The organism is Comamonas sp. NyZ500 (assembly GCF_016772095.1).
Lineage (GTDB): Bacteria > Pseudomonadota > Gammaproteobacteria > Burkholderiales > Burkholderiaceae_C > Comamonas > Comamonas thiooxydans.
The window spans coordinates 286,445-343,806 of record NZ_JAEIJE010000001.1 but is presented as its reverse complement, the minus strand read 5'-3'; the positions used below and the strand labels follow the sequence as shown (position 1 = coordinate 343,806).

The 57,362-nt window shown below is 63.8% G+C and carries 53 protein-coding genes and 2 riboswitches (2 of these 55 running past the window's edge); of the genes, 24 read left to right on the top strand and 29 right to left on the bottom strand.

Annotation, left to right across the window (positions count from 1 at the left end; all coding sequences use genetic code 11):
• Positions 1-40: the 5' portion of a LysE/ArgO family amino acid transporter gene (locus JAO85_RS01565; protein ID WP_003062963.1), read on the bottom strand. Its footprint begins 611 nt before the window's first position; 40 of the gene's 651 nt are visible here — the first part of the coding sequence; it begins with the start codon at positions 38-40; its stop codon lies beyond the left edge, outside the window.
• A 91-nt stretch (positions 41-131) separates the two neighbouring features.
• Here JAO85_RS01565 and JAO85_RS01560 point away from each other — a divergent pair, with 91 nt between their 5' ends.
• On the top strand, positions 132-1,052 hold the full coding sequence (locus tag JAO85_RS01560) for an HTH-type transcriptional regulator ArgP (protein WP_039048559.1): 921 nt from the start codon (positions 132-134) through the stop codon (positions 1,050-1,052).
• A 1-nt stretch (position 1,053) separates the two neighbouring features.
• On the opposite strand, the gene JAO85_RS01555 is transcribed toward JAO85_RS01560, so the two are convergent.
• Entirely contained in the window at positions 1,054-1,383 is a 330-nt protein-coding gene (locus tag JAO85_RS01555) for a hypothetical protein (RefSeq protein ID WP_202787294.1), read from the bottom strand.
• 14 nt (positions 1,384-1,397) lie between these two features.
• Entirely contained in the window at positions 1,398-1,892 is a 495-nt protein-coding gene (locus JAO85_RS01550) for a DUF2721 domain-containing protein (protein ID WP_003062966.1), read from the bottom strand.
• A gap of 260 nt (positions 1,893-2,152) precedes the next feature.
• Positions 2,153-2,396, top strand: a riboswitch (cobalamin riboswitch).
• Positions 2,397-2,552: 156 nt separating this feature from the next.
• Here JAO85_RS01550 and JAO85_RS01545 point away from each other — a divergent pair.
• From JAO85_RS01545 to cobJ, 13 genes are all read left to right on the top strand, one after another.
• Positions 2,553-4,685, top strand: coding sequence for a TonB-dependent siderophore receptor (locus JAO85_RS01545; RefSeq protein WP_237734657.1), 2,133 nt, complete (start codon positions 2,553-2,555; stop codon positions 4,683-4,685).
• A gap of 70 nt (positions 4,686-4,755) precedes the next feature.
• On the top strand, positions 4,756-5,817 hold the full coding sequence (locus JAO85_RS01540; protein WP_237734656.1) for an ABC transporter substrate-binding protein: 1,062 nt from the start codon (positions 4,756-4,758) through the stop codon (positions 5,815-5,817).
• Positions 5,814-6,950, top strand: a complete 1,137-nt coding sequence (locus JAO85_RS01535) for an iron ABC transporter permease (protein WP_202787292.1) — start codon at positions 5,814-5,816, stop codon at positions 6,948-6,950. The genes JAO85_RS01540 and JAO85_RS01535 overlap by 4 nt, the downstream gene beginning before the upstream one ends.
• Positions 6,950-7,765, top strand: coding sequence for an ABC transporter ATP-binding protein (locus JAO85_RS01530; protein ID WP_202787291.1), 816 nt, complete (start codon positions 6,950-6,952; stop codon positions 7,763-7,765). Before JAO85_RS01535 ends, JAO85_RS01530 begins: the two co-directional genes overlap by 1 nt.
• The gene (locus JAO85_RS01525) at positions 7,762-8,619 is read left to right on the top strand and encodes a (2Fe-2S) ferredoxin domain-containing protein (protein WP_202787290.1); all 858 of its coding nucleotides are present in this window, start codon (positions 7,762-7,764) and stop codon (positions 8,617-8,619) included. The genes JAO85_RS01530 and JAO85_RS01525 overlap by 4 nt, the downstream gene beginning before the upstream one ends.
• A 21-nt stretch (positions 8,620-8,640) precedes the next feature.
• Entirely contained in the window at positions 8,641-9,687 is a 1,047-nt protein-coding gene (gene cobW, locus JAO85_RS01520) for a cobalamin biosynthesis protein CobW (protein ID WP_087864173.1), read from the top strand.
• 62 nt (positions 9,688-9,749) lie between these two features.
• A complete protein-coding gene (cobN, locus tag JAO85_RS01515; protein ID WP_202787289.1) occupies positions 9,750-13,586 on the top strand; it encodes a cobaltochelatase subunit CobN in 3,837 nt (1,278 codons plus the stop codon).
• Entirely contained in the window at positions 13,583-14,797 is a 1,215-nt protein-coding gene (locus tag JAO85_RS01510) for an ATP-binding protein (RefSeq protein WP_202787288.1), read from the top strand. The genes cobN and JAO85_RS01510 overlap by 4 nt, the downstream gene beginning before the upstream one ends.
• Positions 14,798-14,841: 44 nt before the next feature.
• Positions 14,842-15,462 (top strand): VWA domain-containing protein, encoded by a 621-nt coding sequence (locus tag JAO85_RS01505; protein ID WP_237734655.1) that lies wholly within the window; start codon positions 14,842-14,844, stop codon positions 15,460-15,462.
• Between the two features lie 173 nt (positions 15,463-15,635).
• Positions 15,636-15,876, top strand: a riboswitch (cobalamin riboswitch).
• A 128-nt stretch (positions 15,877-16,004) separates the two neighbouring features.
• Positions 16,005-17,345 (top strand): nitrite reductase, encoded by a 1,341-nt coding sequence (locus JAO85_RS01500; protein ID WP_202787287.1) that lies wholly within the window; start codon positions 16,005-16,007, stop codon positions 17,343-17,345.
• Complete coding sequence (locus JAO85_RS01495) at positions 17,329-17,958, top strand: precorrin-8X methylmutase (protein ID WP_202787286.1); 630 nt, start codon at positions 17,329-17,331, stop codon at positions 17,956-17,958. Before JAO85_RS01500 ends, JAO85_RS01495 begins: the two co-directional genes overlap by 17 nt.
• Positions 17,959-17,969: 11 nt before the next feature.
• Complete coding sequence (gene cobI / locus JAO85_RS01490) at positions 17,970-18,710, top strand: precorrin-2 C(20)-methyltransferase (RefSeq protein WP_202787285.1); 741 nt, start codon at positions 17,970-17,972, stop codon at positions 18,708-18,710.
• A gap of 25 nt (positions 18,711-18,735) precedes the next feature.
• On the top strand, positions 18,736-19,524 hold the full coding sequence (gene cobJ / locus JAO85_RS01485) for a precorrin-3B C(17)-methyltransferase (protein WP_202787504.1): 789 nt from the start codon (positions 18,736-18,738) through the stop codon (positions 19,522-19,524).
• Between the two features lie 31 nt (positions 19,525-19,555).
• Here cobJ and JAO85_RS01480 read toward each other — a convergent pair whose 3' ends face one another.
• Complete coding sequence (locus tag JAO85_RS01480; RefSeq protein WP_202787284.1) at positions 19,556-20,311, bottom strand: cobalt-precorrin-6A reductase; 756 nt, start codon at positions 20,309-20,311, stop codon at positions 19,556-19,558.
• Between JAO85_RS01480 and cbiT the strand changes: the two genes are divergently transcribed.
• The 4 genes from cbiT to cobF are packed head-to-tail and all read left to right on the top strand — an operon-like array spanning position 20,304 to position 23,489.
• Positions 20,304-21,500, top strand: a complete 1,197-nt coding sequence (gene cbiT, locus JAO85_RS01475; RefSeq protein ID WP_202787283.1) for a precorrin-6Y C5,15-methyltransferase (decarboxylating) subunit CbiT — start codon at positions 20,304-20,306, stop codon at positions 21,498-21,500. The genes JAO85_RS01480 and cbiT overlap by 8 nt on opposite strands.
• Positions 21,497-21,940 carry a cobalamin biosynthesis protein gene (locus JAO85_RS01470; protein ID WP_202787282.1) on the top strand — a complete coding sequence of 148 codons (444 nt, stop codon included), beginning with the start codon at positions 21,497-21,499 and terminating at the stop codon, positions 21,938-21,940. The genes cbiT and JAO85_RS01470 overlap by 4 nt, the downstream gene beginning before the upstream one ends.
• Positions 21,937-22,731, top strand: coding sequence for a precorrin-4 C(11)-methyltransferase (cobM, locus tag JAO85_RS01465; RefSeq protein ID WP_202787281.1), 795 nt, complete (start codon positions 21,937-21,939; stop codon positions 22,729-22,731). The genes JAO85_RS01470 and cobM overlap by 4 nt, the downstream gene beginning before the upstream one ends.
• Positions 22,731-23,489, top strand: coding sequence for a precorrin-6A synthase (deacetylating) (gene cobF, locus JAO85_RS01460; protein WP_202787280.1), 759 nt, complete (start codon positions 22,731-22,733; stop codon positions 23,487-23,489). The genes cobM and cobF overlap by 1 nt, the downstream gene beginning before the upstream one ends.
• Before the next feature lie 118 nt (positions 23,490-23,607).
• Here the strand turns inward: cobF and JAO85_RS01455 are convergent, their stop codons facing one another.
• The 13 genes from JAO85_RS01455 to JAO85_RS01395 form a co-directional block, all read right to left on the bottom strand.
• Positions 23,608-24,615 carry a LysR family transcriptional regulator gene (locus JAO85_RS01455; RefSeq protein ID WP_054074035.1) on the bottom strand — a complete coding sequence of 336 codons (1,008 nt, stop codon included), beginning with the start codon at positions 24,613-24,615 and terminating at the stop codon, positions 23,608-23,610.
• A 266-nt stretch (positions 24,616-24,881) separates the two neighbouring features.
• Positions 24,882-25,682, bottom strand: a complete 801-nt coding sequence (locus JAO85_RS01450) for an amino acid ABC transporter permease (protein ID WP_012837972.1) — start codon at positions 25,680-25,682, stop codon at positions 24,882-24,884.
• Positions 25,679-26,341, bottom strand: coding sequence for an amino acid ABC transporter permease (locus JAO85_RS01445; protein WP_003063004.1), 663 nt, complete (start codon positions 26,339-26,341; stop codon positions 25,679-25,681). The genes JAO85_RS01450 and JAO85_RS01445 overlap by 4 nt, the downstream gene beginning before the upstream one ends.
• A 3-nt stretch (positions 26,342-26,344) precedes the next feature.
• Positions 26,345-27,247, bottom strand: a complete 903-nt coding sequence (locus JAO85_RS01440) for a glutamate ABC transporter substrate-binding protein (RefSeq protein WP_039048540.1) — start codon at positions 27,245-27,247, stop codon at positions 26,345-26,347.
• A 674-nt stretch (positions 27,248-27,921) separates the two neighbouring features.
• Positions 27,922-29,229, bottom strand: coding sequence for an MFS transporter (locus JAO85_RS01435; protein ID WP_202787279.1), 1,308 nt, complete (start codon positions 29,227-29,229; stop codon positions 27,922-27,924).
• 260 nt (positions 29,230-29,489) lie between these two features.
• Positions 29,490-30,014: a MaoC family dehydratase gene (locus JAO85_RS01430; RefSeq protein WP_202787278.1), complete on the bottom strand. Its 525-nt coding sequence runs from the start codon at positions 30,012-30,014 to the stop codon at positions 29,490-29,492.
• Between the two features lie 9 nt (positions 30,015-30,023).
• Positions 30,024-30,803, bottom strand: coding sequence for an enoyl-CoA hydratase/isomerase family protein (locus JAO85_RS01425; RefSeq protein ID WP_202787277.1), 780 nt, complete (start codon positions 30,801-30,803; stop codon positions 30,024-30,026).
• A 14-nt stretch (positions 30,804-30,817) separates the two neighbouring features.
• Positions 30,818-32,365 carry a class I adenylate-forming enzyme family protein gene (locus tag JAO85_RS01420; protein WP_202787503.1) on the bottom strand — a complete coding sequence of 516 codons (1,548 nt, stop codon included), beginning with the start codon at positions 32,363-32,365 and terminating at the stop codon, positions 30,818-30,820.
• Positions 32,366-32,429: 64 nt separating this feature from the next.
• Entirely contained in the window at positions 32,430-33,431 is a 1,002-nt protein-coding gene (locus JAO85_RS01415; protein ID WP_202787276.1) for a nitronate monooxygenase family protein, read from the bottom strand.
• Between the two features lie 38 nt (positions 33,432-33,469).
• Positions 33,470-34,267, bottom strand: a complete 798-nt coding sequence (locus tag JAO85_RS01410) for an enoyl-CoA hydratase/isomerase family protein (protein WP_087864829.1) — start codon at positions 34,265-34,267, stop codon at positions 33,470-33,472.
• Positions 34,268-34,277: 10 nt separating this feature from the next.
• Positions 34,278-35,528: an acyl-CoA dehydrogenase family protein gene (locus JAO85_RS01405; protein ID WP_229228563.1), complete on the bottom strand. Its 1,251-nt coding sequence runs from the start codon at positions 35,526-35,528 to the stop codon at positions 34,278-34,280.
• 20 nt (positions 35,529-35,548) lie between these two features.
• Entirely contained in the window at positions 35,549-36,553 is a 1,005-nt protein-coding gene (locus JAO85_RS01400) for a phosphotransferase family protein (protein ID WP_237734653.1), read from the bottom strand.
• 354 nt (positions 36,554-36,907) lie between these two features.
• Positions 36,908-39,577, bottom strand: a complete 2,670-nt coding sequence (locus tag JAO85_RS01395; RefSeq protein ID WP_370552186.1) for a LuxR C-terminal-related transcriptional regulator — start codon at positions 39,575-39,577, stop codon at positions 36,908-36,910.
• A gap of 668 nt (positions 39,578-40,245) precedes the next feature.
• On the opposite strand from JAO85_RS01395, the gene JAO85_RS01390 reads away from it, so the two are divergent.
• The 3 genes from JAO85_RS01390 (at position 40,246) to JAO85_RS01380 (ending at position 43,150) form a co-directional block, all read left to right on the top strand.
• Positions 40,246-41,271 (top strand): tripartite tricarboxylate transporter substrate binding protein BugE, encoded by a 1,026-nt coding sequence (locus JAO85_RS01390; protein ID WP_039048533.1) that lies wholly within the window; start codon positions 40,246-40,248, stop codon positions 41,269-41,271.
• Between the two features lie 90 nt (positions 41,272-41,361).
• On the top strand, positions 41,362-42,789 hold the full coding sequence (locus JAO85_RS01385; protein WP_039048532.1) for a M20 family metallopeptidase: 1,428 nt from the start codon (positions 41,362-41,364) through the stop codon (positions 42,787-42,789).
• 217 nt (positions 42,790-43,006) lie between these two features.
• The gene (locus tag JAO85_RS01380) at positions 43,007-43,150 is read left to right on the top strand and encodes a DUF3149 domain-containing protein (RefSeq protein ID WP_012837967.1); all 144 of its coding nucleotides are present in this window, start codon (positions 43,007-43,009) and stop codon (positions 43,148-43,150) included.
• 125 nt (positions 43,151-43,275) lie between these two features.
• Here the strand turns inward: JAO85_RS01380 and JAO85_RS01375 are convergent, their stop codons facing one another.
• Both JAO85_RS01375 and JAO85_RS01370 read right to left on the bottom strand, forming a co-directional pair.
• The gene (locus JAO85_RS01375; protein ID WP_003063015.1) at positions 43,276-43,497 is read right to left on the bottom strand and encodes a SlyX family protein; all 222 of its coding nucleotides are present in this window, start codon (positions 43,495-43,497) and stop codon (positions 43,276-43,278) included.
• On the bottom strand, positions 43,494-44,690 hold the full coding sequence (locus JAO85_RS01370; protein ID WP_039048530.1) for a PLP-dependent aminotransferase family protein: 1,197 nt from the start codon (positions 44,688-44,690) through the stop codon (positions 43,494-43,496). Before JAO85_RS01370 ends, JAO85_RS01375 begins: the two co-directional genes overlap by 4 nt.
• A gap of 299 nt (positions 44,691-44,989) precedes the next feature.
• Here JAO85_RS01370 and JAO85_RS01365 point away from each other — a divergent pair, with 299 nt between their 5' ends.
• The 3 genes from JAO85_RS01365 (at position 44,990) to nth (ending at position 49,105) form a co-directional block, all read left to right on the top strand.
• Entirely contained in the window at positions 44,990-46,519 is a 1,530-nt protein-coding gene (locus JAO85_RS01365; RefSeq protein ID WP_039048529.1) for a collagen-like triple helix repeat-containing protein, read from the top strand.
• 132 nt (positions 46,520-46,651) lie between these two features.
• Positions 46,652-48,361 (top strand): ShlB/FhaC/HecB family hemolysin secretion/activation protein, encoded by a 1,710-nt coding sequence (locus tag JAO85_RS01360; protein ID WP_202787273.1) that lies wholly within the window; start codon positions 46,652-46,654, stop codon positions 48,359-48,361.
• 87 nt (positions 48,362-48,448) lie between these two features.
• A complete protein-coding gene (gene nth, locus JAO85_RS01355) occupies positions 48,449-49,105 on the top strand; it encodes an endonuclease III (RefSeq protein WP_012837964.1) in 657 nt (218 codons plus the stop codon).
• 55 nt (positions 49,106-49,160) lie between these two features.
• Here nth and cobT read toward each other — a convergent pair whose 3' ends face one another.
• From cobT to JAO85_RS01305, 10 genes are all read right to left on the bottom strand, one after another.
• Positions 49,161-50,273, bottom strand: a complete 1,113-nt coding sequence (gene cobT / locus JAO85_RS01350) for a nicotinate-nucleotide--dimethylbenzimidazole phosphoribosyltransferase (RefSeq protein ID WP_039048527.1) — start codon at positions 50,271-50,273, stop codon at positions 49,161-49,163.
• Positions 50,274-50,456: 183 nt separating this feature from the next.
• Complete coding sequence (locus JAO85_RS01345; RefSeq protein WP_012837962.1) at positions 50,457-50,885, bottom strand: hypothetical protein; 429 nt, start codon at positions 50,883-50,885, stop codon at positions 50,457-50,459.
• A 105-nt stretch (positions 50,886-50,990) separates the two neighbouring features.
• Entirely contained in the window at positions 50,991-52,457 is a 1,467-nt protein-coding gene (locus JAO85_RS01340; protein WP_202787272.1) for a cobyric acid synthase, read from the bottom strand.
• 3 nt (positions 52,458-52,460) lie between these two features.
• Positions 52,461-52,862 (bottom strand): DUF3037 domain-containing protein, encoded by a 402-nt coding sequence (locus JAO85_RS01335; RefSeq protein WP_012837960.1) that lies wholly within the window; start codon positions 52,860-52,862, stop codon positions 52,461-52,463.
• Entirely contained in the window at positions 52,849-53,634 is a 786-nt protein-coding gene (locus tag JAO85_RS01330; RefSeq protein ID WP_338025565.1) for a HipA family kinase, read from the bottom strand. Before JAO85_RS01330 ends, JAO85_RS01335 begins: the two co-directional genes overlap by 14 nt.
• A 65-nt stretch (positions 53,635-53,699) precedes the next feature.
• Positions 53,700-54,707, bottom strand: coding sequence for an aminotransferase class I/II-fold pyridoxal phosphate-dependent enzyme (locus tag JAO85_RS01325; protein ID WP_202787270.1), 1,008 nt, complete (start codon positions 54,705-54,707; stop codon positions 53,700-53,702).
• On the bottom strand, positions 54,700-55,782 hold the full coding sequence (gene cbiB, locus JAO85_RS01320) for an adenosylcobinamide-phosphate synthase CbiB (RefSeq protein WP_202787269.1): 1,083 nt from the start codon (positions 55,780-55,782) through the stop codon (positions 54,700-54,702). The genes JAO85_RS01325 and cbiB overlap by 8 nt, the downstream gene beginning before the upstream one ends.
• Positions 55,779-56,531 (bottom strand): 5,6-dimethylbenzimidazole synthase, encoded by a 753-nt coding sequence (gene bluB, locus JAO85_RS01315; RefSeq protein ID WP_003063039.1) that lies wholly within the window; start codon positions 56,529-56,531, stop codon positions 55,779-55,781. Before bluB ends, cbiB begins: the two co-directional genes overlap by 4 nt.
• Before the next feature lie 36 nt (positions 56,532-56,567).
• Positions 56,568-57,137, bottom strand: coding sequence for a cob(I)yrinic acid a,c-diamide adenosyltransferase (gene cobO / locus JAO85_RS01310; protein ID WP_003080011.1), 570 nt, complete (start codon positions 57,135-57,137; stop codon positions 56,568-56,570).
• A 61-nt stretch (positions 57,138-57,198) separates the two neighbouring features.
• A protein-coding gene (locus JAO85_RS01305; protein WP_202787268.1) for an ABC transporter ATP-binding protein crosses the window boundary here: on the bottom strand, positions 57,199-57,362 show its final stretch. The gene runs 634 nt beyond the window's last position; only the last 164 of its 798 coding nucleotides appear in the window; the start codon falls outside the window, past its right edge; its stop codon occupies positions 57,199-57,201.

Here is a 57,362-nt window from a genome sequence, read left to right as displayed (position 1 = left end):
CTGCAATCCAGGCGGAATAAAAATTAGTTGTCATGTCCATGAGCCGCTGACTCCTCCAAACCGGCCCGGATTCTTGCTCTGCGAAGCAATTAAGTAAAATTACATTTACTCAATTCAATGAAGAATTTCTAATGCTGGACTACGCGGGACTGGAAGCGCTTGCCGCCGTATTGCGCGAGGGAAGCTTCGAGCGTGCGGCGCGCAAGCTGCATGTCACCCCCTCCGCCATCTCCCAGCGCATCAAGCTGCTCGAGGAACGCGTGGGACAGGTGCTGGTGCTGCGCGGCACGCCTTGCACCGGCACGGAGGCCGGCCGACGCCTGTGCCTGCATGTGGAGCAGGTGGCGCTGCTGGAAAACGATTTGCGGCGCAAGAACCCCGAGCTGGTCCCCGAAGGACAGACCGCCCTGCCCACGCTGAAGCTGGCGGTCAATGCCGACTCCCTGTCGACCTGGTTCATGGATGCCATGGCAGCCTTCACGCAGGATGGCAACGAGCTGCTGGACATCAGCATTGACGACCAGGACCACACGGCCAAACGCATCAAGGAAGGCGAAGTCATGGCCGCCGTCACGGCCACGGGCTCGGCGATTGCAGGCTGCAACACCTGGCCGCTGGGCCGCATGCGCTATATCGCCGTGGCCAGCCCGGTGTTTGTGCAGCGCCACCTGGCCCAGGCCGAGTCGGACCGGGAGCTGGCACAGATGCTGGCCAAGGCGCCAATGATGTACTACGGCCGCAAGGACAGCCTGCAGGACCAATGGCTGCACGGCCTGGGGCTGGACGGACGGCGCAACAATGCGCGTCACTTTCTGCCCTCCAACCAGGGCTACACCCGTGCCGTGGAACTGGGCATGGGCTGGGGCATGCACCCGGCCCAGCTGATCACCCCGCAGCTGGCCAGTGGCGATCTGATGGAACTGCTCCCGGGCAGAGATCTCCACATCCCCATGTACTGGGCCCATACCCGCAATGCCCAGGCCAGCCTGCAACGCCTGACCGACTGCATCATCCATGCCGCAGCTGCCTGGCTGGAGCCCATGAAGGACTAGTTCAGTCGGCTGAAGACTTTTTCAGGCCGTAATAGAACACCCAGGCAGCCGCCAGGTAGAGAAAGGGATAAAGCGCCAGATAAGGCAGCAGATGCAGATAGGCCGACCATCGGTCGGCCGCGAAAAGGCTTGCATACACCAAGGCCGCGAGCAATGCCCCGCTGCCCGTCAGCAAAGCGGCATAGGCCAGCAAGGTGGCCAGACGCAAGACCGGCCTGCCGCGCTCGACCAGCAGCACCCGGCCCGAACGCAGTTGCACGGGAATCTGATAGAGGCGAGCAAGGGCCATCAGGAAGACGATGGGCACCAGGATCAGAGGCAGGAAAAACATGTCTCGCAGCGCAATCAGGGGCGATGCTCGGACTCCACATGGCGCACGGCCGCCCTGGCCTGGGTGAGCATATGAAAGTCCAGAATGCGTGTCGCCATGATGGTCTCCCAGAGGAAGCAGCACAGCGCCAGCACAAAGGCCAGCACCCCCAGCAGAAAGCTGAAAACGGCATAGCCGTGGCCGCTGACGCCGTAGGCCTGGCCCACGAACAGCAGCACGATGGTCAGCCCTATGCACATGCCGCACAGCGTCAGCAGCGCGATGGAGACGTTGGCCAGCCGCCCGCGCTCGCGCAGAAAATGCAGCTCCTTGAGGTGGCGGGCGATCAGATCGTGATCGTCCAGGGTGCGCAGGCTTTCCTCCAGCTTGCGGGCCCGGTCAATGATGCGGGCCAGCCGCCCCGCTACGGAGCCAATCATGCCGGCCACGGCAGTCAGAAAAAAAACCGGCGCAACAGCGAGCTGAATGCTGTGGGTGACGGTCTGTGCGTCGATGGACCAGATGCTCATGGTGTCCTCAAAATCGGGGGCTGTCTCAGCCTCTATTTTTATGCACAAATATCAGCTCAGTTTTGACTGAATTCATTCAAAAAACAGCCATGGCTGTTTTTCTACTGCGCCAGATGTTTGACGACAATTGGCATGCCTGCCGCAATGCCGGTGCTGGACCTGTGTCTGTCCTTGTCGCCATGGATCCCGCCTCGCAGTCACTACCGATGGCTGCTGCTATATAATTTTTCGCGAACGATCTTTCAGACTGCGGTCTGTCAAGCTTGTTCAACGTAGCAGGTGCCCGATGTTTCATCGGGTTAAACGGGAACAAGGTTCGAAGCCTTGGCTGCCCCCGCAACGGTAAGCAGATCAATCCACTTCACGGCTTTTGCACCAGCAAGAGCCAGTCACTGGCGTTCTACGTGGCCTCTTCAAGAGGTGCGCGGCAGCGCTGGGAAGACGAAGTGGCATGCCTCGCGCAATCTGCCAGCCCGGATACCGGCCTGTTAAGCGCTGACCGTCCGGGTGCAACTCCGGCAGTCGGCATTTGCAACGACCGTCTGCGGGGAGCAGCGTGACGGCAGCTGATCGGCGACAGGCGCGCACATCCAGGCGCACTCCAGACGCCGGTCATGGTCTCGTCACATGCATGCAGGCTGGTCAGTTCTCGCTGACGACATGAAATCTTTCGCCCTGCCTGCTGCCCTGATCGGCCTGGCACCTGCCTTGACCTTGGCCGCAGAACCTTCGGCCAACAGCTCAAGCCCCTCCACTTTCTCCTCGGCAGCACAACTGCCCACCGTACAGGTCACGGACAACGCCCCTGGCGGACTGGGTCTGTCGCAGCCAACAACATCGGGCAGCCGGACCGGCATCGCCACCCGTGACCTGCCCGCCAGCCTCGACTATGTGGACGAGCAGACCTGGCAGGAGCGCGGTGATAGCCGCATGGCCGACATCATCGGCCGCACCGTGGGCATGACGCCACTGTCTGCCACCAGCTACAGCAGCCTGTCCTTCAGCACGCGCGGCTTCACCGGCACCAACTCGGTGGGCATCGCCGAAGACGGCGTGCGCCTGAGCGTGGCCTCGTCGACCACGCCCTACCCTGCCAACAGCTGGGGCTATGAGCGCGTGGAAGTGCTGCGCGGCCCTGCCTCCATCGTCTATGGCACGGGTACCGTGGGCGCCACGGCCAATGTGGTGCGCAAGCAGCCCAGCAAGGAGACGGTGCGCGAAGTACTGGTCGGAGCCGGCTCGCACGGTACGGCCAAGCTTGGTCTGGGCATGGGCGGCGCGCTTAGCGACACGCTGAGCTACCGCCTGGATGCCTATGGCCACCACACCAATGGCGAGCACGACATGAGCCGCGCCAGCGGCGGCAAACTGATGAGCACGCTGCGCTGGCAGCCCACGGCAGCCCTGCGCATGGAATTGCTGGCCGATGTCAGCGACGAAAAACCTGCACGCTATTTCGGCACGCCCACCGTGAACGGTGCCATCGTGCCCGAGCTGCTGGGACGCAACTTCAACACCGCTGACAGCGATATCCGCATCAAGGACAAGCGCGTGCGCGCCCGAGCCCAGTACCAGGTCAACGACTGGCTGAGCGTGAGCAACGAGCTCTACCATTTCAAGGCCGATCGCTACTGGCGCAACATCGAAGCCTATAGCTACAACCCCAGCAAGCAGCAAGTGACGCTGGGTGACTATCTGGAGCTGGCCCACGATCTGGCCCAGACCGGCAATCGGCTGGAAACCACCATCCAGGCCGGTGCACACAAAGTAGTAGCGGGCTGGGAGGTAAGCCGCGCCCGGTTCAACTTTGCACGCAACGACTATGCGGGCAGCGCGACCATCGGCGTGAACGAGCCTTCGCTGGGCTACTGGCCCAATACTTCGCCCATGCTGCCAAGTTATCGCACTCAGGCCACCACGCATGACTTCTATGCCGAGGATGCCTGGACGCTGAGCGACAAATGGCTGCTGCTGGCCGGCATACGCCGCGCCCTCACGGACTTTGAGCGCAATGACCTGGTGGGCAGCGGCTCCTTCGACAAACGTCTGAACGGAACGGCCTGGCGCCTGGGTCTGACGCACAAGCTCAGTGCCCAGACCAGCCTCTACGGCCAGCTATCCCAAGGCCATGACCCCGTCACCAATGTGCTGACCCTGAACCTGGGCAACAGCCCCTTCAAGCTGACCACGGCACGCCAGATTGAGCTGGGCCTGAAGCAGCAGTTCGCCCGGGGCCAGGGCGAATGGACGGCCGCTACCTATCGCATCGAGAAGAAAGACATCATCACGCGCGACCCGAACAACGCTTTGCTGTCCGTGCAAGGCGGCAAGCAAAGCTCGCAGGGGCTGGAGCTGAGCGCGGTGATGCGCCTGTCGCCCAACTGGCGTCTTGAGGGTAATTACGCCTTTGTCGACGCCAAGTATGACCAACTGATCGAAGCCGGTGGCGCCGACCGCTCCGGCAAGCGTCCCACCAACGTGGCGCGCAACACCGCCAATCTGTGGGCCCACTACACCACCCACAACACCCTGGGCCGCTGGCAGGCATCGCTGGGCGCACGTGCCGTGGGCAGCCGCTTTGCGGACAACGCCAACACCGCGCGCAGCGGCGGCTACACCGTCTGGGATGCTGCACTGAGCTGGCGTCCCCAGCCGCACAGCACCTATCGACTGACGCTGCGCAACCTGACGGACAAGCTCTACACCTACTCGGCCGTCTCCAGCGCCAGGGCGGCACAGGCTTACCCGGGTGAGGGGCGGCGCGTCGATCTCACGGCCGAGTTCACGTTCTAAGTGCCATGCATCGCTTTGATATCAGTAGCTGCCTGTGCTTGTATTTTCTTGAGTTCAGACACTTTTAGCCATGAAGTCCTTTAAATACATGCGCCAGCAGCTCCTGTTACTGAAGCAACCGCTATGGTTTGTCGCGGTGCTGGCTTCGGCAGCAGCGCTCAGCGCCTGCGGCGAAAGCCATCAGGCCGGCAGCATCCCGCAAGCCTCGACCAGCAAGGCGGCAAAAACAGCGCTCACCATCGATGTCTGCACCCAGCCCGTGGTCTATGACAAAGTTCCGCAGCGTGCCGTGGTGCACGGCATCAATCTGCTGGAGATGTTTCTTGCCCTGGGCCTGCAGGACAGGCTGGCGGGCTATGGCGGTCTGCGCGACATCAGCCGCCTGCCCACCGCCATGCAGCCGCTGCTGGCCGGCGTGCCCGATCTGTCCAGCCAGGGCATGAACCTGGAGACCCTGCTCAACGCCCAGCCGGACTTTGTCTTCAGCGGCTGGTCCTATGGCTTCAGACCCGGCCAGATCACTCCTGCCAGCCTCAAGGAGCTGGGCATTGCCAGCTATGTGCTCAGCGAATCCTGCATACGCCAGGTGGCTCGCGAGCGCGTTTCGCTGGAAGACACTTTCAACGACCTGCTCAACCTGGGCCGCATCTTTGACATCGAGGCACGCGCCCAGGCGCTGGTGGGCAAGCAGCGCGCCCAGCTACAGCGCGTGACCGATGCCCTCCAGAACGTGAGCCACAAACCCAAGGTCTTTGTGTTTGACAGCGGCACAGACATCCCCGTCACCACGGGCCGCTATGCCATGCCCCAGGCCATGATCGAGGCCGCGGGCGCAACGAATATCTTTGACGATCTGGACAGCAGCTGGATGCGCGGCAACTGGGAAGACGTGATTGCCCGCGAACCGGACTGGATAGTCATCGTCGATAACGACAGGCCCGTGGCCGACGGCAAACGCCAGTTTCTGCTGGCCAAGCCCGAGCTGGCCCACCTCAAGGCCATACGCGAGCAAAAGTTCGTGCTGCTGGAGTTTGCCGAGGCAACGCCAGGCCCGCGCAATGTCGCCGCCACCCAGCGCCTGGCCCATGCGCTGCACCCCGAGCAGATACCCGAGCAGGTGAGCGAGCCATGATGCAGACCGCCGAACCTCCAAGCAGTGCGGATTCGTGCAGCGCCACCTCCAATGCTTTCTCGGCCCAGCGCCGTCAACTGGCACTGTGGCTGGCGGCGTTGATCGCGCTGCTGCTGCTTTCGCTCACGCTGGCCATCACGCTGGGGCCGGTGCGCATGGCGCCGCAACTGGCATGGCAGATCACGGCGCATGAAATAGGCCAGCAGCTCAACAACCTGGGCTTGAGCTTTGGTGGGTCCGGAGGTGACTGGACCGTGGCCCAGCAGCAAATCGTCTGGCGCGTGCGCCTGCCGCGCGTGCTGCTGGCCGCTCTGGCGGGAGCAGGACTGGCCGTGGTGGGCGTGGCCATGCAAGCCATGGTTCGCAACCCCTTGGCCGACCCCTATCTGCTGGGCGTGTCGTCTGGCGCTTCGGTAGGCGCGGTCAGCGTGCTGGCCTTTGGCACACTGGCGTTTGCGGGCGAGCTGGCCCTGCCGCTGGGCGCTTTTGGCGGCGCGCTGGCCGCCTGCACCACGGTGTACTTTCTCGCCCATGCCCAGGGCAGGCTACTGGCCTCGCGCCTGATTCTGGGCGGCGTGGCCATTGCCTACTGCCTGGGCGGCGTCACCAGCCTGATCGTGCTCACGGCCGATCAGCGCGAGCTGGCTAACTCGGTGCTGACCTGGACGCTGGGCAGCCTGGCCGGCACGCGCTGGGACGAGCTGGGCCTGCCAGCCTTGCTGCTGCTGGCTGGCGTGGTTCTGCTGCTGACGCAGGCGCGCTCACTCAATGCCCTGCTCGCGGGCGAAGAAACCGCCATGACGCTGGGCGTGGACACCACGCGCACCAGGCGCTGGCTGTTTGTGCTGGTCTCCCTGGTCACCGGCGTGCTTGTGGCGCTGACCGGGCCCATCGGCTTTGTGGGCCTCATCGTGCCTCATGTCACACGCATGCTTGTAGGGGCCGAGCACCGCAGCGTGCTGCCCGTGGCAGCGCTGGTGGGCGCCATCTTCCTGGTCTGGGTCGATGTGTTCTCGCGCATCAGCTTTGCCCCGGCCGAGGTGCCTGTGGGCGTCATCACCTCGCTGCTGGGCGGCCCCTTCTTTGTCTGGATGCTGTGCCGCAAGAATGCCCGGGAAAGGCTGAGCCTGTGATGTTCCAAGCCCATCAAGCTCAGGCACCCAGCCACAGCGAGCTGCTTTTGCAGGCCAGTCAGCTCAACTTTCAGGCCGCAGCGGCGCATATCGTGCGTGATGTCAGCCTGCAGGTGGCGCGTGGCCAGTTCGTGGGCCTGCTCGGGCCCAACGGCAGTGGCAAGTCCACGCTGCTGCGCATGATCTACCGCATCCTCAGACCCGCCAGCGGCACGGTCTGTATGCAGGAGCGCGACGTCTGGCGGCACAGTGCCCGCGACAACGCCCGTGCCATGGCCGTGCAGGCACAGGAAAATGCCAACGAGTTCGATCTGCGCGTGCGCGATGTGGTGCTGATGGGACGCACGCCGCACCAAAGCGCCTTTGACAAGGACAGCGCGCAAGACTTTGCCATCGTCGCCCAGTCGCTGGCGCGGGTGCAGGCCCAGCCACTGACCGAGCGCATGTTCTCCACGCTCTCGGGCGGTGAAAAGCAGCGCGTGCTCATGGCCCGCGCACTGGCCCAACAGGCACCGCTGCTGGTGCTGGATGAGCCCACCAACCACCTCGACGTGCGCCACCAGTTCGAGCTGATGAATCTGATTCGCGGCCTGAGCCTGACCACTTTGGCCGCTCTGCACGAGCTGCCGCTGGCCGCGCATTACTGCGACCGCATTTACCTATTGCAGCACGGTGCACTGGTGGCGCAAGGCACTCCGAACGAGGTGCTGACGCCAGAGACCATTGCCCGTGTCTACGGCGTGCGCGCCCAGGTGCACACCAGCGCACGCACGGGCAAGCCCGTGATCGAATTCATGCCGGATGAGCTGCTATGACCCAGACCAGCAATGAGCCCACGCCCTCTTTACCTGCAGCCAACGCCGGCCTGGCCATCGTGGTGCTCAGCCGCGGTGCGGCCTATGCGGGCGGCCTGACGGAACTGAGCGATCTGGCAACGCAGCTTGAGGCCCGGCTGGCTGCCGCACAAACGCCTGTGCTGCGTGTGCAACCCGCCTTTGTGGACCGAGCACAGCCTGCCTTGCCCGAAGCGCTGGACCTGTGCGCCGATGCCGATCAGATCCTGATCTTGCCCGTCATGGTGCCCGACGAGCCTTCGCTGCGCCGCTGGCTGCACAAGCTCATCATGCGCTGGCGCGCCAAGCAACAGGCTGAAGGGCAACCCGGCAAACACGCCCCTCGCATCGTGTTTGCTCAACCCCTGCTGCAGTTGCCGACGTTGGCCGAGCTGCTGGCCGCCACCATTCCCAGCGCACTGCAACAGCCCGATGTGCCGCAATTGCTGGCCGATGAAGACTGGGAGCGCGACCCCAAAGCCTGGTCCCAAGTGCCGGAGCACCAGCACCATGTGCTGTGGTGCGTGGGCCCACGCTGCGCGGCCAAGGGAGCCGTCGCGCTGTGGCCGCAACTGGCACGCACCGTGCAGCAAAACCCGCTGCTCAAAAAGCAGGTGATGCTGCTGCAAACCAGCTGCCAGTACCCGTGCAATCACGGTCCGCTGATGATCGCCTACCCCGAAGGCGTGTGGTACGGCCCCATGGATGCCACGACGATCGAGCCCGTGCTGACAGCCCATGTGCAACAGCATGACTGCCCCCACGAACACCTGCGCGTGCATGGACCACGGCCCGCACTGCACGAATCAGTTTTACCTGTCGAATTTCCCTGTTGATCCCCATCCGGAGAGTGATCCATGCAAACCACCAAAATCCCCGCCACCATCGTCACCGGCTTTCTCGGCAGCGGCAAGACCACGCTGATGCGCCATATTCTCGAGCAGGCCAAGGGCCTGCGCGTGGCGGTCATCGTCAACGAGTTCGGCGAACTGGGCATTGACGGCGAAATCCTCAAGACCTGCGCCATAGGCTGCAAAGAAGAAGGCGGCGCAGACGGCCAGATCTACGAGCTGGCCAACGGCTGCATGTGCTGCACCGTGCAGGAAGAGTTCTTCCCCGTCATGAAGGCCCTGGCAGAACGCCGCGCCGACATCGATGTGCTGCTGATCGAGACCAGCGGCCTGGCCCTGCCCAAGCCCCTGGTCCAGGCCTTCCAGTGGCCCGACATTGCCAATGTCTTCACCGTCGATTCCGTGGTCACCGTGGTCGACACGCCCGCTGCGGCTGCCGGCCAGTTTGCCCATGATCCGCATGCCGTCGATGAACAGCGTCAGGCCGACCCCAATCTGGACCATGACGCCAGCCTGCATGAGCTGTTCGAGGATCAGCTCTCGGCCGCCGACCTGGTGGTGCTGTCCAAAGCCGATCTGGTCACGGCCGAACAACTCGGTCAGGTGCGAGCCCTGGTGGCCGAAGAAGTACCTGCCAGCGTGAAGATGATCGAAGCCGTGCAGGGTCAGGTGCCCCTGAACGTGCTGCTGGGCCAGCATCGCGCCGCCGAGCTGTCGATCGACGACAAGCACAGCCACCATGACCATGACGAAGACCATGACCACGATGCCTTCGACTCCTTGCACCTCGACCTGGGTGCCGTGGACCGTGAGCGCCTGATGCAGGCCTTGCAGTCCATCGTTGAGCAACATGGCGTGCTGCGCGTCAAGGGCTTTGCCGCCTTGCCGGGCAAGAAGATGCGTCTGCTGGTGCAGGGCGTGGGCCGCCGTTTTGATGCCTATTTCGACCGTGCCTGGGCCGACGGCGAAGCTGCGGCCACGCGTCTGGTGTTCATCGGCAAGCAGCTGGACGCCGCCGTGCTGCGCCAGGCCTTACTGGGCGCCCAGGCATAAAATCCAGCCAAATCGGCCTCTATCGCTTTACTGGCAAGCGGATAAAGCTATCTTTTTGAATCATGCACCTGCTCAGCTCCCGCCCTGGCGGCTTTGTCGAAGACGACAGCATCATCACCCGTCTGGACCAGACGCCTGCAGACATGGTGGTGCTCAGTTCCGCCGACACCACGCTGTCGCTGCTGGCCGATGCCTACCGGATGTGGCTGCAGGCCGAGCCCCGGGCCGCGAGTTCCACGCCCACGCTGCGCCTGGCCAACCTGCTGCATCTGCGCCAGAGCGCCTCGCTCGATCTGTATATCGACGAGGTGCTGCAGCATGCCAGGCTGGTCATCGTCGATCATCTGGGAGCCGAGTCCACCTGGCCCTACGGCATCGAGCAGCTGCAAAAGCTGGCGCGCCGCAAGGGCCAGAAGCTGGCCATGTTCTCTGGCGACAACCAGGAAGATCCCGAACTGCTGGCCAAGGGCACGTTGGAGCCCGAGCAAAGCCGTGCGCTGTGGCAATACCTGCGCGCCGGCGGCCTTGGCAATGCACGCGAGTTCCTGCGCATGGCGGCAGCCTGGGGCCTGAACCAGGGCCGCGAGGGAGCGCCCGTGCGGGTGCTGCCCCCCGTGGCAGTGCATGTGCCTCAAGCCTGGCTGGCTGACGATGCAGGGCACCTTCCGGGCCTGGACGACCTGCAGGCACGCTGGACGCCCGGCGCCCCCGTGGCCATGCTGCTCTTCTACCGCTCGCATCTGCTGGCGGCCAATACCGAGGCCTTCGATGCCATGGCCGACGCCCTGCTCGCGCGCGGCCTGAACCCGCTGCCGCTGGCCCTGGAGTCGCTCAAGGACGGGCTGTGCCTGCAGACGCTGCGCTCCCTGTGCATCACCCACCAGGTGCAGATCATTCTCAACACCACGGCGTTTGCGGCCCTCGGAGAACATGCGCGCACCGGCGAGGCGGCCGACGCGCTGGCCGGCGACATTCCCGTACTGCAGGTGATTGCCAGCGGCAGCAACCGCGAGGACTGGCTGGCCGACAGCCAGGGCCTGCGCCCGCGCGACATTGCCATGCAGGTGGTGCTGCCCGAGATGGACGGCCGCATCATGACGCGCGCCATGAGCTTCAAAGGCCTGGCCCATCGCTGCGAGCTGACGCAAACCGATGTGATCAGCTACCAGGCAGAGCCCGACCGCATTGCCTGGATTGTCGAGCTGGCCTGGCGCTGGTGCCAGCTGCGCAGCAAGCCTGCGGCTCAGAAGAAAGCCGCGCTGATACTGGCCAACTACCCGGGCAGCGAGGCACGCATGGGCAGCGGCGTGGGTCTCGATACGCCGGAATCCGTCATTGCCCTGCTGGATCAGCTGGCACGCGACGGCTGGCAACTGGGGGATGCTGCGGCGCGGCCCGACTCCGGCCTGGCGCTGATGGGCCTGCTGCAACAAGGCATTGCCAATGACCCCAAAAAATGGCCGCTGCGTCCTGCAAGCCAGGGCTATTCGCTGCAGGCCTATCAACAGCGTCTGGCACAGCTGCCCGGCGATATGGCCCAGGCCATCGCCGAGCGCTGGGGGGCGCCCGAGCAGGACCCGATGCTGCGCGATGGCTGGTTCATGATTGCCGGCCTGCAGCTGGGCCATGTCTTTGTCGGCATACAGCCCGCACGCGCTCTCGATGGACGCAATGACTACGCCAGCTATCACGACGCCGAGCTGGTGCCGCCCCATCACTATCTGGCGTTCTACTTCTGGCTGCGCGATGTGTTCGGCGTGGACGCCATGGTCCATGTGGGCAAGCATGGCAATCTGGAATGGCTGCCGGGCAAGAGCCTGGCGCTGTCGCAGCAATGCTGGCCCGATGCCATTCTCGGCCCGCTGCCGCATGTCTACCCCTTCATCGTCAACGACCCCGGCGAAGGGGCTCAGGCCAAGCGCCGCAGCCAGGCCGTCATCATCGACCATCTGATGCCGCCGCTCACGCGCGCCGAAAACCACGGCCCCATGCAGGAGCTGGAACGCCTGGTGGACGAATACTACGAAGCCCTGCTGGTCGATCTGCGCCGCTCCGGCATGTTGCGCAAGCAGATTCTGGACTGCGCCAGACAGCAGGATCTGCTGCGCGAACTCGGCCTCGAAGCGGCGGGCGCGCAGCCCGATGCCGACGAGCAGTTGCTGGAACGCATCGATGCCTATCTGTGCGAACTCAAGGAAACCCAGATCCGCGATGGCCTGCATATCTTCGGCAGCTCACCACAAGGCCAGTTGCGCGAATCCACCCTGCTCTCGCTGGCACGCTATCCCGGCAATGCCGGCAGCGAGCAAGGCCTGCTCAATGCGCTAACAGCCGACCTGCTGCCGGCCATGGACTGGAACCCGCTGGACATGGATGCCGCAGCCCCCTGGAACGGCCCGCGCCCGGCCGCGCTGCAGCAGCAGGATGCCGGCAGCTGGCGCCATGGAGGCGACACGCGCGAGCGGCTCGAGCTGCTGGCCCTGCAGGTCATTGCCAATCCCGCGCTGGCCCGCGACTGGCCGCACACCCTACAAGTGCTGACGCGCATCGAGCAGCAGATTGCACCGTCACTGGATGCCTGCGGCCCGCAGGAGCTGCTGCAGTTCTCGCGAGCATTGCAAGGGCGCTTTGTGCCACCCGGCCCCAGCGGCTCGCCCTCGCGCGGGCGCTGCGACACCTTGCCTACAGGGCGCAACTTCTACACCGTGGACACCCGTGCCATCCCCACCCAGACCGCCTGGGCGCTGGGGCAGCAGTCCGCGCAGCGCGTGCTGGAGCGTTATCTGCAGGAGCATGGCGAGTACCCTCAGGCCATCGGTCTTTCCGTCTGGGGAACAGCCACCATGCGTACCGGCGGTGACGATATCGCCCAGGCCTTTGCCCTGATCGGGGTTCGTCCCAAATGGGCGGCCGGCAGCCAGCGCGTGACCGACTTTGAAGTCATTCCCGCCGTGGGGCTGCGTCGCCCGCGTGTCGACGTGACCTTGCGCATCAGCGGCTTCTTCCGCGATGCCTTTCCCAACGTGGTGCAGATGTTCGATGCCGCAGTGCGTGCCGTGGCCGAGCTCGATGAGGACGCCGAGGACAACCCCATCCGCGCGCGCGTGCTGCGAGATACGCAGGCTGCCGTGGATCAGGGCCTGAGCGCCGACGCAGCCCGCGAACAGGCGCTGTGGCGCGTTTTCGGAGCGCCCACCGGCAGCTATGGTGCCAGCATGCATGAGATGCTGCGTAGCGGCCAGTGGACCGATGCGGGCGACTTTGCACGCCACTATCTGCACTGGGGTGCCTATGCCTACGGCCAGCAGGCCGATGGCGTGCCGGCCCGCGCCGCGCTGGAGCAGCGTCTGCAGGCACTCGATGTGGTTCTACAGAACCAGGACAGCCGCGAGCATGACCTGCTGGACTCCAGCGAGTACTACCAGCATCAGGGCGGCATGGTGGCGGCAGTGCGGCACCTGGGCGGCAGCGACCCTGCCGTCTATCATGGCGACCATGGCAATCCTCAGTCTGCCAGGATTCGCTCCCTGGCCGAGGAGATAGGCCGCGTGGTGCGCGCCCGCGTCACCAACCCCAAGTGGATTGCGGGCGCCATGCGCCACGGCTACAAGGGCGGCTTCGAGATGGCTGCAACGGTGGATTATCTGTTCGGCTTCGATGCCACCACCGCACTGGTCTCGGACCAGCATTACGCCATGGTCACCCAGGCCTATGTCGAAAACGAGAGCGTGCGCCAGTTTCTGCGCCAGCACAATCCACAGGCGCTGGGCGATATCGTCTCGCGCCTGCTGGAAGCCATAGACCGCGGCATGTGGGAGCAGCCCGGCGAACATCACCAGAGCCTGCTGGCCCAGATGCTTGAGCACGAAGAATTCATGGAAGGACAGGTTTCCCAATGAGCCCCAACCACGATCCGGTACCCGTATTCCCACTCACGGCGATACAGGGGCAGCCCACCCTGGTACAGGCCCTGCTGCTGGCCGCGATAGAGCCGCAGCTGGGCGGCGTGCTGATTCGAGGCCCGCGCGGCACGGCCAAGTCCACGGCGGCCCGCGCGCTGGCGGACCTGCTGACCCCTGCGCCCTTTGTCACCCTGCCGCTAGGCGCTTCCATCGAGCATGTGACCGGCAGTCTGGACCTGTCCAAGGCGCTCTCAGGCCACGAAGTGGGCTTCGCTCCGGGTCTGATTGCCAAGGCGCACGACGGCGTGCTCTATGTCGATGAAATCAATCTGCTGCCCGATGCCATCGTCGATGTGCTGCTTGACGTGGCGGCCTCCGGCATCAATCGCATAGAGCGCGACGGCATCTCGCACAGCCATGCCGCGCGCTTTGTGCTGATCGGCACCATGAACCCCGAAGAAGGCATGCTGCGGCCACAGTTGCTGGACCGACTGGGCCTTTGTGTGCAATTGGACAATGCTCAGGACCCGCAGCTGCGCAGCAGCATCGTCAAGGCAAGGCTGCGCTTTGATCAGGATCCCCAGGGCTTCGCCCGATCTCATGCGACCGGGCAGCAGGAGATTCGCCAAAGGCTGACGCTGGCCCGCAGCCGTTGCCGCAATGCCTCGGAGCTGGCCTGGAGCGATGCCGTCCATGAGGCCGTGGCCCTGCAGTGCATTGCCGCCCAGGTCGACGGGTTGCGTGCCGACCTGGTCATGCTGCGTGCTGCACGCGCTCTGGCGGCCTGGCAAGGCAGTCAGAGCATCACGCCCGCACATGTGTCCGAAGTCGCGCCACTGGTGCTGCAGCATCGCGCCAGCCAGCCAGATCCGGGCAGCTCCAGCCAGCTGCGGCAGCCCCCCGCAGCCACGCCTTCCGCCCAGCCGCCGGCAACGCCCGCCACACCGTCAGGCGCGGGCAGCGCAGCCCGCACAGAGCCTGATACCCAGGCACCAGCATCTCATTCACCGGCTACCCGCGAGCCCGGCGCCACCAGCTCCTTGCCTCAAGAGGCAGGCCCGAGCCTCGAACAGCCGCCTGCCGGCTGGGGACAGGCTCAAGCCGTGAGCAGCACCGCCTTCGATGCACAACAGGCCGATGCCATGGCACAGGCAGCCCTGGAGGCCCTGGCCGCAAAAAAAGCCCGAGCCTCCGGTCCGCTGCGCTGAGCGCCGGCCGGGGGCAAATCGGCTCCGAAAACCATGGCCTGGCCTTGGCCAGCCATGCCGCACCCGGCGTCCACAAGATGCCAGGGGCATCGATTGACTGGACAGCCACCCTGCGCCAGCGTCAGGGCCAGCCACTGGTACACGCACATCTGCGCTGGCGCCAGCCCGAGGGAGCTGTACGCAGGCAACACCTGTTTCTGCTGGACTGCTCGGCCTCCATGGTGGAGAGCGGCGCATTCGCCCAGGCCAAGGGCCTGCTGCTGCAGTGGCTGCGCCGGGCCTATCTGCAGCGCGAATCCGTGGCCCTGCTCTGCTTCGGCGCAGGCAGGCTGCACTGGCTGCTGGAGCCCACGCGGGCGCCACGCTGGAATGCCGATCTGATCGAGCCGCTGCGCGGCGGTGGCGGCACGCCGCTGGCCCAGGCCCTGCAGGCTGGCTGGCAGATGGCGGCCAGATACTCCCGGCAACCATCCTGCCTGTGGCTGATCAGCGACTTCCGCAGCCCCGATGTGCTGCAGTTGGAGCGCTGGCCTGCTCCTGCCGTGGCACAGGTTCTGGTGGACTGTGAAACCGCTGCGGTCCAGAGCAAGCGTCTGTTTGGCGGTGCCGAGCGGTTGGCAAAGGTCTGGCCGGATACCTTGCGACTGCCGCTGAAATTTAGCTAAGAAAAGGCATCTACCGCTTAACAGGAAAGCGTTAATAGCTATCTATTTTGATAATCATCTGGCAGGACATCACGCCGCCCCCTGCCCGCCCTATCGATATCCGGTCGCCGCACAAGCGGCAGGAAAGCTGCTGCCAGGCCGATGAGTTCGGCCGTGTGCACCAGGTTATCGCGTAAGATCGCGCCACCACAGGTGCCTCATGGCGTGCTTTGGCACGCGGAGGTGAAACGAGAAGCAGGTGAATGGAGTTCCCACCAATCCTGCACTGCACCCGCAACGGTAATCAGAGATATGGAGATGCACGCTCTGGCCCACGGCCATGGCCGCCACTGCGAAAGCGGGAAGGCGCATCGACATGCCACCCTCAGGTGGGCTCTGTAAGTCCGGAGACCGGCCTGGTGTGTACAAGGCGCAGCGGGGTTGCATGTGGCTTGTGATATGCCAGCGCCTGCGTGCGGCTCATCACCTCTTCATTTCCCTCTGCACATTTTGTTTGTCTGGCCCGGGTATCGGCCAAACCGACCGTGGATGACCTATGTTGCATGGAATTTGCCAGTCAGATTTGTCCCAGCGGGCCGGCCGTGCTCTGGCCTCATCGCCTGGAGCAGCGCTTGTCCAGCCCTGAGACCATCCAGATTCGCGGCTGGTGTCCCAGCACCTGGAAGCCCATGCAGGCACAGGACGGCTGGATTGTGCGCGTACGCCCTCGCTGCGCATCTCTAACCGCCGCTCAGTGGCTGGTACTGGCCGACCTCGCACGAACCCATGCCTCGGGCCAGATCGAGCTGACCCGCCTCGGCAATCTGCAATTGCGCGGCGTGCACGAATCGGCCCTGCCTGCCTTGCGCGCAGCGCTCGTTGTCTCGAGACTGGCCCCAGCCGATGAACAGGCAGATCTGGCTCCTGCCGTGCATTGCACTCCGTTCTATACAAGAGGAGATCGCACCCATGCACTGGCTCTGGCGCTTTCCGTGGCAACGGCGCGTGATCTCAGTCCCCTGGCCCTGCAACAGCAGAACATGCCGGCCCTGCCCGGCAAATTCGACATGCTGGTTGACGATCCGCAGTGTCATCTCCGAAGCCTGAGCTCCGACCTTCAGCTATGGGCCTGCGCCGATGGAGGCTATGGGCTTGCCCTGGGCCAATCGGATGACTGGTATGGCTTTGAGACTGCACCGGCTGCCGTGCAGGCAGCCATACAGATTGCCCTGTGGTTTGCCCGTGAGCGCAGCTCGCAGGCGGCAGGCCGATTGCGCGGCCTTGCCAAGCCCATCGACCTTCAGGTCTGCGGACTCGCCAAGGCCAGTCATCACCTTGAGCCCCGGGCTCTGGACAGGAACGCTGCCAGGTCGTTGCGGCCCGGAGCGCCCAACCCTCACGGCCTGCTGCTCGGCGCCCCGTTGGGACGCCTGGACGCATGGGCCATACAGAAGCTGGCGGCTCTCATGCCCGAACAAGCGGAGATCCGGGTCACGCCCTGGAAATCCTTGCTTCTGCCGAACAAGCACCTGGATTCTCTGCCTGCCCGGCTCGATGCCAGGGACTGGATCAGCCAGTCCGCGGATGTGCGCCTGCGGGTTTCGGCCTGCACCGGAGCCCCCAACTGCCCTCAGGCCCATATCCCGGCCCAGCCCATGGCCTTGCAATTCGCCAGCTCACAGGCGGCGGACCGGCATCTTCATATCAGCGGCTGCGCCAAGCTCTGTGCCCTGCCTGCCGATGCGACAAGTGTGGTGTTTGCCAGCCAGGACACAACGGGCCAGATATGGCTGCACGCCAGCCCCGCCGAAGCACAACCGTCTGCCAGGGCATCCATTCCCTATCGGCCTCTGAACTCCGATCCTCACGATATACAGCAACAACTCAATGACCTACAACTATGAAAAGTGCGGTGAAGAGATTTACCGGCAATCCTTCAGCATCATCCGCCGAGAGGCCGATCTCAAGCGCTTCAACCCCGTGGAAGAGCGGGTCGCCTGTCGCATGATTCACGCAGCCGGCATGGTGGAGCTGGCCGCACATATCCATTTCTCCCCGACCTTTGCCGAAGCGGCGGAAGCCGCACTGCAGCGCGGAGCACCCGTGCTCTGCGATGCACGCATGGTCAGCGAGGGCATCACGCGCAAGCGCCTGTCGGCCCAGAACCCCATCATCTGCACCCTGCAGGACCCGCGTGTGCCAGCGCTGGCAGCCGACATGGGCAACACCCGCAGCGCCGCAGCACTGGAGCTGTGGCGCGAGCATCTGGACGGCGCCGTGGTCGCCATCGGCAATGCGCCGACGGCCCTGTTTCATCTGCTCCATATGCTGCAGGACCCGGGCTGTCCGCGCCCGGCGGCCATCATCGGCTGCCCGGTCGGCTTTGTGGGAGCTGCGGAGTCCAAGGACGCTCTGCGCGAATGGGGACAGATTCCGTTTGCCATCGTGCAAGGACGCCTCGGCGGCTCTGCCATCACGGTTGCCGCCATCAACGCGCTGGCAACCACGGTGGAGTAGGAAGAGTCACCATGAATCACGGAAAAATCTTCTGCGTGGGACTGGGTCCCGGCGATCCCGACATGATGAGCGTGAAGGCCGACCGCCTGCTGAGGAACGCCCGCCATGTGGCCTACTTCCGCAAACGCGGTCACCCGGGCAAGGCGCGGCAACTGGTCAACGGCCTGCTGCATGCCGAGGTCACGGAGTACCCGATGGAGTACCCGCTGACCACGGAGATCCCACACGACGACCCGCGCTATATCGCCCAGCTGTCCAGCTTCTATCAGGACTGGCAGTCCCGGCTGACACAGCTGACGCGCAGCGAGGATGTGATCGTGCTTTGCGAAGGCGATCCATTCTTCTACGGCTCCTTCATGCACCTCTATGTGCGTCTGCGCCAGGCGGCGCAGGTGACAGTGGAAGTGCTGCCCGGCATACCCGGCATGGTGGGCTGCTGGCATGCCACCGGCATTCCCATGACCTGGGGTGACGATGTGATGAGCGTGCTGCCCGCGACCCTGCCCGATACGCCGCTGCGCGAGCATATGGCGCGCTCGGACGCGCTGGTCATCATGAAGGTGGGACGGCATCTGGGCCGCATCCGTGCGCTGCTGAGCGAGCAAGGCAAGCTGGAGCGAGCCTGGCTGGTCATCAACGGCACCATGAGCGATCAGCAGGTCATGCCGCTGCACGATGCGCCCGAGCGCTGCCCTTACTTCGCCATCATCGTCGTGCACGGCCAGGGCCGCCGCCCGGCCAATGACATGTGAATGCGCTGTCATGAGCACGACCACAATGCCTCCACAACTCTTGGTGCTGGGCCTGGGCCCGGGCGATGATGCACTGCTGACGCAGCAGGTACGCGACAGCATCGCCAGCGCCAGCGATGCATTCGGCTACTTTCCCTATGTGGCGCGGCTGCAGGGCCTGGAGCACCTGCAACTGCATGCCAGCGATAACCGTGAGGAGCTGGAGCGTGCGCGCAACGCCTTGAATCTTGCAGCCCAGGGCCGCAAGGTGCTGATGCTCTCGTCGGGCGACCCGGGCGTGTTCGCCATGGCCAGTGCCGTGTTCGAGACGCTGGAACAGGCCAGCCCCGAGGAGCATGCCCGCTGGCAAGGCGTGGACGTGCAGGTGCAGCCGGGCATCACCGCCATGCTGGCAGCAGCAGCCCGCCTGGGCGCCCCCTTGGGACATGACTTCTGCACCATCAATCTGTCCGACAACCTCAAGCCCGCCAGCATCATCGAGCGCCGCATCCGTCTGGCCGCCCAGGCCGATTTCGCCATGGCGTTCTACAACCCCTGCTCGCGCTCGCGCCCCGATGGCTTCTCACGCGCCCTGCAGGTGCTGCAGCAGGAGTGCGAGCCCGAGCGCCTGATCTGCTTTGCCCGCAACGTCAGCCGCCCCGATGAGACACTGCTGGTCGTGAAGCTGCTGGATGCACGGGCCGATATGGCCGATATGCGCACGGTGGTGATCGTGGGCAACAGCCAGACCCGCCAGGTGGGCAAGCATGTCTACACCCCGCGCAGCTATGAGGCCGGCAGCAGCGCTACCTCTGCCGTGACAGACCATGCTTGAACGCACGCAAGGCCTTGCCGGGCTCAAGTGCTCAGCAGCGCTGCCGGCGCAACCACTCCATGGCCTGCTGCGGGCTTTGGCACTGGGTACGCGGCGCCAGCACCGGCCTGTCGACCATGATGACCGGAATGCCCAGCTGCCGCGCGGCCTCGATCTTGGCATAGGTATCTGCGCCACCGGCGTTCTTGCTGACGATGCAGTCGATGCGGTACTGCCCGAGCAGCGCCAGTTCGTCGGCGAGCCGAAACGGACCGCGCGCAACGATCAGCTCATAGCTGGATGCAGGCAAAGGCAAGGCACCGCCCTCCTGGTCGATGACGCGCAGCACAAACTGGTGCTGATCGTCAAGGCCTGCAAACGCCGCCAGCTGCTTGCGTCCTATGGCCAGAAACACTCGCTTCAAAGACCGACTCAAGACCTGTGCGGCAGCCGCCATATCCGGCACATGCTGCCATTGGTCGCCAGGCTGCGCCTGCCAGGCTGGCCGCTCCATGGACAGCAAGGGCAGATCCAGTTGGGCGCAGGCCGCGATGGCATTGGCACTCATCTGTGCGGCGAATGGGTGGGTGGCGTCGATGACATGGGTGATGTGATGCGCACTCAGGTAATCGACCAGCCCCTGCACGCCGCCAAAACCGCCCACACGCACGGGCAAGGCCGGAGTACGACGCGTCTGGGTGGCCCCGGCATAGGAATAGATGGCTTGCACCCCGGCCTCATGCAGCAGCGTGGACAAGATATAGGCATCGAAAGTGCCGCCTAACAGGAGAACTTGGGTCATGGCCAATCCGTGGCTTTCAATTATCGGAATTCATCCGTCAGGGCTGGAAGGCCTGAGCCCCGCAGCGCGACAAGCCCTGGATGATGCCAGTGTTGTGTTCGGCAGTCCGCGTCATCTGGCCCTGGCGCAAGCAGGAGCGCGTGGCAGAGCCTGGCCGATCCCCTTCAGCGTCGGGCCCGTGCTGCAACTGCGCGGACAGCAAGGCGTGGCCGTGCTGGTGTCCGGCGATCCGTTTCACTTCGGTGCCGGGGCATCGCTGGCCAGGCACCTGGAGTTGGGTGAGTGGCGCAATTACCCTCAACCCTCGACATTTTCCTGGGTTGCAGGCGAGCTGGGCTGGTCCCAGGAGCGCACCCACTGCCTGGGCCTGCATGCTCGCAGCCTGAGCAGCCTGACGCCTCTGCTGGCGCCTCAAGAGCGCTTTATCTGCCTGTTGCGCGATGGCCCGGCCGTTCACACTCTGGCTCAATGGCTGCTGCAGCAGGGCTGGGGCGACAGCCCTCTGTGGCTGGTGGAGCAGGCAGGCAGCGATCAGCAGGACATACGCAGCGGCACGGTGCGCGAGCTGGCCGCCCTGCTGGCAACCCAGCCGGCCAAGGCCCCTGTGACTGCGGCTTTCGAAGCGCGCGGCGATAAAGGTCTGTCCCGGGTACCAGGCAGACCCATCGGTGAGTTTGCACATGACGGGCAGATCACCAAAAGCCCGGTGCGCGCCATGACGCTGGCTGCGCTGGCTCCGCGCCAGGGCGAGTGGCTCTGGGATCTGGGTGCGGGCTCGGGCTCGGTCGCTGTCGAGTGGTGTCTGGCTGGCGGCCAGGCCATCTGCGTGGAGCAGCATGCCGCGCGTGCGGCCAATATTGCGCAGAACGCGCAGCGCTATGCGGCAGCGATCGAAGTGGTTCATGACCACGCCCTGGCAGCCCTGCCCCGTCTGCAGCCAGAGCCGCAGGCCGTCTTTGTCGGCGGAGGCTTCAGCGCCGAGCTGTTCAATGCCCTATGCATGCGCCTTTCCGGGCCTTGGCGGCTGGTGGTGAATGCCGTGGCACTGCACACCCAGGCGCTGCTGCTGGAACTGCACCGCACACACGGCGGCCAGCTGTATCAGTTGCAATGGAGCGAAGCACAGAGCCTGGGCAGCATGCATTCCTGGTCCCCGGCCCGCCCCCTGGTGCAGTGGGTCTGGAGCAGCCAATGAGACATCTGTTCGCGGGCTGGGGCTTTCAAGCCGGTGCTCTGCCTCAATCATTCGAAAGCTGCTGGAGCCAGGCCTGCCAGATACTTGGGGGCACGGATTCAGCGCCCTGCCGCTGGACCTTTGCCCTGCTGGCCACCAGGAGCCAGACCTCAGCGGCGCGCGCCCTGCAGGATTGGGCCAGCCAGATTCCTGACCATATCGACTGGAAGAGCTGTGCCGAAAGCGCGATTGCGCATATCGACACACCATCCCATTCCGCAAGATTGCAGCAGCGCTTTGCCACGGGCAGCGTTGCAGAAGCCCTGGCCCTGCACGCCGGCGCCGTCCTGGCCCATAGCCGGCTGCTGGTGCTGCGCACCGTTTCGGCAGACCGACGTGCGACGCTGGCGATTGCCGGCTTGCCGCTGCCCACACCATTTATCCCTGGAGTTTTGCCTTGACCGTTCATTTCATCGGAGCCGGCCCCGGTGCGGCCGACCTCATCACCGTTCGCGGGCGTGATCTGCTGGCCGCCTCACCTGTGTGCCTGTACGCAGGCTCGCTGGTACCCAGCGAGCTGCTGGCACACTGCCCTGCCGGAGCCCGTCTCGTCAACACCGCCCCCATGTCGCTGGAAGACATCGTGGCCGAAATCCAGACCGCACACGAACAAGGGCTGGATGTCGCCCGCCTGCATTCCGGCGACCTGAGCATCTGGTCTGCCATGGGTGAGCAGTTGCGCGCCCTGCGTGAGCTGAACATCCCCTACACCGTCACTCCCGGTGTCCCCTCTTTCAGTGCCGCAGCCGCTGCGCTGGAGGCCGAGCTGACACTGCCCGGCTCCTGCCAATCGGTGGTGCTGACACGTACCTCGGGCCGGGCGTCGAGCATGCCCGACGGCGAAACCCTGGTCGCCTTCGCGGCGACCGGCGCCGTGCTGGCGATTCATCTGTCGGTCCATGTGGCCGAGCAGGTGCAGCAGGAACTCACCAGCCATTACGGCCCGGATTGCCCTGCAGCCATTGTCTGGCGCGCCTCATGGCCGGACGAGCAGCTGCTGCGCACCCGCGTGGGAGATATCGCCAGCGCCGCTCAATCGAATCCGCTGCAGCGCAGCGCACTGATTCTGGTCGGGGCCACCCTGAATCAGCAGGATTTCGGCAACAGCCGACTCTATGCCAATGACTACGATCGCCGCTACCGGCCGCGCGGCGACGAACCGCGCTTCCCTCGCGGAAGCGAGGGCGCCTGATGCTGGAGCTGTTCCTGATCGGCATCGGCACCGGCAACCCCGATCACCTCACCCGAGAAGCAGAGAAAGCGATTCGCAGCGCCGACCTGGTTCTCTTGCCACACAAGGAGGACAGCAAGGCAGAGCTGGCCCAGGTCCGCCTGTCGCTGCTGCAAAGCCTGGCCGTGGAAGAGCGCCGAATTGCTCACTTCGACATGCCGCAACGCCGTCAGCAGGGATCGGACTACGACCAGCAGGTGGACGAATGGCATGAGGCCATTGCCCGGCGCTGGCAAGCCAGTCTTCAGGACCGCCTGCCTGCCCGTTCGGGACGCGTGGCCCTGCTTGTCTGGGGCGACCCGGCCCTCTACGACAGCACGTTGCGCATTGCCTCGCGTCTGGGCCTGGCCCGCGAACAGGTATGCGTCGTGCCTGGCATCACTTCCATGCAGGTGCTGTGCAGTGCCCACGGCATTGCCCTCAATGAGATCGGCGAGCCCTTTCTGATCACCACCGGTCGCCAGCTGCGCGAAAACGGCTGGCCATCCGGGGTGAACACCCTGGTCGTGATGCTGGATGGTCAACGCAGCTATGAACAGCTGAAAGACACCGATGTCGACATCTACTGGGGCGCCTATCTCGGCATGCCCCAGCAATTGCTCATGCATGGCCGGCTTTGCGACATCGCGCCAGACATCACCAGCAGGCGCGCCCAGGCCCGTGAGCAAAACGGCTGGATCATGGACATCTACCTGCTGCGCAGGGTCGCAGCCCCCTGACCCAAGGTCGCCCAGGCGCATCCGTCGCCTGGCGGGCACACCGGATCACCGTACGGTGTGCGTCACTTCATCAAGGACTCGATGGCCTAGGGTGTTCAGCTTGCTTGCCGATGCCAGCCTATGCGGACGCAGGTACTGCTGCATGAGGCAGCTCGAGCCGATGCCAGAGCCTGAGCATCTCCTGCAGCAGCGCTGGCGCATGGTCTGTGCGATACACCGCGCCCAACGGCGGCAAACCGCCCTCCATACGCACATCCAGCGCACGCACACGCCCCTGGGAACGCAGTCCCGGCAGAATGCTGCGGGGCACCAGTGATACGGCCCCAGGCTGGGTGAGCAGGCCCTCGAGCACGGGCAGGGACACCGTGGAGGCCGGAAACCAGGAGGCATCCTCCAGCACGGGCAGCACCTCGGTCTCCACGATATTGCGCACTGCGATGCCGAAGCTCGGCAGCACCCAGCGTGCGCCCCTCAAGGCAGGCAGCGGCACATCGCGCCGCCCGACCAGCGGATGATCAGCATCCGCAATCACCACGGCAGCATCCAGCAGCAGCGGCTCGAAGGAAAACTCCACCGGCAAAAGCTGGGGCTGGCGACAGAACACCACATCGAGACCGGAAGCCATGAGCTGCGACAGCAAAGGGGCGCTGGCATCCTCATGCACATCCACATAGACCTGCGGGTGTGCCTCGTAAAAGCGTGGCAGCAGCTGTGAGAGCACCGAAAGCGCAGCTGCCGGAATGGCCCCGAGGCGTAACGCTGCCGAAGCCCCGCGACGGATGGAGGCCAGCGATTCGGACACTTCCTGCAATCCCACCAGCATGCTGCGTGCCGCATCGATCAAGGCCTGGCCTGCCACTGTGGGCCGCATGCCGCGTGCATGGCGCTCGAACAGCTTGATGTCCAGCACCCGCTCCAGCTCGGCCAGGGCCTGGGTAGCCGCTGACTGGCTCATGCTCAGCTCCACTGCCGCCTGCATGACCGAGCCGCATTGCTGCAAAGCCAGCAAAAGCTGCAGCTGACGCAGCCGTACCTGCTTGACCATACGGGAAAAGAGCAAGCGGCCCTCGGGGCTTGCAGCCCCTGCTCCGGCCTGTATCTGAGAAAAAGAAGAGTCAGCAGCCATGATTTCAACGGATGTCGATCGCTTCCACAAAGTTCGTTCCAGCCTCTCGCCAACGCCGGCACCGAACACAGCCCGTGTTCGAGAGCGAGCCGCTCGCATCGAGCATCAACGTGAGCATGATTCGGATGGCTTGCACGCATCCGACTATGCATTCACACCCGCTTGAACGGTCGGAGGAAACGCCGCGACACCGCATTGTCATGCAATTGCCCCGTCTGCGGATGACAGAGCGCCGTACCAGCCGCCCGCGAACCACCCGAGAGCGGTCAATGCATGGGCCTACCTAGTCGCTGGCTCGCCTTTGAAATCGCATAGTTCACAAGGCAGTAAAGCGCCGCCACAACCAGGTACACAGGCACCAGCGAGTGGTAGTTCGCTATCAGCACCTTGGCGTTCTGCATGAGCTCACCATAGGTGACGACATAGCCGAAGGTGGTGTCCTTGACCACGATGACCAGTTGCGCAACCAGTGCCGGAACGATGTAGCGAAGGGCCTGAGGAAAAACGACGAAGAAAAAGACCTGGACTTCGGTCAACCCCAGGCTTCGCGCGGCGTCGGTCTGGCCGCGCGGAACGGCTAGCACGCCCGCGCGGTATACCTCGGCAACCACGGCTGCGGTACTCAGGCCTATGGGCAAGGTCAGCATCCAATAGGTGCTCAGCTTGATCCCGACCGATGGCAGCACCAGAAAGCAAACATAGATGAGCAGCAGCGTCGGCGTGCCGCGCAGGAACTCGATGACAGCAATGCTGGGCCAACGCATCAGCCTCAGCCGCGACAGCCGCCCCAGCAGCAGCAACAGCCCGAGGGCCAGAGCAATGACGGCGGCCATCGCCGACGATGCCAGCGTGCCGAGCAGACCTTTGGCAAGAAAGCTCCAGGTCGTCGGCCAGGCAAAGAATTCCCAATACGGGGCATCGAGCTGCCCTGCCGAATGGAAGCGGAACACGATGGCCACCGCCAGCAAAAGCAGCACGGCTGCGGCGATCGCGCTCACCGCGTTGGTGACGGCCCGGGCCTGGGGGCCTGGCGCAGCAAACAGAATGTCCTCCAGAGAGCGGCTCATCGCAGTATCCGCACTTTCTTTTCCAGAGCTGCGCCGGCCCAGGCGATGAGCAGGCCTGTCACCACATACATGGTGGCAGCCACTGCGAACGCGGCAATGCCGAGCGCCGAGTCGTTGGCGATCTTGGATACGAGCGCGGTGAGCTCCCGGCCTGGAAACGGCAACTGCGACGCCAGAGAGGTCGACAGCATCAATGCAATCAGCAGCGAAGTCATCGGCTGCACCACCGAGCGCAGTGCCTGCGGCAAGACCACGGCAGAAACAATCTGCAGCGGCCGCATGCCCAGGCTGAGTGCTGCCTCAATCTGGCTGCCGGGAATGGTGTTGATACCCGAGCGCAGGTAATCCGCCGTGAATGCGGAGCAGACCAGCGTCAGCGTCAGTATCACGCTAGGCTCATAGTCGATCACGATGTTGAGATCGGGTAGCGCGAAAACGATAAAGATCAGCAGCGCTACGCTGGGAATATTGCGGAAGATCTCGACGTAGACGGTCAGTGCCAAGCGCAACGGCGGCAATGGCATAAGCCTAAGCACCGCGACGACCGTACCCAGCATGACCCCGGGCACAAAGGACACCACCGTGAGCTTCCATGTCAGCAAGAGGGCCTGCCAGAAGGCAGGCCCATAATCGGCCAGGAGCCTGGAAACCTCACCCATTGTTCAAGGCAGAGCAGGCGGCGTCGGAACAGTCGTGCTACCGGTACGCTGCCCTATGGAGATAGTCCAAAGTTTGGCCCAGGTACCATCAGCCTCCAGCTTCTTCAGGAAGGCATTGATGAATGCTACGCCGTCCGAGCCCTTGGGCAGTCCAACTCCATAGGGGTCCTGCGCGCCGAATGGCGCACCCGCGAGCCGCGCGTTGCTGGTGCCAAGGCTCAGGGCGTTGAGCAGCAGCGTGTAATCGGTCACGTAGGCATCCACGCGCCCCTGACGCAGTGCATCGAGGGCTTCCTGATGTGTCTGAAACTCTTGCACGACAGCCTTGGGAGCATATTGGGCCAATATCGCAGGCCCCGTGGAGCCCGCTTGCGTGGCCACCTTCTTGCCGCCCAGGTCGTTGTAAGACTGAACCGTCTTGTTGTTCGACTTGACCAGCACGCCGGACTGCGATGTGTAGTAAGGGCCGGCAAACGAGATCTTCTCGGCGCGAGCAGGAGTGATGGAGTAGGTGGCGAAGACCATGTCCACCTGATTATTGATAAGCACCTGCTCGCGCGTGGACGAGGTCACCTGCGTGAACTGGTACTTGGCGGCGTCGCCCAGAATGTAGCGAGTGATGAGCTGGGCCAGACCCAGGTCAAAGCCGCGGATCTTGCCGTCTTTCTCATTGAGCAGCGAGAAAAGATTCGAGGTTTGCGTGCTGCCGAGGCGCAGCGTGCCAGCCTGTTTGATCTTGCTGGCCCAGGTGCTCGATGCGATGGTCGCCGCATCGGCCACAGGCCCTTGCGCAACCAGTGCGTCATAGGCCGCTGCATTGATGGGAGTGCCCTGTGCGAAAAGCGACCCACCGGTCACGATCGTCAGTGCCACCACGGTGGATTTCAGAATGGATTTGATCGACATGCGGTCTTCTTGGATGGTCTGCGACGCGAATCAATATAAAGCAGCATTTGGAATGCGCGAGCCGCTCGTCCGAGCGTAGCCACCATTGTGCACACAATACGGCCCTTGTGCCCCAACAGGGCACGACGCCGCCAACAGTCCCAGGCCTTGCCTAGCACTCATTCGAGAGACTGACCCTGCCGGCGTCCGGCTATGGCAACTAGCGAACAGTCTGAACTCAAGCTCGATGCGATTGGTGGTGCCAAGCCGGCCAAGCAGCACCTGCGGCAGGCAAGGCAATATTGCCGCCTATCACTCAGGCTATGCTGGCTACGTGGCCTCACCAACCAGACCGCTCGGTCACCAGCTTGGTCGCTTCAACCTTGAATTCCCAGCTGCACTGCCGTCTCGTTCCCATAAACCACCTCCGGTTTTATCTTCCTCTTTAACAAGGTGTCTTTGAAACCGGCAATAGCCCAAACATCGCCGCTGGACTGCGAGTAGCATAAGGACCGCAATGCTAAGTGCCCGATACTCTACGCTCAGCTTAGCCTTGAGATGTGGCTAAGCTGGGAGGCTCTCTCTGATATCAGCGGCTGGCCCTTGTGCTCTGTAACGCAAAGAGGTGTTGGAAGGTCGCCGAATGTGCCCCTTAGAGTGATCAGGTCTCGCCCATTGCTCCTTCAAGATGAGCTTCAAGTGACCGAGCGCGCAACATCGCGGCGGATGGATAGAACTCCAACCAGGCCAATGATGGCGGCGACGATTACAAAATAGGCAGGAGACTGCTTATTCTCGGTCATCTGTACCAGCTTGACGGCCACATAGGGGGCGGTACCGCCAGCAATGATCACGCCCAAGTTCCAGCCGGTGGCAACGCCGGTGTAGCGGTACTGCGGCTGGAACAGCAGTGGCAGCAAGGTGTAGGCGCTAACCTGGGTGGCAACCGTGTTGAGCATCAGCACCACATAGGCCCACGCAGCGACCATCAGGCTGTGCTCCATCAGGCCCATCATCGGGTAGGTCAGGATGATGTAGCCGATCAGGCCAACCAGCATCAAGCGGCGCAGACCGATGCGATCACCGATATAGCCGCCCAGCGGCATCAGCAGCGCAGACAGGCCGATGGCCAAGGTGGCGACCCAGTACACATTGCCAGCGGGGTAGCCCAGTTGCTTGACCAGATGGATACTCATGTAGGTCAGCCCGATATAAGCCGTGCCATTGGTGGCGGCGCTGATCGCGGTCGATTGCAGCAAGGCCTTGGTCTGCAGGCGAAAGACGGCACCAATGGGCGAATGCTCTTTTTTCTCGGGCTTGCTCTCATAGGTTTCCTTGACGCGGGTACGGGCCCAGATGCACAGCAGGGTCAGCGGAAGTGCCAGCAAAAAGGGTATGCGCCAACCCCAGGAACTCATCTGCTCGGGCGTGGTGAGCGCGGTGACCGCGCCAGCCACTGCGGCCGCAACGGCAAAACCACCGGTCGATCCCATTGGCGTGAAGGCGCCAAAGGTGGCCTTCATGTGCGGTGGCGACGACTCTGAGATAAAGGTTGCCGAGCCCCCTACTTCGCCACCAGCCGAGAAGCCTTGCAACAGGCGCACCAGCACCAGCAAGGCGGTGGCGAAATAGCCCATCTGCTCAAAGGTGGGCAGCAATCCCATCAAGGTGCTGCCGATGCCCATGCAGATCAGCGTGCCCAGCAGCGCCGTCTTACGGCCGTACTTGTCGCCTATATGGCCAAACACGATGCCGCCCAAGGGACGAACGAAGTAGGCCGTGCCAAACACCGCCAGTGCGGCCAGCAGCGATACCGTCGGGTCGCCGCTGGGAAAGAACAGCGGCGCAATCACGACGGCCATGTAGCCGTACAAGCTGAAATCGTAGTATTCGATCAAGGTGCCCACAAAACCCGAAACCGCTGCGCGCTTGGCATCGGCGGGTGCTCCGCTCTCACTGGCCTGCGCTGCTGCACCAGCGCTCAAGGTGTTCGCATTCGTCATGATTCATCCATTCGGAAAGGTGGTTTGGATAGAGGGCAACTCCACAAGAGCCACCCCGGGGTTCACATCGGTGCCGAGGGCTTTGTCGCCCCCTTGTCTCGCGGCACCAGTGTTCAAGACGGAAACAGGGAAATCGGGAAATGCTTGGTTGTTTAAGTGCTACGGCACGACGACTACCTCGCCAGGCGCCGCTTGCAGCGCAGGCAGATCGCGCAGTTGCAGCGCCGACGGCGGGCCAAACTGTTCGCACATCAGGGTCTTCATCGCACGCCTCCTTCTTTGAACAGCCGGCGCACCACCGACTCGGCCACACAAGCGGGTTTGCTGTGGCCTTCCAGCGCTACCGTGGCGTTGAAGAGCATCTGCACACCACCGGCAACCAGGCTGACCTCCGTCAGCACAAAGCAGCTGCGCAGCCGGCTGCCCGCACGCACCGGCTGCATAAAGCGCACCCGGTTCAAGCCGTAGTTGATGCCCAGGTCGCAAAACGGAAGCAGGCTGGGCATAAAGTCCTCGTAGTGCTTGCCGAGCAGGGAAAGCGTGAGGAAGCCATGCGCAATCGTGCCGCCAAAGCCGGACTCCTGCGCCGTACGCGCCGGGTCCACATGGACCCACTGAAAATCGCCGGTCGCCTCGGCAAAGCGGTCGATGCGGTTCTGGTCCACCTCCACCCAAGGGCTGACATACAGCTCGGTGCCGGTCAGGGCTTGCAGATCGTCGACGTTTTGGCAGACGGGCACCTGCAGGCCACGGTCTTGGGCGGGCGGGTTCAGTAATTCGTTCATATCGCCTCCTTAGCGCCCCTGGAACACGGGGCTGCGCTTGTGCAAGAAGGCCTGGACAGCCTCCTGGAAATCCTCGGTCATCAGGCCCAGCACCTGGGCATGGTTCTCCAGCTCGATGGCTGCGGCCAGGCTCGGGGCATCCAGGTTCTGCCACATCAGCCGTTTGGTGTGGGCCGTGGCATAAGGCGCATGGGCGGCGATCTGGCGCGCGCACTGCAAGGCCCGCTCCAGCAGTTCGGCCGCTGGCAGCACCTCGCTGACCAACCCTATGCGCAGCGCCTCGTCCGATGCAACGGGGCGGCCGCTCAGCATCAGCTCAAAGGCACGCCCGGCGCCGATGAGGCGCGGCAGGTGGTAGCTGATGCCGCATTCGCCGGCGGTGATGCCGATCCTGACGGCGCCCACATGGAAGGCAGCTTGCTGCGCGGCAAAGCGCACATCCGCCGCCAAGGCCAGCGCCATGCCTGCGCCCACCGCCACGCGGGTATCGCGCAGGCGCTGCACCAGCCCAGCAAAGCTCTGCTGCAAATCCATGTTCTCGCGCACCGTGGCCGGCATCTGCCCGTTCTCATCCAGCAAGGATTTGAGGTTCAGGCCGGCGCAAAAGCCCTCCCCGTCGCCGGTGATGACCAGCACGCGCAGGCTGGCATCCGCCAGGCAGGTATCCAGCAGCGCATGCAGAAACTGCAGATCGGGCAAGCTCAGCGCATTGAGGCGCGCGGCGCGCGTCAGGCGCAGCAAGGCAATGCCCAGCTGCAGGGTTTCCAGGGTGGCGGCATCGTTTGGCATGCGGGCGCCCTCCTTCAAGCCTGGGTGGCCAGCAGCTCTTGGCGCAGCACGCGCTTGAGCAGCTTGCCGTTGGCATTGCGCGGCAGCAGATTGCGGCTGATGGTAAAGCTCTCGGGCACCTTGTAGTCAGCCAGGCGTTCTGCGCAAAAGCGGCGCAGCGCCTCAGCTTCGGTGTGCTTGTCGTCGCGCAAGGTCACAAACACATGCACGCGCTCGCCCAGCACCGGGCAGGGTTTGGCCACCACGGCGGCCTCCAGCACATCGGGGTGTTCGCACAAGGCGTTTTCCACCTCCACGCTGAAGATCTTGTAGCCACCCCGGTTGAGCATGTCCTTGCGGCGGTCCATCACATAGACAAAGCCCTGCGCGTCCATGCGACCCACATCGCCGCTGCGCCAGTAGCCATCGACAAAGTTCTCCTGCGTGGCCTGCGGGTTGTTCCAGTAGCCCTTGGCCACCATCGGGCCCTTGAGCCAAAGCTCACCGACCTCATCGGCCGGCAAGAGGCGGCCATCGTCGTCCATCACCGCGATATCGGCGCAGGGCAACGCCAGACCCACGCTGGCCAGATGCGTGCGCGTCAGCTGCGCGGGCATCACCGCCACCGGTGAGGTGGTCTCGGTCGCGCCATAGCAGTTGGACAGGCGCAACCCTGGCAGCCATTGCGCCAGCCGGTCGATGGTCTCCGGCGGCATCGGCGCGCCGCCAAAGCCGCCCACGGTCCAGTGCGAGAGGTCATGCTGGCGGCAGTTTTCCTGCAGCAACAGCAGCTGGTACATCGCCGGCACCATGATCGTGAAGCTGATGCGCTCCTGGGCGGCCAGCGGCAGCATCTCGGCTGCCTTGAAATGCGGCACCACTACCAGGGCGCCACCCAGGCCCAGAGTCACTGCCATCAGCGCCACCAACCCGGTGACATGACTGAGCGGCACCACGGCGCAACCCCGCACCGTGGCATCCAGCCCCAGCGCCTGCGCGTAGTGCAAGATGGTATGCACAATGCCCAGGTGCGTCAGCATCGCCCCCTTGGGAAAACCGGTGGTGCCCGAGGTATAGACCAACATGGCCAGGTCTTCTTCGTCCAAGGCCTCGCACTGTGGCAGTGGCGCATGGGCCAGCAACTGCGCGAAGGCCTGGGCCGCATCGGGCGCGCCGCCCACCACCACCTGGTGCCGGAGCGCGGGCGTCTCACCCATGCCGGCCACCACGGCTCCAAGCGCTGCGTCATGGATCAGCACCACGGCCTCGCAGCCGCGCAGGATGTAGCCAATACCGGCCGCCTGGTCGCGGATGCTCAGCGGCACCACAACCGCGCCGATGGCCATGGTGGCGTAAGAGGCGATCACAAACTCCGTGCCATTGCCCAGCAGCAGCGCCACGCGGTCGCCCTTGGCGACACCGCGTGTGCGCAGCGCGGCTGCCACGCGCATGACCCGGTCTTGCAGCTGTGCCCAACTTAGGCGCTGCGCACCGCAGACCAGCGCCTCGGCTTGGGGTTGGCGCCGGGCCGCCTGCTGCCACATGGTGATGACATCGTTTGGCCGCTCGGCAAAGCAGCGCATCACACGCTGGTCGTAATGGGTTTCCAGCCTCAGCTGGGGGGGGGTGTGGACGGAGTCATGGTCATCAAGCCTCCTGCAGCACGGGCGCCTCGGGCACGCCAGCTCGGCGCGCGGCGCTGGCCAATGCCTCTTGGCACTCGGCTACCATGCGCTGCACCAGCGTTTCGCAGCTGGGTACATCGTTCACCAGGCCAACCACCTGGCCGGCCCAGACCAGACCGCCATCGACATCGCCGCTGTGCAGCGCGGCGCGGCCGCGCTGGCCGGCAACCAGCGGGTGGATCTCGGCGAACTCGCAGCCGCCGGGCCGGCGCTCGGTGGCCACCACCTGGTCCGATATCGCGTTCTTCAGCACCCGGCCGGTGTTGCGGAACGTGCGGAAGATCAGCTGGGTATCCCGCTCGCCGGCCTTGACCAAGGCGCGTTTGATGTCGTCGTGGATCGGTGCCTCGATCGTTGCGCAAAAGCGCGTGCCCATGTTCACGCCTTCAGCGCCCAAGGCCAGCGCAGCGGCCAGCCCGCGCCCATCGGCAATACCGCCGGATGCGATCACCGGAATGCGCAGCGCGCGGGTGGCCAGCGGGATCAGCACCAGGCCGGTCACATCGTCCTCGCCCGGGTGGCCGGCGCATTCAAAGCCATCGATGCTGACCGCATCCACCCCATTGCGCTCGGCCGACAGCGCATGCCGCACACTGGTGCATTTGTGGATGATGCGCATATGGCCGCGCTTGGCTTTCTCGATAAAGGCGACGGGGCTGTTGCCGGCGGTCTCCAGCACGCGCACACCGCTGTCGATGGCCGCATCCAGGTAGGCCTCATAGGGCGGCGGCTTGACCGAGGGCAGAATCGTCAGGTTCACACCAAAGATCTGGTCCGTCATCTCCCGGCAGCGCGCGATCTCGCGCGCCAGTGCCTCGGGCGTGGGCTGGGTCAGAGCCGTCAGCACGCCCAGGCCGCCGGCGTTGGAGACGGCTGACGCCAGCTCCGCCGTCCCCACCCATTGCATGCCGCCCTGGATGATGGGGTAGCGGATGCCCAGCAATTGCGTAATACGTGTCTTCATAGGATGCCTGTGGCTTGCGTTCATGAATGGGGGTTCGCTCAGCGGCCTTGAAACCGCGCCGCGCGCTTCTCGCGGAAGGCGCTGATACCTTCCTGAAAATCGGCCGTTCCAGCACACTGGGTAAAGCTTTCGGCTTCCTGGTCCAGATGGGCATCCAGCTCGCGCTCCAAGGCGCTGCGCAGCAGCTGCTTCATATGGCCCAGCGCATGGGTCGGGCCCTGGGCCAGGCGCTGCACCAGGGCTTCGGCTTCGGCCACCAGGCTGTCTTTGGCCACCACGCGGTTGACGAGGCCCAGGCGCAGGGCCTCGGTCGCCTCCACGCTGTCGCCCAGCAGGGCCAGCTCCATGGCCTTGCGCAGGCCCAGCACGCGCGGCAGGCCCCAGGAGGTGGAGCAGTCACAGCTTGCGCCGATCAGCGGGTAGGCCACCCCAAAGCGCGTGCCTTCGGCGGCAATGGCCAGGTCGCAGGCCAGCATCAGCCCCAGGCCGCCCCCCGCCACCGCGCCTTGCACGGCGCAGACCACGGGCGCCTGCAGGGCCGCCAGCAGGCGGATGCCGCCATGCATGCCGGCAATCAGCTGTGCAGCGGCCTGCTGCGGATCGGCGCGCATTTCATCCAAGTCGCCACCGGCCATAAAGGCCCGGCCATCGCCGCTGATGAGTACGGCGCGCACCAGCGGGTCGCCGGCAATGTCCTGGCAGGCCTGGTGAAAGACGGCCGCCATGCCTCGGTCAATGGCGTTGAGTGCCTGGGGGCGGTTGAAGCGGATATAGGCCACCGCGCCACTGCGCCAGTGCAGCACGCTGCCGTCGGGGTTCTGGTCGGGATAGGTCATTGCAAGCTTTTCAGTGGCTGGTGCTGTAGTAGGCGGCGGTGGCGCCCAGGTTGTCGCGTGCGCGGCCCAGCTCCGCGCGGGCAATGGCGCGCAAGTGCACCTCATCCGGGCCGTCAAAAAAGCGCATAGCCCGGCCCCAGGACCAGAGGTAGGACAAAGGGGTATCGGGCGTAATGCCCATGGCGCCAAACACCTGGATGGCCCGGTCCAGCACGCGGGTCTGCAGCTGCGCTGCCACCAGCTTGATGGCCGACACATCGATATGCGTGGCCTTGTTGCCGAACTTGTCCATCTTCCAGGCGGCCTGCAGCACCAGCAGCCGCGCCTGGTCGATCTCGACGCGGGACTGGGCGATCCAGTCCTGCACATTGGCGTAATCGCTCAGGTGCTTGCCAAAGGCGCGGCGAGTGAGTGCGCGCTCGCACATCATCTCCACCGCCAGCTCGCACTGGCCGATGGTGCGCATGCAGTGGTGCACGCGGCCGGGGCCCAGGCGCGCCTGGGCCAGGGCAAAGCCGCTGTGCTCCTCGCCCAGCAGGTTGCTGACCGGCACGCGGACCTCGGTATAGGTCACCTCGCAGTGTCCTTCGGGCGCATGGTGGTGCATGATCGCCACGTTGCGCACGATGGTGAGACCCGGCGTGTCCAGCGGCACGATGACCATCGAATGGCGCTGGTGGCGGGGCGCATCGGGGCTCTCGTCGCTGACCCCCATGACGATGGCGAACTTGCAGTGGGGATGCTGCGCGCCGGTGGTGAACCACTTGCGGCCGTTGATCACGTACTCATCGCCCTCGCGGCGGATGGTGGTGCAGATATTGGTGGCATCGGACGATGCCACATCGGGCTCGGTCATCGAAAAGCAGGAGCGGATGCTGCCGTCGAGCAAGGGCTCCAGCCAGCGCTCGCGCTGCTCGGGCGTGGCAAACAGGTGCAGCAGCTCGGTGTTGCCGGTGTCGGGCGCATTGCAGTTGAACACCTCGGCCGACCAGTAGACCCGGCCCATGATCTCGGCCAGCGGGCTGTACTGCATATTGCTCATGCGGGTGCCGGGCTCATCGTCACGCAAGCCGGGCAGGAAAAGGTTCCACAAACCGGCCTCGCGCGCCAGCTGCTTGAGCGGCTCGACCACCTCGGTCGGGTAAGCGCCCGTAGCCGCTATGCGCTCGTAGTCGTGGTAGCGGGGCACCACATGGCGCTCCATGAACTGGCGCAGCGTGCGCTGCATCTGCTGCGTGTCCTCGGGGTACTGGAAGTTCAAGAGCGTCTCCTGTAAAAAATTCAAAACACTGCCGCTGGAGTCTCGATCGCCTCCAGCCCACGCCGGGCCAGGGCCTGGGCCATGGCGCCCACCTCCGAGGCGTTGTCGGCCACCGCATTGCCCCGCGCGGCGCGGGCGGCAATGCCTTCAAAGATGACGGCCCAGCGCATGAACGCAAAGGCCCAGTGGAAAGGGGCGGCCTGGCGGGCCGGATCGCTGCGGCCGGCACGCTGGTAAAAGTGCGCGAGGTATTCGGACTCGGACGGAATGCCCAACGCCGCCAGATCCAGCCCGCGCAGCCCGCCAAACTCCTCGGGCAGGGTGCGCCAGGCCACCGTGTTGAAGGCCGCATCGGCCAGCGGATGGCCCAGGGTGGAAAGCTCCCAGTCCAGCACCGCCACCACCTTCGCCTCGCTGGGGTGGAACAGCAGGTTGTTGAGCTTGAAGTCGCCATGGGTCAGCGTGGTTTCCTCATCGCTGGGGCGGTTTGCGCCCAGCCAGGCCAGCAGCTCATCTATGGCCGGGTTGGGTGCTATGCGCGACAGATCCCACTGCTTTTGCCAGCGATGCAGCTGTCGCTCAAAAAAGCCGCCCTCCTTGCCAAAGCCCTCCAGCCCGGCGGCACGCCAGTCCACCGCATGCAGGGTGACCAGTGTGTCGGCCATCGCCAGGTAGATGGCTCGGCGCTCGGCCGGGCGCATGCCGGCGAGTGCGTTGTCGTTGAACACCCGCCCTTCGACTTTTTCCATCAGGTAGAAAGGCGTACCGACCACATCGCTGTCTGCGTGGTAGAGCAGCATCTGCGGCACGGGCAGCGCCGTAGCTGCTAACGCCTTCATCACGCGGTACTCGCGGTCCACCGCATGGGCCGATGGCAATACCTCGCCAGCGGGCTTTTTGCGCAGCACCATGTGCCGGCTGCCGTAGCTCACAAAAAAGGTCGGGTTGGACTGCCCGCCGCCAATGACCTGCAGCGCCATCTCTCCCTGCAGCCCTGGCAACTGCGCACGCAGAAAGTCGTCCAAGCGGGCCGGGTCAAAAACTTGCGGGTGGGTAGAGAGGGAGCTGGAGGGAGTCATCGAGCAAGGGGGTTGAATGGGTTGCAATCGCAGGCAGGCAAAGCTGCGCCCCGGCCGTCCGCAGACGGCGTCGTGGTGTTGACGTTGGAAAAAGGGCGCTTAGCTGCGCACAAGACGGTGGAGCGCTACAGCGCCAGTGCTGGGGCTGTAGATGGGATCAGGTGCGCAATCCGCCTGGCGATGTGGCATGAACATGGCTTGTCTCCTGTCTTTGCTATTTTTAGCCATCATGCGGCCAGCCACCCCAGCCCGCCCCCACCCGATGCGGGTGGCTCGGGTTTCCCCCTGCCATGTTGGCGATCAGCCCTGCACCAAGCCCAGGTCGCGTGCCCGTGCGACGGCATCATCGCGGCCCACCACCTTGAGCTTGCCGTAGACATTGCGCAGATGCCATTTGACGGTCTCGGGCGAGATGCCCAGCACCTGGGCAATGCGCTTGTTCGACATGCTGAGCGCGAGGGCCCGCAAGATCTCCAGCTCCCGCTCGGACAGGGGTTCGCTGAGCCCCGCATCCACCGGCTGCTGCACGCTGCGGTAGCGGCGTGCATGTTGCTGCAGCTGCTCCACATAAAAGGCCAGCAAGGGATCGGAGGCCCCAAAGGCCTGGGCGCAGGTCTCGGCCAGCCCCAGCGCGGGCTCGCCCAGGTCGAGCAGGCTGCGCACCAGGCCCAGTTGCTGGCCTTGCAGCAAGGCATCGCGCATCACCTCCAGCGACTGCTCCTGCCGGCCCAGGCGGCTCAGCAGCAGCGCCCGCAGCACCAAGGTGGCACAGCGGTCGCGGCGCTGCAAAAGCGCGCTGTCGTCCTTGCCGCGCTCGCCCAGCGCCTCCAGCGCGGCCCGGTCATCCAGGTTGACCTCATGGAATAGCGCCTGCGTGTAGCGGGCCATGCCGGTGATGCGCAGGCTCACGGGGCTGCGGGCATCGGCATGGCGCTGGGCCAGCAGCTCGAGCTGGCGCAGCATCTGCCGCGCGCCCTCCATATCGCGCATCTGCAGCAGGCAGCGCACGCGCTCGCCCATCGCAAAGGCCAGCAGGCGGTCGAGTGAGCGGCGCTGGGCGATTTCCTCAATACGTGCCAGTCCCTCGATCGCTTCGAGCGGGTTGCCCTCCAACCGGCTCAGGCGTGCGCAGACCAGGGCTACGGTCACCAGCGCATCGGGCAGTACGACGCGTTCGGTGGTGTCCAGCCGACCGTCCAGCAGTTGGCGCAGCTCGTCAAGCTCATTGGTTTCATACAGCACGGCAGCCAGGTAGGCGGCGGCGTTGCAGGCCATTTCACTGTGGCGGCCCAGTGCCTTCTCCGCATGGGCCAGCGCCTCGCGCAGCACCGCCTCGGCATGGCGCACATCGCCGGCATACAGCCAGGACAGGCCACGCAAGGCCTCGGTCATCAAATGCCCAAAGGCCGAATCGAGCAGCGGCGTGCCGTCTTCGCGCAGCGGCGGCGAGCCGCGCAGCACCTCGCGGGCCTTGTCGTATTCGGCGCAATGCCCGTACATCCAGCCCAGCAGATTGCGCTTGCCGCCCACCAGCACGGCATCATCGCCCTGCTGGATGGACATCAGCTCAGGCAGCAAGGCCTGCGCAGTGCCCAGGTCATCCCCTTGCAAAGCCAGCGAAAAGGCCAACAGCACACAGTGCGCACGGCCTTCATGGTCACGCTCGCCCAACTGCGCACGCAGGGCATTGAGCGTCTCGTGGCAGGCAGCGAGCTTGTAGTAGCACAGCTGGGTCCAGCCCAGCCAGAGCAGCAATTGCGGCCTGGCGTTGACGATGGCGCGCGGCAGCTCGGACACCGCACGCACCAGTTGCTGCAACTCGCCATTCAAAAACAGCTCCCGCGCCCAGCGCTCCACCCAGTGAACAGCCTGCTCCATGTCGCCCGCCTCGACCGCATGGTGCACGGCATCGCGCAGATGGCGACGCGCGCCCAGCCACTGCGCCAGTGCGGCGTGGGTGCTCTGGCGCTCATCATGAGGCAACGATTGGAAACGGGTAAGCAGCAGCTCACGGAACAAGGGGTGGAAGCGGTACCAGCCCTGGCTGGCGGCATCCTGCAGGGGCAGCACAAACAGGTTCTCGCGCTGCAGGCGCTCCAGCAAGGCGGGCCCGACGGCCTCGCCGGCAATGGTGATCGCCAGCGCCTGGTTGAAGCTGCGCGCCGCGGCCAGCCGCGTCATCGCGTCGATCTCATCCCTGTCGACCCGGCACAGCACCTCGCGGTTGAAGTAGGCGCCAAAGTCCTGCGCGTTCTGCACCGGCGATGCGGGTGTGCGCGGCTGTAGCGCCAATAGCTGCAGGCCTGCAGCCCAGCCATCGGTGACCTCCAGCAGCTGGCGCGCCACCGCCGGGCTGGGCGCGCGCGGCTGGCGTGCCTGTACGAACTGCTGCACCTCTTCCAAGGTAAAGCGCAACTCGGCGGGCCCGATTTCTTCGAGCAGGCCCTGGTCGCGCAAGCGCGCCAACTGCAACTGCGGCATGCTGCGCGAGACGATCACCAGCCGCAATGCCGGCGGCGCAAAATCCAGCAAGGTCTGCAATGCCGCAGCGGCGCGCATGTCGCCCATATTCTGCCAGTCGTCGATCACCACCAGCAAAGGCCGGCCGCGCGCCAGAAAAGCACGCAACAAGGCGATGACAATGGCATCCGCGCGCGCCTCGCCCCCCCGGTTGAACAGCAGCCGCGCCTCGCGTGCGATGTCGCGGTCAACGCGGTCGAGCGAATCGAACAGCGCGGCCATCAGCGCATACCCGTCGTCGCCGGGCTGCACCGTCACCCAAGCCGCATCATGGCCAAAAGTCAGCGCCTGCGCCCGCCACTGCAGGGCCAGCGAAGTTTTGCCGCTGCCCGCCGGGCCGTGGATCAAGAGGCAGGTTTTGCTTCGGGCCTCAGACAAGCGCGCCAGAAGGTGTTTGCGCTCGATGCGCCTAGGCTCCAATCGGGGCAGTGTGGGATTTGTCTCGTTCACTGTTTTTATCGTTGCCCGGTATGTCTACCTCATGATGGTGTCACGACTCCCACAACCGCTCAATCACGGTCACATTCGCTGTGCCATCCTGATCTCCGACTGTGACGGCCACTCTGCTGTCGCAGAGCAGGGAGCAACGCGGCCATCAGACTTGCACCCGTGCCGACCAGCGAATGCCCTAGCGCAATGTCGCCGCATGTGGCAATCATGCCGAATGCCCTAAAGGCGGCTTGTTACAGGTGTCGGGGTGAGGGGCCAGAGCCGCTGTCGGCTGTTTGCGCAGACCGACAACTGCAAATATACAAGCGGCTCTAAAGACGCACATCAACGTTCTCCTGAGAGCTCAAATTCCTATCTAAGCCTTCCCTTCAATGGTTACGGAGCCACTTCTGTAATGAAGATCTCACTCTTACGTCCCCACGACAAACTATGTTGCGAAAAAACATCGACGAACTTTGCTAGATACGACGAACTTTAATGAGGAAAACACAACATCACTCTCCATAGAGAGGCGCACCCAAGGTATCGGCAAAGCTTATAGCTAGCAGCAAATAACATGTACTGCCCAGGCTCCGGAATTTCTATATTTCATTCCCATGACGGCAGAAGTTCGTGAACAGCACTGATGGTGCAGGCACGCATCGGCCGATATCTTTCAGGAGCCCTCCATGCCCATCTCTTCACGCACTCGCGGCTGCACAAATGGCCTCAATCGCAGCGTCGGCCTGCTCTCGCTGGCGATTGCCAGCTCCTTGTGGATCCTGGCCGCGCCGCAGGCGCTGGCTGCTGACGCCTATCCAAGCAAGCCTGTCAAGCTCATCGTGCCTTTTGCCGCCGGCGGCTCCACCGACATCGTGGCCCGCGTGATTGCCGAAGGCATGCGCACCACGCTGGGGCAACCGGTGATCGTGGACAACAAGGGCGGCGCAGGAGGACTGATCGGCAGCGAGGCCATCGCCCAGGCAGCTCCAGACGGCTACAGCATTGGCATGGCTACCGTGAGCACAGCCACCATCAACCCCCTGCTCTACAAACGCGCCAGCAAGATTGAAGGCAAGCTGCTGCCGGTTGCCAATCTGGTGACCATGCCTTCGGTCTATATGGCCCACCCCAAGATGGGCGTGAACAACTTCAAGGACTTTCTCGCCAAGGTCAAGGCCCAGCCCGGCACCTACAGTGCTGGAGTGCCGGGCCTGGGAACGCTGGGACATCTGATGGTTGCCTCGTTCAACGAAACCATGAAGACCCAGATCCAGATCGTGCCCTATCGCGGCAACGGCCCTGCACTCAATGACGCCTTGGCCGGCATGGTTCAGATCATGACCGACCAGTTGCCCTCGGCAATGCCACAGATCAAGGGCGGCAAGCTGCTGCCTGTGGTGGTGGCCTCACATGGCCGCTCACCCGACCTGCCTAATGTGCCGACCTTCAAGGAACTGGGCTACGACGAACTCAACGAACTGGGCATCAGCTGGTTCGGTCTGGTCATCCCCAGCAACACACCGGCCCCCATCGTGAAGCAGTTGCAGGATGCGGCTGTCAAGGCAGTCCACCTGCCCGAGGTGCAAAAGCATCTGAAGAATCTGGGCGCGACGGCGACCGAGGCAGCGCCCTCCCAGTTCCCGGCCCAGATCGCCGCCGAACTCAAGCGCAACAAGGCCCTGCTCGACAAGGCCGGCGTCAAGCCCGAATAAGAGCCCGCCCTGCAGCCGGCACTCGCTGCAGCCGGCAGGTTGCCTCTTCATGCCCTATCTTCTTCACCACAGCTCAAGGACCCTTTTGCCATGCAAGCGATGAGCGCCCTGCAGGATTTTTTTCAACGCGAGACACCGCGCATGACGGCATTGGCCGACCAGATCTGGTCTCTGGCCGAGCTGCGCTATGCCGAGAACGCTTCGGCCCAGCTGCACATCGATGCGCTGCAGCAGGCTGACTTTCGCATCACCCGCGATGTAGCAGGCATTCCCACCGCCTTCATGGCCGAATGGGGCGATGCAGGCCCGGTCATTGCCTTGCTCGGTGAATACGACGCCCTGTCAGGCCTGAACCAGCAAAGCGGTGCTCTGGTTTGCACCCCGTCCACCGACAGCCCCGGTCTGGCCGGCCACGGCTGCGGCCACCATCTACTGGGAACTTCTGCGCACTTTGCCGCTATTGCGCTGCAGCAGCACCTGAAAAGCACCGGCACGAGCGGGCGTGTGCGCTATTACGGCTGTCCAGCCGAGGAAGGCGGCTCCGGCAAGACCTTCATGGCCCGCGCCGGCGTGTTCGATGATGTGGATGCAGCACTGACCTGGCACCCAGCCAGCTACACCGGTCTGTTCAGCCAAAGCACGCTGGCCAATATTCAGGCAAAGTTTGTCTTCCATGGCAAGGCATCGCATGCCGCGCACTCGCCCCACCTGGGCCGCAGCGCCTTGGATGCAGTGGAGCTGATGAACGTGGGGGTGAACTATTTGCGCGAGCACATGCCCTCGGACGCCCGCGTGCACTACGCCGTCACCGATAGCGGTGGTCTGTCGCCCAATGTCGTGCAGGCGCGCGCCGAAGTGCTGTATCTGGTGCGGGCAGCACGCAACCACGAAGCCGCCGAACTCTATGAGCGCGTTCAGAACGTGGCGCGTGGCGCCGCACTGATGACGGACTGCAAGCTCGAAATCATCTTCGACAAGGCCTGTTCCAATCTGCTGCAAAACAGCACGCTGAACAGCGTGATGCATGCGCAGATGCAGGCACTGGGACAGTTGCAAGCCGATGCACAGGCACATGCTGTTGCCGGCCGGTTCCAGGCCACGCTGGACAAAAACGATGTCGATGCCGTCAGCCGCCCTTTGGCCAGCGTGCTGCGCGGCAAGGTGCCGGCCATTTTTGAAGGTCTGACGCCCTACGACCCGAACGCCAAAGACATTATGTTCGGCTCCACCGACGTGGCCGATGTGAGCTGGATCACGCCTACGGTTCAGGCCTGGGTGGCCTGCTATGCTTTCGGCACGCCGCTGCACTCCTGGCAGATGGTGTCGCAAGGGCAGTCCGGCCTGGCTCACACCGGCATGGTGCACGCCGCAAAAATTCTGACAGCCACCGCCATGGAGCTGTTCGCCCAGCCCGAGTTGCTGGAACGCGCCAAGGAAGAACTACTGCAACGCCGCGAGGGCAAGCCCTATGTCTGCCCCATTCCTGCAGAGGTAGCTCTGCCCTTTTTGCGAAAGTAAGTTGGCAACGCCTCCCTCCTCTGAAAGGAATTTCGGCAACCTCAAAGCAAAAGCCCCTGAAAGCGCCCGCCAGGATTGAGGATTCGCCATGCGCGCCATGCTTGCTCTGCCTCAAAGCGGCTGCGGTCAAAGCTTGATGCAGCACAAGCCCCCGGCCAGGCCGAGCGGCCATAGTGAGACATGCCGCAAGACTGCGGAAACTCAACAGGGAGGCACCATGAAGCTGATGATCGATCTCTTTTCAACCGACTACGGACTGATGAGCCTGGCCGTGATTTTGCTGATCATCGTCATGGCCGCTTTCTTTACCCGCCTCTTTCTTGGCAAGATGAAGAACGTTGCCAGCACCCCATTGGAGTAAATCCAGACTTCATAGCACGCTGCGCATGTACTGCCTTGGGTTGCTGGCGATATGGTGCGGTTCGAGTGCAAAAAAGGCCGGAGCTTTCACTCCGGCCTTTTTCTTGACCGCATCGCCCAGCGTGCTCAGTAATGCGGCGGCAACTCGTCGCGCAGATTGCGCACCATCGCGCCCCCGCCTTCTGGCGCTTGGCGCTTGAGTTCCCTCACCTCGTTGATCAACAGATCGATCTGCTGCTGCTGGCGGTAGATCGTCATATTGAGTTGCTCGAGCAAATCCTCGGTGTAGCTGGCCTTGATCTCCAGCTCCATGATTCGCTCTTGCAAGGCTTCGTGACTGTCGCTCATGACTTCAGCGCCTTGGCAAGACGAGCAATGCCTGCGCGAATCTTGTCCTCGTCAGCCGTGGCAAACGAGAGGCGGAAGGTCGCCGTATCGGGGTTCTGTGCATAGAACGGAGCGCCCGGTACAAAGGCCACGCCCTCTTCAATGGCCTTCTTGGCCAACACGGCCGCATCCGCCAATTGGCCACGCGCGCCCGTCAGGCGCACCCACATGAACAGGCCGCCGGCAGGCTGCACGAACTCGACGGCATCGCTCAGTTGCTCGCGCAGCGCATCGCCCATGGTCTCGGCACGCTTGGCATAGACCTCGCGCACATGGGCCAGGGTCTTGGGCATCGCGCCGGACTTCAGATACTGGGCTGCAGTGGCCTGGGCAAAGGTGCTGGTATGGGCATCGCTGAACTGCTTGCACATCACGGCGCGAGCAAGCAATTCGGGATGTGCAATCAGCCAGCCGATACGCAGACCGGGGCTGAGCACCTTGGACAACGAACCGCAGTGAGCCAGCCACTCTCGGCTGCCAGGAACTTCGCGCGTCAGCGACAGCAGGCTGGCAGGAGGCGCTTCATTGAAGTACAGATCGCCGTAGGGGTCGTCTTCCACCACCAGAGTCTGGTACTTGACGGCCAGCTCCAGCACCTTTTTGCGGCGTTCCAGGCTCAGCATGGCACCACTGGGATTGCCGAAGGTCGGGATCAGATAGACCAGCTTGGGCTTGTGCTCGGCAATCAGCTTTTCCAGTTCGTCGGTCTTCACGCCATGCTCGTCCACAGGGGCGGAGATCACCTCTGCGCCATAGAGGCGGAAACACTGAATCGTGGCCAGGAAAGTGGGGCCTTCGACGATGACCTTGTCACCCTCTCCCACCATGGTCTTGCCCAGCAAGTCCAGTGCCTGCTGGCTGCCGGTGGTGACGATGAGTTGATCGGGCGCCACATCGGGCACGCCCTTGCCAGCCATAAAGGACGACAGTTGCTCGCGCAGCGGCTGGTAACCCTCTGTCGCACCGTACTGCAATGCGGCTCCCGCCTCCTGCTGCAGGGCTGCCGCGGAGGCAGCGCTGATGCCCGCTACGTCAAACATGGCGCTGTCCGGAAAGCCGCCCGCAAAGCTGATGATGCCTGGCTTGCCCAGCAGCTTGAAGAGTTCGCGGATCGCAGAGGTTTCTACGTTATCGAGTCGTTTGGCAAATTGCATACGTTTTCTTGGTTAAAGCGCTACGGGAATCTCATCGCTGCTTGAGCGGCAGATGCCCATTGTGGCGTGCGAATCGCCCCAGAGACAGGAAGTGGCTTTTATGTAGGCGCTATTCCATGCTGCAAGTAATCAAACTCCTACCAAACCCCTAAAGTTGATAGCAATTGTTAATTGCGCATAACTTCGTGTCTCAAACTTTGAATTGGACAGCGCCAAGGCTCTGACAAGAACATACGCCTACCGATCAACGGACCGCGTATTTGACGGATTTTTTCACTTGTTTTTGGGATGGAGGATTTATGCGTACTACTACTTTTACCGGCAAGGCACTGTCTGTTGCCATTGACGGCAAGACCCCGTTGAGCCTACGCAGCCTGTGTGCCGTAGCCTTGGTTGCCAGTCTGGCTGCCTGTGGCTCCAGTGGCTCTCTGCGCAGCGACCTCGGACCCGACGGCACCGGAGGTGGAGATGTTGTTGCCGGAGGCGGCACTGGTGGGGGCACCGGCGGTGGCACTGGTGGCGGTACCGGAGGTGGAACTGGCGGTGGAACAGGTGGAGGCACAGGCGGCGGTACTGGTGGTGGCAACACCGGTGGCGGTGATGGCGGCACGGGCAACCCGCCTGTGGCAAGCACTCCGCTCACGCCGGTGCGCGACACCGTGGCGGATGTCACTGGAACGCTCTCTGGAACAAGCGGCGTCATCAGCGACGTCAACAACATCGTGACCTCCACTCTGGGCACGGCCACCAACGGCACTCCTCTGAGCGGTGTGGCCCAGCCGGCCGGCGGCATTCTTGGCAATGTGAACAATGCCGTCAACAGCGTGGGTAGCGGCGTCAGCGCAGGCCTGGGCCAGATCGGCAAGACGGCCGACCCCATAGGCACCACCTTGCAAGGCGTGGCTCCTGCTGTCGGCTATCTGGGCGCTGCGGTCACTTCGGCAGGCAAGACGGTCAGTGCGCTAGACACTCCTCAGCTTGGCGTGGTCGGCGATGTGGCGGGCCTGGCGGGCGGCACGGTGCAAATCCTGGGCACCACCGTTTCCGGCGTCGAGGGCACGGTGGCAAAGCTGACCGGCAACCCGCTGGTCTCGGGTCTTACGACTCAGGTCAGCCAGGTCGCCACACCGGTATTGAGCACCGTGCTCGGTACCACCCAGAATCTGGTTCAGACCACTGGCCTCGGCCAGCCGGTTAACAGCTTGCTGGGTACCGTGGGCGGAGTCGTCAATCATGTGGGAGCTTCCGTCACCAGCACCGGAGTTCCCGTTGTTGCTCCGCTGGGCGGTGTGGTCTCGGGCGTCGGCCAGACCGTGGCCGGCCTGGGCGGCGTGGTGACTGGCCCAGGCACACCTAGCGGCGGCCTGCTCGGTGGCGTGCTCGGCAATGTCACGGGCGGCGCAGGCGGCTCCGCTGGTGGAGCTGGCAATATTGTCGGCGGCGTGCTGGGCGGCGTCACGGGCCTGGTCGGTGGCGTGACCGGTGGAGCAAGCGGTGGCGGCAATGCCGGTAGCCCTGTCGCAGGAACAGGCAATCTGGTCGGAGGCGTGTTGGGCGGCGTGACAGGGCTGGTCGGCGGTGTCGCAGGATCGGCAGGCGGAGCAACAGGAGGCAGTGGCAATGCCGGCACCGCAGTCACGGGCCTGGTGGGCAATACCGTGGGTACGGTCACTGGCCTTGTGGGCGGTGTACTTGGCGGCGTGACCAATGTCGCTGCAGGCGCAGGAGCAGCAGGTGGTGCAAGCACCTCGGGCGGCCTGCTGGGTGGACTGCTGGGCGGCAATCTGGCGCTCGGCCTGGGCGGTGGAGCGGTAGCCACCAGCAAATAAGGCGAACGGCGGTGGTCTGTGCACCGCTTGAGCCTGGCCCGCCTGCAGGCGGGCTTTTTTACGACAGCCCCATACCCAGTTCTGGGGATGTAGGGAACAATGAGAGTCATAAAAATAGAACAGGAGGGACTTTTGCAGTCAAAAGCAAAACCACAGGGCCGCATCGGCCCCAGGATTCAGGCACTGGCACTTGCGGCCTGGGCTCCTCTGGCCTGGTCACAGCAGGGCGGCAATCCGCTCAACAGCCTGCCCCAAACGCCCGAATCGGCAAGGAATCTACAACAGCAGCCCAGGCAGGTTCCGGTGCAGATAGACAAGCCCCAGCCAAGTCTTCAGGATCTCATCAACCTCCGGGTCGCAGTACGTGGCGTCAATGTGCAGGGAAGCACGGCGATTCCTTTCGAGGAGGTCAGCGCGCTTTTCACGCCCTTCATCAACGGCACGCATACGGTGGGCGAGCTCAATGCCGCGACCCAGAAGGTCAGCGAACTGTATCAACGCCATGGCTACGCCCTGTCTTTTGCCTACCTTCCTCCGCAGGACTTTGCCAATGGCGCGGTGCAGGTCATCGTGGTCGAAGGCTATGTGCAGAGCTTGAATCTGGAGGGGAATTTCGGTCGCTCCGAGGACCAGATACGCGAAATTGCCCAGCCGCTGCTCAATGAGAGGCCTTTGACCACCAAAACCTTTCAGCACCAGACCCAGCTGATGGCACGCCTTCCAGGAGTGCAGATCACCGCGTCGGCCAATCTGCCGACCACCACCGATGGTGCAGTGCCCCTGGTCATCAAATCCAAGCACAAGCCCATTGCCGTCACCGTCGGGGGCGAGGCGCGCAAGCCCACGCCGCGCATCATTGCCTCCCTCACCCTGAACGACCCTTTGTGGTCAGGCAGCCAGCTTCAGGCTTCGGCGATGTTGCAAAACCCCGACAAGGAGCGTTTCGGCAGCATCGGTTTCACTCAGCAGCTAACGCCCGAGGGCACGCAGGCACGTGTCAGCTATTCCGACTACCGCAGCTTCAACCCGCCGGCAACGCGCATTCCCGGCATTGATGACCTGACACAGCAACGCAAGCTGGACTTCAATATCAGCCACCCATGGATCTTGAGCAATACCACCCAGCTCAGCACCACGGCGGGTCTGTATGCCATCAATTACAGCCGTGAACTGGCCGATAGCCAGGCCTCCCTGCTGCGCGAGGAAAAGGTTCGCACGCTCTATGCGCAAATGGCCTGGGCGTCCTTTGGCAAGACCACCACCCGTTCGGCGTCGGTCCTGCTGGCCCACGGCCTGGACAGCCTGGGGGCCTACGTGAATCTGGACCTCTACTATCGGCAGGGCTTGCTGCAAAAGCTTGAAAACCCTGCCAAGCTGGACTTCACGCGCATCACCGCCGACTATGCACAGCGCCATCGCTTCGCGAACAAGATGGGCGCCGCTTTTGCCGTGGGCGGGCAATACAGTGCCGACATTCTTCCCATCCCGGAGAAAATCTCCTTTGGCTCCACCCGCTTCGGCCGCGGCTATCAGGCTGGCGAGTTCTCGGGCGACTCCGGCATGGGTGCCAGTGCCGAACTCAACTACCAGTTCCTCATCAACCAGGCCTGGATCAAGTCGGCTGAGCCCTATCTGCTCTACGAATGGGCGCGCACGCATCAGCAGACCAGCGGTGTCAAAGGCAATACGCTGCGCTCTGCCAGCCTGGGGCTGCGCCTGTCCGACAGCCGCCACTACGCACTGGACCTTGCCATGAGCAAGCCGCTGGGCGATCGCTCTGTCAACAATCCCGATAGGGAACTGCGCTACAGCCTTGTATTGAGCTACAACCTGGATCCCTGACTCGCCGCTGTTCCGCCCGCCGAGCCGCTGTGTAACGCAGCGGCTTTTTCTTTGTTCCCCCCTGAACGACAAGCCACAATATCGCCCATGAAGAAAAACGATATAGCGCCGTTTTTTGCTGCGCTCAAGGCCGCCAACCCCACGCCACAAACCGAGCTGGAATACACCACGGTGTTCGAGTTACTGACCGCCGTGCTGCTGTCTGCCCAGGCCACCGACGTAGGGGTGAACAAGGCCACGCGCAAGCTTTTTCCTGTTGCTAACACTCCGCAGGCCATTCTGGATCTGGGGCTTGAGGGGCTGGAGAGCTACATCAAGACCATAGGCCTGTACCGCAGCAAGGCCAAGCATCTGATGGAGACCTGCCGCATGCTGGTTCAGCTGCACGGAGGCACAGTACCCAGAACCCGCGAAGAGCTGGAAGCCCTTCCCGGCGTAGGCCGCAAGACCGCCAATGTGGTGCTCAACGTGGCTTTCGGTCAGCCCACCATGGCCGTGGACACGCACATCTTCCGCGTCAGCAACCGAACGGGGCTGGCACCTGGCAAGAATCCGCTGGAAGTCGAAAAGCAGCTGCTCAAGCGCGTACCCGACGAATACGCGGTGGACTCCCATCACTGGCTGATCCTGCTGGGCCGCTATGTCTGCCAGGCGCGCAAGCCCCGCTGCTGGGAATGCGTGGCTTCAAAATACTGCGATTTCACGCCCAAAACCCCGGCACCTGCAGCTGGCAAAAAGAGCTGAAAACGCCTCAAACGAATATCCGCAAAGCGCTTGCAGCTATATTTTTTCAAGTTCCTCAGCTCTTGCCGCTGACGCCGGCCGATTCAAAACTGGCCATTTCGTTGAGCATGGTGCAGGCCGAGCACAGCAGCGGCCAGACCAGCGCCGCGCCAGAACCCTCGCCCAGGCGCAATTGCCAGTCCAGCATGGGCTGTGCCTGCAGCTGAGCCAACATACGGGCATGACCCGGCTCACCCGATCGGTGCGCATACACGCAGCGCTGCAGCACATGGGGCTGCAGGCGGCTGGCCACCAGCACGGCGGCCGTGGTGATAAAGCCATCCACCACGATCAGGCGGCGTTCTGCAGCGGCCTGCAGCACAGCTCCCGTCATGGTCGCAATCTCCAGTCCGCCCATAGCTGCCAGTACAGCCAGTGGCTCTTGCACGTCGGCGTGGAAATCCAGCACCCGCCCGAGCACGGCGATCTTGCGCGCCAGGCCTTCGCTGCTCAGGCCCGTGCCCACCCCGGTCACCTCCTCTATCGGCTCGCCGCACAGACGCGCCAGCAGCAATGATGCGCTGGATGTATTGCCTATGCCCATCTCGCCCAGCAACAGCGCATTGCCCGGCAGTTTCTTGACCAGTTCCCCGCCATTGCGAAGCGCCATCGCACATTGCGCTTCGCTCATGGCCGGACCCTGGCTGCAGTCCGCCGTGCCATAGGCCACCTTGCGCCGCCACAGGCGTGGCTCATGGGCCTTGGGAAGCTTGTGCGCAGGATCCTGCTCGCGCACCTCAAAGTCGCGGGCCACGCCGCAGTCCACGACATTCAGATCAATTCCGTTCTGCAGAGACAGCACGCTTACGGCCGCGCCGCCAGCGAGGAAGTTTTCCACCATCTGCCAAGTCACATCGACCGGATAGGCCGACACACCCTGAGCAGCCAGTCCATGATCCGCAGCGAACACCACCATCTGTGGTGCATACAGATTGGGAGTCTCGCAACCCACGATGCCGGCAATGCGCAAGGCCAGTTGTTCCAGCACGCCCAGCGATCCCTGGGGCTTGGTCTTGAAATCCAGGCGATGCTGGACGCAGGCTTGCAGCGCTGCGTCATGGATGTCCTGCACCTGCGGACAGGACCAGATGGTGGACGGTAGGAATTCGGAAAAAGAAGCGGAACTCATGCATGCAGTCATTCCCGGTGCATCAGGCCTGAGTGCCATCCACCACCGGGATGCGGAAGGCACGTTTTTGGGATCCTGCAAGTATCGCGCTTTCATCGGCACCGCAACGCCAAGTTCGCCGATTGCTCAGGAGCTGCATGAAAAAAGGCCCCTAAGGGCCTTGGCGGAAGACGCGGCAAAGCCTCAGCGAATGACTTCCTCAACCGTGATTTCGCGCAGGATGCCGCCATCCTTGACCGAGCCGCTGACAGCGCCGTCCTTGACACGCGCCATACAGGCCTGCTGGTCGATTTCGGTCTTGAACACACCGCAACGGGCGTAGGCATTGCGCTCGTACTGGCTGATGCCCTGGCCGTCGTCGAGCTTGCCCTTCTTGGCTTCGGCACTTGCCGCCATCGCCTCGCGTGAAGACGAATTGCTCTCGCGCATGGGACGCTGGCCCTTGTGATGATGGCGATGGTGGTGCTTTTTCATCGCGGGCTTGGCCGCATCCATCGCAGCTGCTTCAGCCGCCGGCTTGGCCGCATCCGTCTGTGCGCTGGCCATGCCTGCCAGCGACAAAACCGCCGCACCCAAAGCTAGTTGAAGAGTCTGAACCTTGAAAAAAGCCATACGCAACTCCATTCCAAAAAGTGAATAGCTCGGTCAGCTTGCACGCACTCTCAGGCAGGGCTTATCGGTTCAGCGGCTATGCACCCGTAGGAATAGCCCTACAAATCAAGCCGGTGCTTGGAGCGCGGTCGGCTCAAACCATTGCCCCACGCCCTGCGCCAGCCGCGCAAACACCTGCTCCAGGCTGGGTGCATCGTGGCCGAACAACGCATGAATTACCTCGGCGTTTTCAAACAGACCGTGCAGATAGGTACCGATGACAGCGCTGTTGCCTCCCTGCCATAGCATGCCGGGCAACAGCTCCTGAGCCGGTCGCACACTGGCCGTCTGCATGTCGGCGCGCAGTTGGGTCTGGCCGTGGTGGATCTCGTAGCCACGTGCCGGCACGCCACTCAGGGCATTCCATGGGGCTTGCAACGCAGGCAGTTGCAGGGTCGTGGGTTGCACAGTCTTGTCCTGCGCAAACAGGGTCGCCAGCGGCAGCAGACCCAGGCCTGCGGCATTGCCGTCCACTCCATGCAGATCAATCAGCGCCTCGCCCAACATCTGCAGACCGCCGCAAATACCCAGCACCCGCTTGCCGAGTCCGGCATGAGCGACGACGGCTGCATCCAGCCCCTGTGCTCGCATCCAGGCCAGGTCGGCAGCCGTGGCCTTGCTGCCCGGCAGAATGACCCAGTCCGCCTCGGCGAGTTGCGCGGGAGAGCGAGCCCAGATCACGCGCACGCCTGGCACTTGCAACAGGGGCTGAAATTCATCGAGATTGCTGATGCGCGGATAGGCGATGATGGCAATCGTGGTGTGAACGGCCCGCCCGGCTCCCGTACTGCCGCGATCATCGAACACGCCGTCCTCCTCGGGCAGACCATGCTGAAACTGCATGGGAATGCAAGCCACCGTGGACACACCCGTCTTCTCTTCCAGCATCTGGGGCGCCGGTGCCAGCAGTGCTGCATCACCCCGGAACTTGTTGAGCACAAAGCCCTTGATGAGCTTTTGCTCATCCTCAGGCAGCAGTGCCCAGGTGCCGTAGAGATGGGCAAAGGCTCCGCCTCGGTCTATGTCCGAGACCAGCAGGCAGTGTGCGTTGCAATGTTTGGCCACACGCATATTGACCACATCGCTGGCATGCAGATTGATTTCGGCCGGCGAGCCCGCGCCTTCGATCACCACCACATCGTTTTCGGCACGCAGCTCGTCCAGCGCCTGCGCGATCTGCGGCCAGACCTTGAGGCTGCGACCTCGCCAGGGCATGGCGCTCAGCTCCTCATTGACCTGTCCGAACAGCACGACCTGGCTGCGCGTGTCAGCCTCGGGCTTGAGCAGCAGCGGGTTCATCCGTACATCGGGAACCGCACCCGCGGCCAGCGCCTGCAGATACTGGGCCGTGCCGATCTCGCCCCAGCGGCCCTCGGGCGTGGCCACAACGCGCGCGTTGTTGCTCATGTTCTGCGCCTTGAACGGCGCAACCTTCAGGCCCTGGCTGCGGTAGTAGGCGCACAGCGCCGTGGCCACCCAGCTTTTGCCCGCGCCACTGCTGGTGCCCAGCACCATGATGCAACGTGCTGTCATGTCTTAAGTCTCGATTGGGATCGGCAGCACCACGCGCTGCAGGATTCTGGCCAGCGCCTCGCCGGGATGGGTGCACATGCCCATATGCGAGGGCGAGGTCTGGATGATGCTGCTGCGCTTGGCCGTGAGCCAGTGATAGCGTGCACGCATGGGCAGCTGCGCAATCGGCCCGCCATCGATCCTGCCTTCGCAGATGGCCACGATGGAGCCCAGGTGACGGTGCACGGCCTCCAGATCCACATTCGGATCCAACGCCAGCAGACGCTGTTCGTCAAGGGCCACGGCAGCCTGCAGATGACCGGTGCGCTGGCAGGAGAGGATCACACCCGCGTTCACAAATTCCTCACGCTCCACGCGCGGCACTACCCGCACGATGGCGTAGTCGTAGACCTCATGCGCGTGCATCGATCACTCCTTGCAACCAGCGGCCACGCTCGGCAAGCCGGGCCACGAAATAATTCACATAGGCCGCGCGATGGGCCTGCACATTCCTGAACACATCGCCCTCTTTGTCGGCAGCGGCCTGCTCCAGAAAGCAGTCGGGCACCTCGTCCACGATGCTCTTGAGCACTTCGGGCCCAAGCTTGGCGGCCAGCTGCGCATCCAGCTGCGCCAGCTGGCTGGCCTGCGGCAGCAGCACATGCTCGGCACTGGGCGCAAAAGGCTTGGCCGGATCGGCGACGACTCCGTTCCAGGCATGGTGAAAGGTCAGACTCGCGCCATGATCGATCAGCCAGGGCTGCTTCTGGTACATCAGCATATTGGTGTTGCGCGCCGTGCGGTCCACATTGCTGACCAGGGTGTCGAACCACACGAGGCGCGATGCAAAGTCGTCGTCCACCACGTCGACCGCCGGGTCAAAGTTGATGGAGCCCGGCAGATAGTCCAGCCCCACGTTCAGCCCGTCGCTGGCGCGAATCAGGTCCTGGATCTCGGGGTCGGACTCGGTGCGGGACAGGTCACCGTTCAAGTGCAGCAGCACGATTTCAGGCACCGGCAGGCCCAGCGCACGTGCCATGCCGCCCGAGATGATCTCGGCCATCAGCGCGCGCACGCCCTGCCCAGCGCCCCGGAACTTGAGCACATAGGTGCCCAGGTCGTCGGTCTCGACAATCGCCGGCATGGAGCCGCCTTCGCGCAGCGGCGTGACATAGCGCTCCACCAGCACCGAGCGCAGCTTCAAGGTTTCAGTGTCCATGGGAAATGGTAGCGCCTTGCGCCCATCAGGTCTGATCGGCAAGGTCATTGGATGCTTTTCCAGGCCTGTTCCAGCGCGGCCTGCGACACGGGCGGCAGCACGCCCAACCGCACATGGCCGCTCAGGCCAAAGCTTGCGCAGTCGCGCAGTTTGATGCCCTGGGCACGCAGGCCGGCAAGAGGCGCGGCAAGCTCTGCCAGCGGCAGACCTGCGACAAAGTAATTGGCCTGATGACCGGGAACGACCTGCCAGCCCAGCCTCTCGCACAGCGCCAGCTGCTGCGCCTTCCAGCGGCGCAAGGTCATGAGGCTGTGGGCCAGCCATTGCTGCACCTCGTCCGTCACCCAGGCCTGCAGCATGGCCACGCCATGCGAGCCCACCACCCAGGATGCCGCCAGCGCATTCAGCGCCTGCAGCTCTGCCGCTGCGGCCTGCATGGGCGCAATCGCATAGGCAGCGCGCACACCCGTCATGCCCAGGGCCTTGTTGGGCGTCCACAGCTGCCAGACGGCGTCGAGATTGCGCTCGGGTGGCTGGTCCTCCAGCCATAGCGGACGGTAGGCGCAGTCCAGCACGCGCCATTCCTTCTGCGCCGGCGGTTGCTGCCAGTCAGGCCAGATGTCTTCCATCGCCCCCAGCGGGCTTGAAGGCTCGCAGGCCCAGCTGAGCACCGGCGCCACGGCCGCTTCTGTGCGGCGGCACAGCGCCAGCCGCCACACCCGCGCAGCCTGCAGATAGTCGCCATAGTGATGCTGGGGAAACTGCACGCTTTTGGCACCGCTGCGCACAGCGTGCAGCGTGAGGCGATGAATCAGCTCGCTGCTGCTGCCGCCGATCAGGATGCGCTCTACCGCCACGCCATGAAAAGCCGACAGCTGCGCGCGCAATGCCCCGTATTGCGGATCGGGGTATTGCGCTATATGGGCGGCCTGCAACGCCTTCACGGCCATGGGACAAGGCCCGCAGGCATTGCGATTGGTCGAAAAATCATGCGCCGGAACGCCCTGCGCATCGGTACCGCCATGCATGGCTGCCGCATTCACATCAAACATTGGCAAGCAGCCTTCCTCTCCACAGAAACATCAAAATCATAGCAATCAATGCAAGCAGCACATGCAACCCGATCACTTTTGATGCCAATTTTACAGACAGCTTCAGATCAGCCGCCTGCGGTGCCCGCCCCTGAGGGTTGAGTCTATAGACGCCGGGCTTGGAAAGCTGAACCCCCAGTGCCTGCGCCATGGCCCCCATGGGCCAGCCGCCATTGGGCGATGGTGTCACGGCTGCATCGCGCCTCAAACCGGTCCAGGACAGGCCGCCGGCCAGCAGCGCCAGCCACATTACGGTGATGCGCGCCGGAATCCAGTTCAGCACATCGTCGGCGCGGGCCGCCCATTTGCCTGCCCATTGCCAGTGACGACGGCGCATGCCCTGGCCTCGCCAGCCGGGGTAGCCCCACATGGCATCGGCCGTATTGGCAAAACGATAGACGGCCGCCCCGGGCAAGCCGGCCACGGCAAACCAGAACAGCGGAGCGATCACGGAGTCGCTGAGGTTCTCGGCCAGGGTCTCGATGGCGCTTTCGCGCACGGTGGCTGCGTCCAGCTGTGTCGTGTCGCGGCTCACCAGCCAGCTCAGGCGCTCCCGCCCGGCGGGCAGCGATTGCTGCAGTGCGGCCTCCACGGCCAGCACCTCGTCCTTGAGCATGCGCCAGGACAGCAGCGGCTTGAGCAACACGCCCATCACCAGCCCCCAGAGCCACCAGGGTGCAAAACCCAGCATGAACTGGGCGAGGCCATAAACCATGAAAAACAGAGCTGCCAGCGCACACCAGACAATTGCTGCAAGGCAAAAACGCAGATAGTCGCGCTGCACTTCGGCACGCGGCGCAAGCGCCTGCCCCGACCAGCCCAGTAATTTGCCCATCAGCACCACGGGGTGCAGCCACACCGGCGGCTCGCCCCAAAGCCGGTCCAGCAGCAGGGCAACCAGCAAGGCCAGCAAGCCGGCTTGCACATTGGCAGCCCAGTTAGGCGCCGCCAGATCACTGGCGGTAAATGTCTGATAGAGCCATGCCAGCGGACTGAGAGAAAGACCGATCAGCTCAGTCCAGCCGAAACTCGTCATGTGTCTGTTTTGCTCTTCGCGGCGCACGGCCCGCTGCCCGGCTTGCCCTTGGTCGCCGCGGCCACCACACGCGAGTCGTCCCAGACATCGTCCATCAGCATGTCTTCCAGAGGCGCCCGGCAGGCCCATTTTTCCTGCTGCAACATGGGCTCGGCATAGTAGGCATCGACAGGGCCCAGGCAGAGCACGCCCAGCGGGTGAGCGCCTTCAGGCATCTGCAGCAATCTGGCCAGCGCCAGCGGGTCGAAAATCGAGACCCAGCCCATGCCCAGACCTTCGGCACGCACTGCCAGCCAGAGGTTCTGGATGGCACAAGCGCTGCTGGCGATGTCCATCTCGGGCAGGGTGCGGCGGCCGAAGATATGGGCCTCGCGTCCAGGCGGCATGGCGACAACCAGCACCTCGGCCGCATCGAGCACGCCCTGGACCTTGAGCTTCATGAAGTCTTCTTCACGTTCGCCCAGAGCATGGGCGGTGCGCACGCGCTCCTCCTCGATCAGGCCGTGGATCTGCAGGCGCAATTCGGCGCTCTTGACCCGAATAAAGCGCCAGGGCTGCATGAACCCCACGCTGGGCGCGTGATGCGCCGCACGCAACAGGCGCAGCAAGACCTCGTCGGGGACCTTACCGCCCGCAAAATGACGCATGTCGCGGCGCTCATAGATGGCGCGGTAGACGGCAGCCCGCTCGGCCTCGGTGAATGGCGTTGCGGCAATCGTCGCGAAAGAGCTGGTCTTGGATTCGGTCATGGAACTATTGTCGCGCCACAGACATGGCAAAAGCCATCAGTCTTCGATACCTCTTTGAGCGGGAATACCCGCCTGGAAAGCATGTTTGATCAGCGTCATCTCGGTCACGGTGTCGGCGATATCGATGATCTCCTGCGGGCAGCGGCGGCCTGTCAGGCAGACATGCACATCCTTGGGGCGTGCCTTGAGCGTGTCCAGCACCTCCTGCAGCGGCAGCCAGCCATAGATCAGCGGATAGGTGATCTCGTCGAGCACGACCAGAAACAGCTCGCCCGAGAGAATATCGGCCTTGGCCTTTTCCCAGCCGTCACGCGCCAGTTGGGCGGAGTGATCGAGGTCCTTGCTCTTCCAGCTAAAGCCGTCGCCAAGCCCTTCGATGGGCAGACCGACCTGCTCGGCCAGGCGGTGCTCGCCAAAGCGGGCCGTCGGCACCTTCATGAACTGATAGACCTTGACGGCCTTGCCCCGGCCCGTGGCGCGAAAGGCCAGACCAAAGGCGGCCGTACTCTTGCCCTTGCCATTGCCGGTGTTGACGATGATCAGGCCGCGGCGCTCGCCCTCGGGCTTTTCGTAAGGCTTCTCGGTGGGAGGAGTTTCAATATTCATAGCTACTCTCGCTTGTCTATCAAGGACTAAAGGGCAAAAAAATCAAGAATTGCGACCGAGCTCAGCTCAGGCGCGGCAGAGCCAGCCACAGGCCATCGAGTTCGCGCACCTGTATGCGCCGGTCAAACACGGCCTCCAGCGCGGCATGGGTGGCGGGATCGCTGCAAGCGCCCTGGTGGGTGATACGGCCGGCCTGTATGACGACCATTTCGTCAGCCAGCAAGG

Coding starts and splice junctions, on each gene's coding strand:
- JAO85_RS01560 (WP_039048559.1), top strand. CDS start 132: ATGCTGGACTACGCGGGACTGGAAGCGCTTGCCGCCGTATTGCGCGAG.
- JAO85_RS01555 (WP_202787294.1), bottom strand. CDS start 1,383: ATGTTTTTCCTGCCTCTGATCCTGGTGCCCATCGTCTTCCTGATGGCC.
- JAO85_RS01550 (WP_003062966.1), bottom strand. CDS start 1,892: ATGAGCATCTGGTCCATCGACGCACAGACCGTCACCCACAGCATTCAG.
- JAO85_RS01545 (WP_237734657.1), top strand. CDS start 2,553: ATGAAATCTTTCGCCCTGCCTGCTGCCCTGATCGGCCTGGCACCTGCC.
- JAO85_RS01540 (WP_237734656.1), top strand. CDS start 4,756: ATGAAGTCCTTTAAATACATGCGCCAGCAGCTCCTGTTACTGAAGCAA.
- JAO85_RS01535 (WP_202787292.1), top strand. CDS start 5,814: ATGATGCAGACCGCCGAACCTCCAAGCAGTGCGGATTCGTGCAGCGCC.
- JAO85_RS01530 (WP_202787291.1), top strand. CDS start 6,950: ATGTTCCAAGCCCATCAAGCTCAGGCACCCAGCCACAGCGAGCTGCTT.
- JAO85_RS01525 (WP_202787290.1), top strand. CDS start 7,762: ATGACCCAGACCAGCAATGAGCCCACGCCCTCTTTACCTGCAGCCAAC.
- cobW (WP_087864173.1), top strand. CDS start 8,641: ATGCAAACCACCAAAATCCCCGCCACCATCGTCACCGGCTTTCTCGGC.
- cobN (WP_202787289.1), top strand. CDS start 9,750: ATGCACCTGCTCAGCTCCCGCCCTGGCGGCTTTGTCGAAGACGACAGC.
- JAO85_RS01510 (WP_202787288.1), top strand. CDS start 13,583: ATGAGCCCCAACCACGATCCGGTACCCGTATTCCCACTCACGGCGATA.
- JAO85_RS01500 (WP_202787287.1), top strand. CDS start 16,005: ATGGAATTTGCCAGTCAGATTTGTCCCAGCGGGCCGGCCGTGCTCTGG.
- JAO85_RS01495 (WP_202787286.1), top strand. CDS start 17,329: ATGACCTACAACTATGAAAAGTGCGGTGAAGAGATTTACCGGCAATCC.
- cobI (WP_202787285.1), top strand. CDS start 17,970: ATGAATCACGGAAAAATCTTCTGCGTGGGACTGGGTCCCGGCGATCCC.
- cobJ (WP_202787504.1), top strand. CDS start 18,736: ATGCCTCCACAACTCTTGGTGCTGGGCCTGGGCCCGGGCGATGATGCA.
- cbiT (WP_202787283.1), top strand. CDS start 20,304: ATGGCCAATCCGTGGCTTTCAATTATCGGAATTCATCCGTCAGGGCTG.
- JAO85_RS01470 (WP_202787282.1), top strand. CDS start 21,497: ATGAGACATCTGTTCGCGGGCTGGGGCTTTCAAGCCGGTGCTCTGCCT.
- cobF (WP_202787280.1), top strand. CDS start 22,731: ATGCTGGAGCTGTTCCTGATCGGCATCGGCACCGGCAACCCCGATCAC.
- JAO85_RS01455 (WP_054074035.1), bottom strand. CDS start 24,615: ATGGCTGCTGACTCTTCTTTTTCTCAGATACAGGCCGGAGCAGGGGCT.
- JAO85_RS01450 (WP_012837972.1), bottom strand. CDS start 25,682: ATGAGCCGCTCTCTGGAGGACATTCTGTTTGCTGCGCCAGGCCCCCAG.
- JAO85_RS01445 (WP_003063004.1), bottom strand. CDS start 26,341: ATGGGTGAGGTTTCCAGGCTCCTGGCCGATTATGGGCCTGCCTTCTGG.
- JAO85_RS01440 (WP_039048540.1), bottom strand. CDS start 27,247: ATGTCGATCAAATCCATTCTGAAATCCACCGTGGTGGCACTGACGATC.
- JAO85_RS01435 (WP_202787279.1), bottom strand. CDS start 29,229: ATGACGAATGCGAACACCTTGAGCGCTGGTGCAGCAGCGCAGGCCAGT.
- JAO85_RS01430 (WP_202787278.1), bottom strand. CDS start 30,014: ATGAACGAATTACTGAACCCGCCCGCCCAAGACCGTGGCCTGCAGGTG.
- JAO85_RS01425 (WP_202787277.1), bottom strand. CDS start 30,803: ATGCCAAACGATGCCGCCACCCTGGAAACCCTGCAGCTGGGCATTGCC.
- JAO85_RS01420 (WP_202787503.1), bottom strand. CDS start 32,365: ATGCGCTGCTTTGCCGAGCGGCCAAACGATGTCATCACCATGTGGCAG.
- JAO85_RS01415 (WP_202787276.1), bottom strand. CDS start 33,431: ATGAAGACACGTATTACGCAATTGCTGGGCATCCGCTACCCCATCATC.
- JAO85_RS01410 (WP_087864829.1), bottom strand. CDS start 34,267: ATGACCTATCCCGACCAGAACCCCGACGGCAGCGTGCTGCACTGGCGC.
- JAO85_RS01390 (WP_039048533.1), top strand. CDS start 40,246: ATGCCCATCTCTTCACGCACTCGCGGCTGCACAAATGGCCTCAATCGC.
- JAO85_RS01385 (WP_039048532.1), top strand. CDS start 41,362: ATGCAAGCGATGAGCGCCCTGCAGGATTTTTTTCAACGCGAGACACCG.
- JAO85_RS01380 (WP_012837967.1), top strand. CDS start 43,007: ATGAAGCTGATGATCGATCTCTTTTCAACCGACTACGGACTGATGAGC.
- JAO85_RS01375 (WP_003063015.1), bottom strand. CDS start 43,497: ATGAGCGACAGTCACGAAGCCTTGCAAGAGCGAATCATGGAGCTGGAG.
- JAO85_RS01370 (WP_039048530.1), bottom strand. CDS start 44,690: ATGCAATTTGCCAAACGACTCGATAACGTAGAAACCTCTGCGATCCGC.
- JAO85_RS01365 (WP_039048529.1), top strand. CDS start 44,990: ATGCGTACTACTACTTTTACCGGCAAGGCACTGTCTGTTGCCATTGAC.
- nth (WP_012837964.1), top strand. CDS start 48,449: ATGAAGAAAAACGATATAGCGCCGTTTTTTGCTGCGCTCAAGGCCGCC.
- cobT (WP_039048527.1), bottom strand. CDS start 50,273: ATGAGTTCCGCTTCTTTTTCCGAATTCCTACCGTCCACCATCTGGTCC.
- JAO85_RS01345 (WP_012837962.1), bottom strand. CDS start 50,885: ATGGCTTTTTTCAAGGTTCAGACTCTTCAACTAGCTTTGGGTGCGGCG.
- JAO85_RS01340 (WP_202787272.1), bottom strand. CDS start 52,457: ATGACAGCACGTTGCATCATGGTGCTGGGCACCAGCAGTGGCGCGGGC.
- JAO85_RS01335 (WP_012837960.1), bottom strand. CDS start 52,862: ATGCACGCGCATGAGGTCTACGACTACGCCATCGTGCGGGTAGTGCCG.
- JAO85_RS01325 (WP_202787270.1), bottom strand. CDS start 54,707: ATGTTTGATGTGAATGCGGCAGCCATGCATGGCGGTACCGATGCGCAG.
- cbiB (WP_202787269.1), bottom strand. CDS start 55,782: ATGACGAGTTTCGGCTGGACTGAGCTGATCGGTCTTTCTCTCAGTCCG.
- bluB (WP_003063039.1), bottom strand. CDS start 56,531: ATGACCGAATCCAAGACCAGCTCTTTCGCGACGATTGCCGCAACGCCA.
- cobO (WP_003080011.1), bottom strand. CDS start 57,137: ATGAATATTGAAACTCCTCCCACCGAGAAGCCTTACGAAAAGCCCGAG.